Origin of the sequence: Janibacter terrae NBRC 107853, assembly GCF_001591405.1 — a bacterium.
Taxonomy (GTDB): domain Bacteria; phylum Actinomycetota; class Actinomycetes; order Actinomycetales; family Dermatophilaceae; genus Janibacter; species Janibacter terrae.
Genome location: NZ_BCUV01000005.1, coordinates 1 through 55,522, shown reverse-complemented (window position 1 = coordinate 55,522; position 55,522 = coordinate 1). Strand labels below are relative to the sequence as shown.

Here is a 55,522-nt window from a genome sequence, read left to right as displayed (position 1 = left end):
CCGCGACGTGGTTGTCGAGCACCTGGCGCCGCTCCGCGTTGAAGTCGAGGCCGGCGCGCGGCACGTTGCCCTGCACGAGGCCGACCCGGGCCGTCGAGTCACCGCTCGTCGGCACGGGGACGAGCGCGGTGCCGACGACCGCGACCACCGCCAGGGCGAGGGCGACGACGGGGGGGCGCCGCGTCACGACGACCAGCACGAGCGGGACCGCGACGACGGCGACGGCGAGGGTGATGAGTGGCGCCCCACCGACCGCGGCCCAGCGGGCGAAGGGGGTCTCCGCCTGGGTGAAGGCGATGCGGGCCCACGGGAAGCCGCCGTACGGCAGGCTCCCGCGGGTCCACTCCTGCAGGACCCACATGACGGGGATGAGCAGGGCGGCGGGCAACGGGTGGCCGGCGCGCAGGAGTGGTCGCTGGAGCGCGACGAGGAGGGCACCCATGACGGCGACGTAGAGCGCCTCGAAGGTCGCGAGCGCGAACCACGGGAACCGACCGACGAAGATCCCCGACCAGCTGAGCGTCGGCACGAAGCAGGCCAGACCGGCGACGAGCCCGAGCAGGAAGCCGACCCGGGGACGCACGTCCCACATCGCGATGCCGACGAGGGCCACGCCGACGATCGCGAGGTGGGCGAGGTCGTGGTCGGGGAAGGCGAGCCAGAGGGCCAGGCCACCGAGGAGCGCCAGCACCAGACGCCCGACGAGCTGCACCGTCACTCCCACGGGGTGGTGAGGACGATCGTCGTGCGCGTGGAGACACCGGCCCGGGTGCGCACCCGGGCGAGCAGCTCCTCGAGGTCCTGCGGGGTCCCGACGCGCACGCGCAGGAGGTAGTTGGTGTCCCCCGCGACCGAGTAGCACGCGTCGATCTCCTCGATGTCGCGCAGGCGCTCAGGGATGTCGTCCGGGTCGCGCGGGTCGAGCGGTGCCACCGCGACGAAGGCCGTGAGCGGGGTCCCGAGCGCGGAGGTGTCGACGACGGCGGCGTAGCCGGTGATGATCCCGCGCTCCTCGAGCCGTCGCACCCGCTGGTGCACCGCCGAGGTGGACAGGCCGATGGCCTTGCCCAGGTCCGTGTAGCTCATGCGACCGTCGGCGCGCAGGAGGTCGATGATCCGTCGGTCCGCCGGTTCCATGGGTGAACCATAGGCGAGCGACCCGTAAGGTCGGGCCCATGTCCGACTCGGCGTCCTCCCGGCTCCTGCTGCTCGACAGCGCCTCGCTGTACTTCCGTGCCTTCTACGGGGTGCCGGCCCGCAGCGGTGGTCCATCCGGGCTGCCCACCAATGCCGTCGCGGGCTTCCTCGACATGCTCGCCACGCTCGTCACGCGGTACCGGCCGACCCACCTCGTCGCCTGCTGGGACGACGACTGGCGCCCGCAGTGGCGGGTGGACGCGATCCCGACGTACAAGGCCCACCGTGTCGCCGAGGACCCGACCGAGGGCGAGGACGTGCCCGACGAGCTGCTCCCCCAGGTGCCGCTCATCGTCGAGGCGCTCGCCGCCATCGGCATCCCGCGCATCGGGGCGGCCCACTACGAGGCCGACGACGTCATCGGGACCCTGGCCATGGCGCACCGGGGGGTCATGCCGGTCGACGTCGTCACCGGCGACCGGGACCTCTTCCAGCTCGTCGACGACGCCTCCTCCACCCGGGTCCTGTACACGGCGCGCGGTGGCGTGCGCGACCCCGATGTCGTCGACCAGGCCTTCCTCGCCGCCAGGTACGGGGTCGACAGCGGCGACGCGTACGTCGACATGGCGGCGCTGCGCGGCGACACCAGCGACGGACTGCCGGGCGTCAAGGGCATCGGTGAGAAGACCGCCGCCGCACTCATCGCGGAGTACGGCTCGCTCGCCGGCATCCGCGCCGCGGTCGACTCGGGCCACCCCGGGATCAAGGGCGCCCGCCGCGCCCGCCTCGAGGAGGCCACCGCCTACCTCGACGTGGCCCCGCTCGTCGTCCGGGTCGCGCACGACGTGCCGGTCGGGGACCTCGACCTGCACCTGCCGCCGGACATCGTCGACCCGGTCGCGATGAGCCGGATGGCCATCGAGCACGACCTCACCGGACCCTTCGACCGGGTGGGCACCGCCCTTCGCTCCGTCGCCCCCTGACCCGAGCCCCTGACTCTGCATTCCCCTAGGGCAATGCGGGTTCAGGTCTGCATTCCCCTAGGGCAATGCGGGTTCAGGTTGGGCGAAGGGGGGGTCAGTCCAGCCGGTCGGCCGCGACGACGCCCCGCATCACCTTGTCGACCGCGGTGCGGGCGACGCCGCGCAGGTGCGGCTCGGGGGCGGCGTCACCGACCTGGTCGAGCAGGTCGACGACCTGCTTGCACCGGCGCACGAAGTCGCCGGCGGTGAGGTCCGAACCCGAGAGCACCTCGTCGAGGCGCCGACCGCTCGCCCAGCGGTGCACGGCCCAGGCCAGTCCCCCGTCGGGCTCGCCGGTCTGCTGCAGCGCGTTCGCGCCCTCGAGGTCCTCCAGCTCGCTCCACCGGCGGACCATGTCCTGCCATGCGTCCGAGACGTTGTCCGTGGGCATCCGCGGGAACGGGTCGTGCTCGTCGCGCCGGGGCTCGTGGACGAGCATCGAGACGACCGCGGCGAGCTCGGCGGGGTCGAGGCGCTTCCACGCGCCGCCGCGCAGGCACTCGGCGGCGAGCAGGTCCTTCTCCGTGTAGAGGCGCCGCAGCCGGCTGCCGAGGTCGGTCACGCTCTCGCCGTCCTCGCCGAGGTAGCCCAGCTGGACGAGCACCGCGCAGATCCGCTCGAAGGTCTGCGCCACCGAGTTGGTCCGCTGCTCGACCTTGCGCTGCAGGGCGGAGCTCTCCCGCTTGAGCTTCCACCACCGGGCGGCCCAGCGGGCATGGTCCTCGCGCTCCGGGCACTGGTGGCACGGGTGGGCCTTGAGCTCACGGCGCAGCTCGGTGAGGCGCTCGTCCTCGCTCCGGGCGCTCTCGGCCGCGTGCCGCTGCACGCTCGGCGCGTCCTCGTGCGGCGCCTTGATGCGCAGCGTCGCCGCGAGGTCGGCGCGCTGCTTGGCGGACCTCGGGTTGAAGCTCTTGGGCACCGCCAGCCGACCGAAGGGGGTCACCACCCGGTCGAGGTCGGCGACGGTGAGCCGCCGCACCTGCTTGTGCTCGGTGAGCACGGTGGGCGCCGACTGCTCCCCCTTGTGCGAGCGCGGCGGGGCGATGACGAGCGCGATGCCGGACTTGCGACCGCCGATGCGCACGATGTCACCGACCTTGAGGGCCTCGAGGGAGACTGCGATCTCGGCGCGCCGGTTGGCGCCGCGCGCGCGGGCGCCCTCCTTCTCGAGGTCGGTGATGCGCCGGCGGATCGCCGCGTACTCACGGAAGTCCCCGACGTGGCAATGCATCGCCTCGGCGTAGGCCTCGAGCGACTCCTGCTGCTCACGCACCTGCGCGGCGAGCCCGACGACCGAGCGGTCGGCCTGGAACTGCGCGAAGGAGGTCTCGAGCACCTCGCGTGCCGTCTGGCGCCCGACCTGGGCGACGAGGTTGACCGCCATGTTGTACGTGGGCCGGAAGCTGGAGCGAAGGGGGTAGGTCCGGGTCTGCGCCAGGCCCGCCACCGCCATCGGGTCCATCCCGCGCGACCACACGACGAGCGCGTGGCCCTCGACGTCGATGCCGCGCCGGCCGGCGCGACCGGTGAGCTGGGTGTACTCCGCGGGGGTGATCTCCACGTGGGACTCGCCGTTGAACTTCACCAGCTTCTCGAGCACGACGGTGCGCGCGGGCATGTTGATGCCCAGCGCGAGCGTCTCCGTCGCGAAGACCGCGCGGATGCGCCCGGTGGTGAACAGCTCCTCCACGATCTCGCGGAAGAGCGGGAGCATGCCCGCGTGGTGGGCCGCGAAGCCGCGGGAGATGCCCTCGACGAACTGGTGGTACCCCAGCACGTCCAGGTCCTCGCCCTCGAGCACCGCGGCGCGCTCCTCGACCGTGCGGCGGTTGCGCTCGCCGTCGCGCTCGGGGATGAGTCGCACCCCGCCGGCGAGCATCTGGCCGACGGCGCCGTCGCACCCCGCGCGGCTGAAGATGAAGGTGATCGCCGGGAGCAGACCGTCGCGGTCGAGCCCCTGGATGACCTCGGTGCGCGAGGCCGCGCCGCCGAAGCGGGATCCCCCGCCGCGTGACCCCTGACCGCCTCCTCCGCGCGGACCGGGTCGGCCACGACCACGGCGGTCCCGGCCCCCTCGACCACCGCCGCGGAAGTCCCCTTCGTCCCCGAGGCCGCGGGTGCGCGCCCGGATGGCGTCGAGCAGCTGCGGGTTGACCTTGGCCGGCGAGTCGTCGTGCCGGCCGTCGTCGACGAAGAGGTCGTGGACATCGCGGCCGACCTGCATGTGCTGCCACAGCGGCACGGGGCGGACCTCCGAGACGATCACCTCGGTCCCGCCGCGCACCTCGGCCAACCAGGCACCGAACTCCTCGGCGTTGCTCACGGTCGCCGAGAGCGAGACGACCTGGACCGAGCGCGGCAGGTGGATGATGACCTCCTCCCACACCGCTCCGCGGAACCGGTCCGCGAGGTAGTGCACCTCGTCCATGACGACGAAGGCGAGGGTGTCGAGCGTCGAGGAGCCCGCGTAGATCATGTTGCGCAGGACCTCGGTCGTCATGACGACGACCGGCGCCTCGCCGTTGACGGAGATGTCGCCCGTCAGCAGACCGACGTCGTCGGCGCCGTGGGTGGCGACGAGCTCGTGGTACTTCTGGTTGCTCAGGGCCTTGATCGGGGTGGTGTAGAAGGCCTTCTGGCAGCGTTGCAGGGCCAGGTGCACGGCGAACTCGCCCACGATCGTCTTGCCGGCACCGGTCGGCGCCGCGACGAGGACCCCGTGCCCGGCCTCGACCGCGGCGCAGGCCTCGATCTGGAAGGGGTCGAGGTCGAAGTCCTGCGAGGCGGTGAAGGCGGTGAGCTCGGGAGCGGGCGTGGACATGTGCCCACGCTATGCCAGCGGCTCAGCGCACGATCGACAGCGCGCCGGGTGCCGCCTCGACGGTGAGCGGCAGCGGCGCCACCCGCTCGCCGTCGGCGTAGGTGACGATGCGGTCGGTGGCGAGCGTCACGCGCGCGCCGCGGATGGTCTCGACCGCGGGGTGGGAGGTGTGGGTCCCCTTGAAGACCTTGGGGAAGACCGACAGGAAGGTGTGCATCGGGAGGTCGTGGACGATGACGACGTCGAGCAGGTCGTCCTCGACGTCGGCACCGGGCGCGACCTTCATGCCGCCCCCGAAGGCCCGGCCGTTGGCGATGCACACGAGCATCCCGTCGATCTCGCGCTCCCGGCCGTCGATCGTCAGCTCGTAGTGGATCGGCCCGAAGACGGGCAGCTCGCGCAGGATCGCCAGGTTGTAGCGCTGCGGTCCCCTGGGCCAGACCATCCGGTTGGCGCGCTCGTTGACCACCGCGTCGAACCCGCAGGAGAGGACGCCGAGGAAGTCGCGCACGTGCTCGCCGCCGGTGGTGGTGACGCGGCCGAGGTCGATGCGGCGGGTGCCGCCGGTGAGGATGCGCTCGACGGAGGCCGCGACGTCGTGGACCGGCAGACCGAGCTCGCGGGCGTTGTCGTTGCCGGTCCCCACGGCGACCACGCCGAGGGGGACGTCGGTGTCGGCGCAGAGGTTGGCCCCGAGGCCCGCGGCCCCGTCGCCGCCGGCGACGACGAGCAGGTCGATGTCCCCGCCCTCGATGGCCGCGCGGGCCTTGGCCTCCGCCCGGGCGGCGTCCAGACCGGTCAGGTCGATGACCTCACGGCCGGCGGCCTCGAGGAGGTCGGCCACGCGTGTGCCGACCTGCTGGCCCCGGTGCCGTCCCGCCGTGGGGTTGACGAGCAGGCCGATGCGGTCGGCGGTGACGCGGTGCATGCGTCGAGACTAGGTGAGCGGCGAGGCCTGGTCGTCCGGGAGGTCGGACCAGTCGGGCTCCTCGCCCGCCGCGACCCGGCGACGGTCGATGACCAGGCAGATCGCGAGGGCGATGAAGTACAGCGCGCAGAGCGGGCCGGCGAGCAGGAACATCGTGAACGGGTCGGGTGTCGGCGTGATGACCGCGGACGCGATGAAGATCAGCAGGATCGCCATCCGCCACGACTTCTTCAGGGTCCTGCCCGACAGCACGCCGAGCGCGCACAGCCCGACGAGGAAGACCGGGAGCAGCCACGCCAGGCCGAAGGCGAGGATGAAGCGGGTGATGAAGGTGAAGTAGTCGCTCGCCTGCTGGATGTTGCTCGACTTGTTGTCGTCGGGCGTGAACCCGAAGAGGATGAGCAGCGCCTTGGGCAGCGTCTGGTAGGCGAAGAAGCAGCCCGCGAGGAAGAGCGGCAGCGCCGTGGCGAAGATGCCGATCGACATGCGGCGCTCGCGCCGGGTCAGGCCGGGCAGGATGAAGGCCCAGATCTGCCAGACCCACACGGGGCTCGAGATGAGCACGCCGGTGAAGATCGACAGGCCGAGCTGCGTCGTGAAGGCCGAGGTCGCGTTGCCGAAGTTCAGCGTGACGACGCTGTCGGGGTTCGAGGCCTTGTACTCGTCGAAGGGGTAGGTCAGCTGCTTGTAGATGCCCCCGTACGTCCACGCCCCGATGTGCACCGGGTTGTAGATGATCCAGCCGACGATCGCGCCGACGACGATCGCGGCAGCGGCGATCATCAGCCGGTTGCGGAACTCGAGCAGGTGCTCCTTGAGCGGCATCCGCCCTTCGGGATCCTTGGGCGTGTGGGGGCGACGGGCCATGCGTGAGGGGGCGAAGGGGGTGTGACTCAGGCGACCGGGCCGGACTGGTTGTCCGTCCGCGGCTTGGCCTCGTCGATGACGGCGTTGCCGTCGGCGGTGGGCGTGGTGTCAGCCGGCCGCGACTTCTTGGCCTCTTCGCGCTGCCGGTCCTCTTCCTTCATCTCGTTGACCTCGGCCTTGAAGACGCGGGCGGACTTGCCGACGCTGCGCGCGGCGTCCGGCAGCTTCTTGAACCCGAAGAGCAGGAGGATGACGAGCAGGATGAGGATGATTTCCATGGGACCCAGGCTGGGCATGGCAGTGCCTTTCGTCGCGTGTACGTCGTCAGTGTACGACCCGGTGCTGGGTGCGCCGGTCGTCTTCAGGCAGCACCGTAGGCGGTGAGCGCAGCCGCCGCGGCACCCGCGACATCGGCGCGTTGGGCCGCCGGCTCGAGGATCTCGACGTCGGCGCCCTGCCGCAGCACGAGACGGCGCAGGAATCCCTCGTCGCCGGTCGGCAGGGTGACGACCAGGTCTTCGCCGGCCGTTTGCCGAGATGTCACCGGGTAGTACTCCGCGATCCAGTGGGCGGACGGGCGCAGCCGCAGCCTCACCGGGACGTCGTCCTCGCTGCGCTGGTACGCACCCGCGCTGAGGTCACGGGCGGCCACGCCGTCCGGTGGCTCGGCGGCCTCGTCGAGCACGTCGACCGCCTCGATGCGGTCCACGCGGAAGAGGCGCACGTCCTGCGCCCGGTGGCACCAGCCCTCGAGGTACCAGTGGCCCTCGACGTGGGCCAGGCGCATCGGGTCGACATCACGCTCGGTGCGCTCGTCGCGGCTCGGCACGTGGTAGGTCAGGTGCACCCGGCGCCCGGAGGACAGGGCGTCGCGCAGCGCGGCCGTCGTCCGCCCGGTGTCGGTGTCGTCCTCGACGACCACCACGCGCTCGACGCCGGGGATCGTCCCGGTCGCGCCCTCGAGCTTGGCGAGGGCGCGCTCCACGGCGCTGCTCTCCCCCGCCCCGCTCGCGGCGAGCGAGCGCAGGCCGACGGTGAGGGCGATGGCCTCGTCGACGGTCAGCCGCAGGGGGCGCGCGATCGCGTCCGCGTTGGTGACGAAGACCCGGCCGCCCTCGTAGCTGACCTCGATCAGCTCGTCGGGCATCTGCCCGTAGCCGCAGACGAAGAGCAGCTCCAGGTCGGCGACGAGCTGCTGCTCGGTGATCCCGAGCCCGGCAGCGGCCTCGTCGATCTCGATGCCCTGACGGCCCACGAGCCACGGGACCATCGTCAGCAGGCGCTGCACCCGACTCGTCGCGGACTCGACGGTGGGACGACTCATCGGGGACTCCCTTCGTGCGTCTCGAGCACCGACCGCAGCCGGGCGACGACCGCCTCCCGCAGCTCCGCCGGACCCTCGACGACGACGTCGGCGCCGTGGCTGGCGATCTCGCCGGCGAAGGCGCCGGTGCCCCCGTGGTCGACGACCACGCGGTCCCACTGCTCGTCGATCGACTCGACCGACGTGGCCCGTCGCCGCAGCCCGTGGCCGGCATCGACGCGGACGCGGAGCACGGACTCGCTCGGCTGCGGCGCGTCACCGTCGACGGCGGCGATCATGCGGACCGGGTCGACGTCCTCGGGGATCTCACCGGTGACGGCCTCGCGGGTCGTCGTGACCGCCGACGCGATCCGGGAGAGGCGGAAGACGCGCGGCGCCTCGCGGTCCAGGTCGTGGCCGACGAGGTACCAGCGACCGTGCCAGGCCGTGAGGTACCAGGGCTCGACGTGGCGGGTCTGCGCGCCGTCGGCGCCGGGTCGGGCATAGTCGAAGCGCACCCGCACGGAGGCGAGCACGGCGTCCTTCAGCGGCTCGAAGGCGGGCTCGGCGCCGCCCAGGCGTGGTTCCAGACCGGCGAAGGGGTCCTCCCCCACCTCGTCGTCCGCGGCGACCTTGCGCCAGGCGGTCGCGGCGGTGCCGGCCATCGCGGCGTGCGCCCACGCACGGCTGGCGAGCCCGACGACGGCGCGCTCGTCGGCGGCGAGCTCGACGGGCGGCAGCGCGTACTCGCGCTGGTCGATGCGGTAGCCCTGCTCGTCCTCGAAGATCCCGATGTCCTCGGTGACGAGGGGGATGCCCATGGCGCGCAGGTCCTCCTTGTCGCGCTCGAACATCCGGTCGAAGGCCTCGTCCGATTCGACCAGGTGGTAGGCCTCGACCATCGTGCGGATCCGCTGCTTGGGCACGGGGATCCGCGCGGAGAGCAGGCTCATCGTCAAGTTGAGCAACCGCTCGGTCTTCGCGGCGGGGGTGTTGGGTGCTGCCACATCGCTCCCTTCGTCACGCTGAGGCTAACCTGCCGCACATGATCCACTGGCGCAGCGGCACCGTCCGCGAGGTCACCGGCTCCCGCCCCGGGGCGGCCGGCCTGCGCGTGGAGGTCGACGGGAGCGACACCCCCGCGCTCGCCCTCACCGGGCTCGTCGGGACCCCCGAGGTCGGCGACACGGTCCTGCTCAACGTGTCGGCCCTGCGCCGCGGCCTCGGCACCGGCGGTCTCGCCCTCGTCGTCGCCGACGCCACCCGCCCGCCCGCCGATCCCGACGACGCGCCCGGGCACATCGTCAAGGCCCGCTACACGCCGCTGCAGGACATGGTCCTCGCGCTCGAGGAGCAGGAGTCGCCGCACCACGAGGCGATGCGCGACCACCCGGCGATCGCCGACGGCGACCTGCAGGGGATGCCGGTGGTCGTCGCCGAGCTGCACTCCGCCCTCCCCGCGGTGCTCGCCGGGATCCGGGCCGCGGCGCCGGGGGCGCGCGTCGCATACGTCATGACCGACTCGGCGGCCCTCCCCTTCGCCCTGTCCGACAGCGTCGCCCGGCTCGTCGACGCCGGCTGGCTCGCCACGACGATCTCGGCGGGTCAGGCCTTCGGCGCCGAGCACGAGGCGATCACCGTGCACTCCGCGCTGCTCGCCGCCCGCCACGTGCTCGGCTGCGACGTGGCCGTCGTGGCGCAGGGTCCGGGCAATGCCGGGTCGTCGACGACGTGGGGCTGGTCCGGGCTGTCCTCCGGTGACGTGCTCAACGCCGTCCACGTCCTGCGCGGGCACGGCATCGCGGTACCGCGCGTCTCCGGCAGCGACCCACGGGCGCGGCACCGGGGGCTGTCGCACCACACGGCGACGGTCCTCTCGCGCGCGCTCCTCGGGGCGGCCGACGTCGTCCTGCCCGAGTCCACCGAGACGCCCTGGCCGCAGGTGCGCGAGCAGGTCGACGCCGCCGTCGCGACGGCCGCGGGCTCCCCGCGTGTCATCACGCTCCCGACCACCGGTGTCGCCGAGGACCTCGTGGTCTCCCCCGTGCCGCTGGTGAGCATGGGCAGGGCCGCGGCGGAGGACGTGACGCCCTTCCTCACCGCAGCTCTGGCCGGCCGCCATGCGGCCCACCTCGCTGCATTGCCCTAGGGCAATGCACACCTGAAGCCGCATTCCCCTAGGGCAATGCGGCTTCAGGTGCGTACGGGCGAAGGGGAGGTCAGCCGACCTGGACGAGGTCGACGACGAAGATCAGGGTCTCGCCGCCCTTGATGGCCGCGCCGGCGCCACGGTCGCCGTAGCCGAGGTGCGGCGGGATGGTGATCTTGCGACGACCACCCTCCTTCATGCCGAGCAGGCCCTGGTCCCAGCCCTGGATGACCTGGCCGATGCCCGCGGTGAACGCGAGCGGGGCGCCACGGTTCCACGAGGCGTCGAACTCCTCGCCGGTGGAGTGGGCGACACCGACGTAGTGGGCCTGGATGGGCGACCCGGCGGTCACCTCGGCGCCGTCACCGACGGTGATGTCCTCGACGACCAGCTCGGTGGGCGCGGCGCCCTCCGGGAAGTCGATCTCGGGCTTGGTGGTGCTGGGGTCGAACGGCATGTGCGTCTCCTTGGGTGGGGGTGGCGTACGGGTCGGTGGATCAGGGGGCGCCGAGGATGTCGACGGTGAAGACCAGGGTGGCGTCGGGCTTGATGGAGCCGTCGGGCGTGCCCTGCTTGCCGTAGCCCTCCTTCGGCGGGACGACGACGAGGAGGCGGTCTCCGACCTTGGCGCCCTCGACGGCCTTGTCCCAGCCGGGGATGACGGCCTGCTGGCCGACCGGGAAGGAGAAGGGCCCGCGGCCGTCCTTCATCGAGCTGTCGAAGACCTTGCCGTCATCCCAGGTGACGCCGGTGTAGCTGACGTAGACGGTGTCGCCCTTCTTCACCGTCTCGCCCGTGCCCTCGACGAGCTTCTCGGTGACGAGCTTGGTCGGCTTCTTCGCGTCCTTCGGGATGCTGATGTCGGCCGGGGCGTCGGCCTTCCACTTCACGGTGGGCAGGCCGGCCTGCGGCTCGACCTCCTTGCCCTCCGCCTTCGTCGGCATCTCGTCGCGCACGTCGTAGACGAGGACGAGGTTGTCCTTGCCGTCGACGCCGTACTGCGGCATCCCCTCGTCGCCGAAGAGGTCCTTGGGCGGCATGACGGAGACGCCGTGGGTACCGATCTTCTGGCCCTTGATCGACTTCACGAGACCCGGCAGGGCGCCCTTGTTGCCGAGGTCGAGCACGATCGGGTCGCTCGTGTAGGTCTCCGAGCCCTCGATCATCTTGCCGGTCTTGCCGGAGAACATCGCGAGGTCCACCTCGACGAAGGCGTCGTCGGCGAGCGTGTCGCCGGAGCCCTCCTTGATGACCTTCGACGTCGTCTCGCTGACCGACAGCGGCTTCTTCTCGAGCTCGATCGACGGGCCCTTCTTGCCCTTCGCCGCGGTGACCGCGATGTCGTCGACCTTCTTGAGGTCCTCGGGGCTGGGCGCGGCGGCGGTCTCCGAGGCCGACGCGGACGTCGAGGAGTCGCTCGTCGCGTCCCCGCCGGAGTCCCCACCACAGGCGCTCAGGGCCAGCAGGGCCGCGGTGGACGTCGCGATGGCAGTGGTCAGGCGGGCGGCCTTCGGCACGGATCAACCTCGATGCTCGGGGAAAACGTTCCCGGGCAGCCTAACCACCGAGTCTGGACGATGCCTGACTCGACCGGCGGGGGTGGCTCAGGGTCCGGTCGGCGTCGGGCGCGAGGAGAGGACCTCGATGAGCTTGTCGACCCGCTCGTCCACCGCGCGGAAGGGGTCCTTGCACAGCACGGTGCGCTGCGCCTCGTCGTTGATCTTCAGGTGCACCCAGTCGACCGTCACGTCCCGCGAGTGGGCCCGGGCCGTGCGCACGAAGTCGCCGCGCAGCTTCGCGCGCGTCGTCTGGGGTGGGGTGTCCACGGCCGCCGCGATGTCCTCGTCGGTGACGACCCGCGCCACCTTGCCGGAGCGCTGCAGCAGGTGGTGGACGCCCCGGTCGGGGTTGATGTCGTGGTAGGCGAGGTCGAGCTGGGCCAGGCGCGGGTCCCCCAGCGACAGCCCGTGCCTGGCCGCGTAGGCGTCGAGCAGGCGGTACTTGATGATCCAGTCGATCTCGGTGCCGACCGAGGCGAGGTCGTCGGTCTCGATCGCGGTGAGCGTGCGCTCCCAGAGGTCGAGCACGCGCGTGCTCACCGCATCGTCGATCCCCTCGCGGTCGGCGTGGGCCACCGCCCGCTCGAGGTACTCGCGCTGGATCTCCAGGCCGCTCATCCGACGGCCGTCGGCGAGCTTGACCAGCGTGCGCCCGGTCATGTCCAGGCTGATGTCGCGGATCGCGCGGATCGGGTTGTCGAGGGCCAGGTCGGGCAGCGCCACGCCGTCCTCGAGCATGCGCAGCACGAGGTGGGCCGCGCCGACCTTGAGCAGCGTCGTCGTCTCCGTCATCGTCGAGTCACCGACGATGACGTGCATCCGCCGGTAGTACTCGGCGTCGGCGTGCGGCTCGTCCCGGGTGTTGATGATCGGCCGGGAGCGGGTCGTCGCGGACGAGACGCCCTCCCAGATGTGGTCCGCGCGCTGGCTGACGGAGAACTGCGCGCCGCGCGTGGAGGCCATGATCTTGCCGGTACCGGCGATGAGCTGCCGGGTGATGAGGAAGGGCAGCAGACCGTCGGTCACCGCGGCGAAGTTCGAGGTCCGCGCCACGAGGAAGTTCTCGTGGCAGCCGTAGGAGTTGCCCGCCGAGTCGACGTTGTTCTTGAAGACGTAGATCTCGCCGGCCACCCCGTCCTCGCGCAGCCGCTCCTGGGCGTCGACGACGAGGTCCTGCACGATCCGCTCCCCCGCCCGGTCGTGCGCGATGAGCGTCAGCAGGTCGTCGCACTCCGCGGTCGCGTACTCCGGGTGGCTCCCGACGTCGAGGTAGAGACGAGAACCGTTGGGCAGGAAGACATTGCTCGAGCGGCCCCAGGTCACGACCTTGCGGAAGAGGTAGCGCGCCACCTCGTCCGGCGTCAGCCGTCGCTGGCCACCGGACACGGCGGTGATGCCGAACTCGGTCTCGATCCCGAAGATGCGTCGCTCCACGGTCCGAGGCTATCCGTCGGGTGCGGTGATCCGCCGGAAGCACCGGCGCGGGCGGGAACGCTCGAGCACGGCGATCTCGAGCGCGTCCGCGTGGACGTCGAAGGGGGTGTCCTCCCCTTCGTCGGCATCGGCCAGGACGTCGACCGCCAGCCGGAAGGCCTCCGCGAGCGCCATCCCCGGCCGCCATCCCTCGTCGAGCCGCGCGTTGAGCCGCTCGCTCGCGCCGCCGATCACGACGTGACCGCGCTCGTCGGTGACGGACCCGTCGTAGGTGAGCCGGTAGATGCGGTCCTCCGCCGCGTCGTGCCCGACCTCGGCGACGACGATCTCGACCTCGTAGGGCTTCTGGTCCTGGGTGAAGACCGTGCCGAGCGTCTGGGCATAGGCGTTGGCCAGCGCCCGGGCGGTCACGTCGGAGCGGTCGTAGGAGTAGCCGCGCAGGTCGGCGTAGCGGATGCCGGCCACCCGGAGGTTCTCGAACTCGTTGTACTTGCCGACCGCGGCGAAGCCGATGCGGTCGTAGACCTCACCCACCTTGTGCAGCGAGCGGTTGCTCGGGTTGTCGGCGACGAAGAGGATCCCCTCGTCGTAGGCGAGGACGACCACCGAGCGCCCCCGGGCGATGCCCGCGCGGGCGAAGTCGGCCCGGTCGGCCATGACCTGCTCGGGCGAGACGTAGAAGGGTGGTTGGGTCATCGAGCACCTCCACGATCCGTGAGGATCGCCGCGACGACGCCGGCGCACTCGGCGTCCTCGACGAAGCGGACGCCGTTGTCGTCGACGACGCCGACCATCGGCCAGATGCGCCGATGCACGTCGGGCCCGCCGGTCGCCGAGTCGTCGTCGGCGGCGTCGTACAGGGCCTCGACCGCGACGCGCACGGCCGCCGACCGGTCGAGACCCGGGCTCCAGAGCTTCTTGAGCGCGCCGCGCGCGAAGAGCGAGCCGGAGCCCACGCTGTGGTGCTCCTGCTCCTCGTAGCACCCGCCGGTCACGTCGAAGGAGAAGATCCGGCCGCGGCCGACCGCGAGGTCGTAGCCACCGAAGGAGGGCACGACGGCCAGGCCCTGCATGGCCAGCCCGAGGTTGCCGCGCAGCATGGCGGCGAGCCGGTTGGCCTTGCCCTCGAGCGACATGACGACGCCCTCGACCTTTTCGTAGTGCTCGAGCTCGACCTGGAAGAGACGGACCATCTCGATGGCCACGCCCGCCGTGCCGGCGATGCCGACGAGCGAGTACTCGTCGGCGGCGAAGACCTTGTGCATGTCACGGTTGGCGATGAGGCTGCCGAGGGTCGCCCGCCGGTCCCCCGCCATGACGAGCCCGCCCGACCAGGTGAGCGTCACGATCGTCGTGGCGTGGGGCGCCTCGACGGCGCCGGGGTGGAGCGGCCGACGACCGGGCAGCAGGTGCGGGTCGTGCTGCGCCACGAAGTCGGTGAAGGACGAGCCGCCCGCGGCCAGGAAGGCCGCGGGCAGCCGCCCGTCGGACGACTCGCGGCTCACTGGCCGCCCTTCTGCACGAAGCCCTTGACGAACTCCTCGGCGTTGGTCTCGAGCACCCCGTCGATCTCGTCGAGCACCGAGTCGATGTCCTCGTCACGCGCGGCGTTGGTCGCGCCCACCTGGCCGAAGCCGTCCTCGGGCTCGGCGCCATCGCCGCCACCGGTGGACTGGGGTCGGATCTGCTCCTGGGCCATCGTTGCTCCTTCGCTGACGGGTCGTGTCCCGAGCCTATGCCCCGAGGGCGGCCACGAGGTCGTCGATGTCGCCGGCGGAGACGAGCGACTCCGTGTCGCCGCGGCCGTGGGCCAGCGGGTCGAGGAGGGAGATCCGGGCGACCCGCCCGGCCCGCGGCAGGCGCACGACGAGCGAGTCCCACGACGCCGAGACGACCCGGTCGCCGAACTCCTCGACGACCCGGCCGCGCAGCCAGGCCCGCGTGTCGGCCGGCGGCGTGGTCACCGCCGCCGCGACCTCCGCGTCCGTCGTCAGCCGGGTGATCCGGCCGGCGGCCTCGAGCCGGTGGTGCAGGCCCTTGGCCGGGCGCACGTCGGACCACTGGATGTCGATGGCCCGCAGCCGGTGGTCGTCCCACGCGAGCCCGTCGCGGTCCCGGTAGCGCTGCAGGAGAGCGAGCTTGGCGACCCAGTCGATGTCGGCCGCGGCGTCCATCGGGTCGCCGCCGAGCAGCCCGAGGAGTCGCTCCCAGTGCGCGAGGACCTCGTCGGTGGAAGGGTCGCTCCCTTCGCGCTCGACGAATCCCCTGGCCCGCTCGAGGTACTCGCCGAGGATCTGCACGGCGGTCAGCTCGCGCCCGTCGCGCAGCCGCACCGTCGCCCGGCAGGTCGGGTCGTGGGAGATCACCTTGAGGGACTCGACGGGGTGGAGGACCTCGAGGTCACCCCCGATCTCGCCGGCCTCGATGAGGCGCAGCACGAGCGAGGTGGACCCGAGCTTGACGAGGCCCGCGACGTCGGCCTGGTTGGCGTCGCCGATGATCACGTGCAGCCGGCGCCACGTGTCGGGGTCGGCGTGCGGCTCGTCGCGGGTGTTGATGATCGGTCGCTTGAAGGTCGTCTCGAGACCCACCGCGGCCTCGAAGAAGTCGCTGCGGGAGGCGATCTGGTAGCCCGACCGCTCGCTCTCCTGGCCGATGCCGACGCGGCCGGCGCCGCACATCACCTGTCGCGCCACGAAGAAGGGGGTGAGCCCCGAGACGATCCGGTCGAAGGGGGTCGCGCGCGCCACGAGGTAGTTCTCGTGGGTGCCGTAGGAGGCGCCCTTGCCGTCGGTGTTGTTCTTGTAGAGGTTGATCCCCGGCTCGCGGTCGGCCAGCCGCTCGACGACCTCGCACATGACGAGCTCGCCGGCCCGGTCCCACACGAGCGCGTCGCGCGGGGAGGTCACCTCGGGAGAGGAGTACTCCGGGTGGGCGTGGTCGACGTACAGGCGCGCGCCGTTGACGAGGACGACGTTGGCCAGGGTCGGGTCCTCGGCGTCGGTGAGCTGGGAGATGTCGGCGCGGGCGCGCGGCATCTCGAAGCCGCGCGCGTCCACGAGCGGGTGCTCGTCGCTGTAGTCCCACGCCCCGTGCCCGGCGCGCAGGCCGTGCGCCCGCGCGTAGGTCGTCACCACGTCCCCGGATGCCGCCATCGGGTTGGCCCACGGCTGCCCGGGCACCGCGATCCCGTACTCCGTCTCGATACCCATGACCCGCCGCACGCTCATGACCTCACCCTAGGCCGACGTGCTGGAATGGCCTCGTGACGAAGACGTGGATGCCTTGGCGGACGCGGTTCCTCGACCGGCTGACCCGCTCCGCCGTGACCGCCGACCAGATGACACCGGCCCACCTGGCCCGGATGCGCGCCAGCGTGCCGATGCGCGCGCCCTACACGTGGGTGCTCGGCCGGCCCACCCCCGGGGTGACGTCGACGTCCCGCCGGATCACCGCGCGCGACGGGTACGAGCTGGAGATCCGGGTCCACCGGCCCGACGACGCGGACGGCCCGCTGCCGCTGCTCCTGCACTTCCACGGCGGCGGGTTCGTCCTGGGCAACATCGGGGTCTACGACCCGTGGTGCACGGCGGTCGCTGACCGCGCCCGCGTCGTGGTCGTCACGGTGGCCTACCGCATGGCACCCGAGCACCGGGCGCCGCTCGCGATCCACGACTGCCTCGACGCGACCCACTGGGCCCTCGACCACGCGGCCGAGATCGGCGCCCGCCGCGACGCGGTCGGCGTCACCGGGGACTCCGCCGGCGGCAACCTCGCCGCGGCCGTCGCCCAGCAGCTGCGGGACGAGGGCGTCACCGGCCTGCGCCACCAGGCCCTGGTCTACCCCGCACCCGACCTCACCGACCGAGAGGAGGAGGCGCTCCAGGAGCTGGACCGGCGCTACGTCCTGCTGACGCCCGCGATGGCGCGCTCCTTCCGCGGGCTCTACCTCGGCGAGGAGGGCGACGACCGCGACCCGCTCATCTCCCCCGCCCTCGGCGACCTGGCCGGCTTGCCCCCGGCGCTCGTCCAGACGGCCGAGCACGACCCCCTTCGTCCCGACGGTGCGGCGTACGCGCAGGCGCTCGCCGCCGCCGGCGTCGAGGTGCGCCACACGACCTACCGCGGTGCGCCGCACGGGTTCATCACCTTCCCGGGGTTCGCGCCCGCCGCCCACCCGGCGCTCGAGGAGCTGGTCGCCGAGATCCGCCACCACCTGCACGAGGAGACCCCGTGAAGCGCCCCTACCCCGGCCTCCCGCCGCTCGTCGCGGCCCTGACGACCTTCCTCGACAACGTCGCCCGGGTCTCGATCGTCGACGCCTCCCAGGCGGACATCGAGGCGGCCCGCGCCAAGGTGTACCCCACGCGGCCGCCGTTCTCCTGGATCACCGGTCGCGTCGACCCGTCCGTCGCCGTCGACGACGGCAGCGCGCCGGTCCGCGACGGGGCGAGCATCCCCCTTCGCTGGTACACACCCGCGGGGACGAAGGGGGCCTCCCCCGTCCTCGTCTTCCTCCACGGTGGCGGGTGGGTCCAGGGCTCGACGAGGATGTACGACCCGCTGTGCACGCACCTGGCCGCCGAGCTCGGGATCGTCGTCGTGAGCGTCGACTACCGGATGGCGCCCGAGCACCGCGCGCCGGTCGCCGCGCACGACGCGATCGACGTCGTCCGCTGGCTCCACGAGGTGGGTGATCACGGCATCGACCGCGACCGGATCGGGCTGTGCGGCGACTCCGCCGGGGGCAACCTCAGCGCGGTCGTCGCGCAGGAGCTGCGCGACCTGCGCACCGCCGACGGCGAGCCGGTGATCCGCCACCAGGCACTGATCTACCCGGCCACGGACCTGACGATGGCCTCCCCGTCGATCCGGGAGCACTCGGAGGGCGCGATCCTCACCGAGGCCAAGGTCCTCGCCTTCCGCGCCCACTACATCGGGGACGCGGACGACGCCGTGGGGCACCAGGACCCGGTCGTCTCGCCGCTCTTCGGTGACGTCAGCGGGGTCGCGCCGGCACTCGTGCAGACCGCGGACCTCGACCCGATCCGTGACGACGGGCTGCGCTACGCGCAGGCCCTGCGCGAGGCAGGCGTGGAGGTGCGGCTGACCAACTACCTAGGTCTGCCGCACGGCTTCGCGAGCTTCCCCGGGGTGGCCCGGGCGGGCGCTCAGAGCCGGCACGAGCTGGTCACCGAGATCCGTCGGCACCTCGTGGGGGGTGCCTTGGGTGCGTGACCGCGACGAGCCCCTGGGCGAACCCGGCCGGCGCGCCGCCCTCGCCGCCGGGCTCGACCTGCTCGTCGTCGCCGTCTTCACCCTCGTCGGGCGGCGCACTCACGACGAGCCGCTGGAACCGGCGGGTTGGTGGGACACGGCCTGGCCCTTCCTAGGGGGCCTCGCGATTGGCTGGACCGTCGTGCTGCTCACGAGCCGCGCATGGCCGACGCGGCTCTGGCACGGGCTCCCGGTGTGGGTCTCGACGGTCTTCGGGGGCATGGCCCTGCGGGACATGGCGGGTCAGGGCACGGCCCTGCCCTTCGTCGTCGTGGCGACGCTCTTCCTCGGCGTGACCCTGCTCGGCTGGCGGGCGGTGCTGTGGGCGATCGACCGCCGTCGTCCCGACCCCGGTCCCCGGCCCCTGCGCCGCTCCGGGGGGCGAGGACGGGTCCCGGTCGAGCACACCCGCGTCGGCGACCCGCTCGACCTGGAGCGGCTGAGCGGCCCGCGCGACGAGACCCACGGCCGTGGCGTCGTGCCGCCGTCCGAGCGGGACCGTGTCGTCGACGAGCTCGGCATCCGGCAGCCACGCTCCCCCGAGGGCGACTGAGCCACCTCATCGGGTGAGCGACCTGCGGCCCGCTCGGCTCAGAGATACTGGCCGGTCCGCGAGCCCGTGTCGATCGAGCGCCCCGGCTCGGCAGCGCCGGTCTTGCCGCCGATGAGCGTGCGGATGTAGACGATCCGCTCGCCCTTCTTGCCCGAGATCTTCGCCCAGTCGTCCGGGTTGGTCGTGTTGGGCAGGTCCTCGTTCTCCTTGAACTCGGCGATGCATGCGTCGAGGAGATGCCCGACGCGCAGGCCCTCGACCTGCGTGCCGAGGAAGTCCTTGATCGCCGCCTTCTTCGCCCGGTCGACGATGTTCTGGATCATCGCCCCGGAGTTGAAGTCCTTGAAGTAGAGGACCTCCTTGTCGCCACCCTGGTAGGTGACCTCGAGGAACTGGTTCTCCGCCGACTCCGCGTACATCCGCTCGACGACGGCCTCGATCATGCCGTCGACGGTGGCCTGCGCGTCACCGTCGTGCTCCTCGAGGTCCTCGGGGTGCAGCGGCAGGTCGGGCGTCAGGTACTTGCTGAAGATGTCGCGCGCACCCTCGGCGTCGGGGCGCTCGATCTTGATCTTCACGTCGAGGCGTCCGGGGCGCAGGATGGCCGGGTCGATCATGTCCTCACGGTTGGTCGCCCCGATGACGATGACGTTGTCCAGGCCCTCGACGCCGTCGATCTCCGCAAGCAGCTGAGGCACGATCGTCGTCTCCACGTCGGAGGAGACGCCCGAGCCGCGGGTGCGGAAGAGGCTGTCCATCTCGTCGAAGAAGACGACGACCGGCGTGCCGTCGCTCGACTTCTCGCGGGCGCGGTGGAAGATCAGCCGGATGTGCCGCTCGGTCTCGCCGACGTACTTGTTGAGCAGCTCCGGTCCCTTGATGTTGAGGAAGTACGCGGTGGCACTCTCCTGACCGGTGCGCTCGGCGACCTTGCGCGCCAACGACGCCGCGACCGCCTTGGCGATCATCGTCTTGCCGTTGCCGGGAGGGCCGTAGAGCAGGACCCCCTTCGGCGCCTTGAGCTTGTGGCGCTCGTAGAGCTCCGCGTGCAGGTAGGGCAGCTCGACGCTGTCGCGGATCGCCTCGATCTGCGCGCTGAGGCCCCCGATGTCGTCGTAGCCGAGGTCCGGGACCTCCTCGAGCACGAGGTCGGCGACCTCGGCCCGCGGGATCCGCTCGACCGCGATGTTGCTGCGCTGGTCGACGAGCACGGCGTCACCGACGCGCACCTGCTTGCCGGTCACCCGCGAGCCGCGACGCACGACGCGCTCCTCGTCCTGGCGCATGAGCACGAGCAGCCGGTCCTCGTCGAGGACCTCCTTGACGACGACCACCTCGCCGGCGACGTCCTCCGCGTGCACGGACACGACGTTCATCGCCTCGTTGAGGCGCACCTCGCGGCCGACACCGAGCTCGGCCGCCTCGACCGCCGGGGAGACGGCGACGTGCATCTTGCGGCCGCCGGAGAGCACGTCGACCGTGCTGTCCTCCGCGTGGACGTCGACGATCACCGCGTACGACGAAGGGGGCTGGGCCAGGCGCTCGATCTCCTCACGGAGCGTGACGATCTGCTGGCGCGCGTCCTTGAGGGTGCGCACGAGGCGCTCGTTCTGCGAGGCGACGCTCGCCATCTGCGACTTCTGCTGGGTCAGCTTGTTTTGCAGGGCGCGTGCATCCTGGGGGCTGGGTTCGGTGGTCATCGGCAGTGCTCCCTTCGGCTCTCCCCCAGTCTCCCCCTTCCGGCTCAGCGTGGCGAAGGGGGGACCACGCCTCGGGCGAGCTTGCGCATCTTCTTCTCCGACGCGACGCGCTCACCGAGGGCCTCGGGGGTCCACTCGGCGTCCTCCGCGCCGGGCTGCGGCTCGACCTGCGGGGCGTCCGCCTCGCCGCCGTCCTCCTGCGCGGCGTAGCCCTTGCCGGGACGGCGCTTGCGCATCGGAGGGGTGACGCCGGGGGCCAGGCGGCGGGTCGTGATGAGGAACCCGGTGTGGCCGTGCATGCGGTGCTGCGGGCGCACGGCGAGGCCCTCGAGGTGCCATCCGCGCACGAGCGACTCCCACGCCTCCGGCTCGGTGAAGGTCCCGAAGTCACGCATGGCCTCGGCGACCTTGCTCAGCTGGGTGGCCGTGGCGACGTAGCAGATGAGCACGCCGCCGGGCGCGAGCGCCTCGGCGACGACCTCGAGGCACTCCCACGGGGCGAGCATGTCCAGGACGACCCGGTCGACGGTGCCGGGCTCGACCGCGTCGGGCAGCGACTCGACGAGGTCACCGACGGTGACGGTCCAGGCCGGGTGGTCCTCGCCGAAGAAGGCGCGAGCGTTCGCCCTGGCGATCTCCGCGAAGTCCGCGCGGCGCTCGAAGGAGTGGAGCGCGCCGCTCTCCCCCACCGCGCGCAGCAGCGACATCGACAGGGCGCCGGAGCCCACCCCGGCCTCGACGACGGTCGCGCCCGGGAAGACGTCGGCCATCGTCACGATCTGGCCGGCGTCCTTGGGGTAGACGACCGCCGCACCACGGGGCATCGACATGACGTAGTCGGACAGCAGCGGCCGCAGGGCCAGGTACTCGGTCCCGGCGGTGTTGGTGATCGTGGAGCCGTCGGGCGAGCCGATGAGGTCGTCGTGCTTGACGTGCCCCCGGTGGGTGTGGAACTGCTTGCCCGGGGTCAGGGTGATCGTGTGCATCCGGCCCTTGGGGTCGGTGAGCTGCACCCGGTCCCCCTCACGGAAGGGGCCGCGGCGGTAGGCGGATCCGGTGGCGGTCATGGTGCGCGAGTCTAGTTGCGCGCGAGGGCCGCGTTGACCCGCTCGACCCGGACGACACCCCGCAGGACTCCCCCTTCGCTCACCGCGACGACCCGCGAGCGCGACTCCTGGAAGGCCGTGACGAGCTCCATCGCCTCCCGGCCGGGGGTCAGGTCCACCGCCCAGCCGTCGGGGCCCCGGGTGGTGACCGCGGAGACGGGCGTGGAGTCGATCGCACCCGGGGGGACGGCCCGCAGTGCGTCGTGGTCGATGAGGCCGACCGGGGCGCCGTGCGCGTCGACGACGACGGGCAGGGCGCGAAGGGAGGACAGCTCGCCGACCGGGCGCTCGGCCGCGATGGCCGCGACCGGCTCGAGGAGCGCGGGCACGTCGAGCCCGCCGACGACGCCGAGGGCGCGGCCGTGGCCGATCGCCTGGGTCGCTCCCGACCAGAGGAAGGAGGCGACGAGCGCGGTCCACAGGATCGTCGTGAGGTCCGGGGACTGGCCGCGCACCAGGGGGACGCCGACGACCGCCACGACGACGGCGATGACGAGCCCGCGGCCCAGGTAGCCCGCGACGACCCGGGCGCGCCCCTGGTCCTTGGTGACCCCCCACACGACGGCCTCGACGACCTGGCCGCCGTCGAGCGGCAGTCCGGGCAGCATGTTGAGCACCGCGAGCGCGCCGTTGACGAAGGCGATGCCGCCGATGACGCTGGCCGTCAGCCCCGAGCCCAGCGCGGCCGAGACGCCGAAGCAGACGACGGCGACGACCGCGTTGCTCAACGGCCCGACCACGGCGATGGCCGCCGCCGTCATCGGCGTCGCCCGCGACGCCTCGAAGGCGGTGTGCCCGCCCCAGAGGTCCGCCACCACCCGGTGCACCGTGTGGCCGAAGGACCGGGCGGTGACCGCGTGGGCCGCCTCGTGGACGAGGACGCTCGCCAGCAGGGCGAGGGCGTAGACGACCGCGACGGAGTACCCGGTCACGGCGCCGTAGGTCCGCGCGGTCGACGGGCCCACGAGGAAGACGACGAGCGCGCCCATGAGCAGCCAGGACCAGCCGAGGTAGACCGGGACCGACGAGATCGTGGCCAGGCGGATGCCCCTGGGGTGGTCCTGCGGTGTCTCGGCCATGCCCAGACCCTAGGCGAGCGGACCGGATGGTGATAATGGCAGTTGTCCACCACGCCCTCTGCGACAGGATCATCTGGTGACCGACACCGCCATCCGCCCCGACGCCACCCCCGTCCTCGAAGAAGCGCTCCGCGAGCGCGTCCTCATCATGGACGGGGCGATGGGGACGATGATCCAGCGGCAGGGGCTGTCGGAGGAGGAGTTCCGCGGGGAGCGCTTTGCCGACTGGGGCAGCGACCTCAGGGGCAACAACGACCTGCTCGTCCTGACCCAGCCGGAGCTGATCACCGACCTGCACCGCGAGTACCTCGAGGCCGGCGCGGACCTCATCGAGACCAACACCTTCAACGCCCAGCGCATCTCCATGGCCGACTACGGCATGGAGGACCTCGCCCGGGAGATGAACGTCGAGGCGGCCCGTCTCGCCCGCACCGCCGCCGACGAGTACATGGCCAAGGACCCCTCGCGGCCGCGGTGGGTCATGGGCGCGCTCGGCCCGACCAACCGGACCGCGTCCATCTCCCCCGACGTCAACGACCCGGGCAAGCGCAATGTCACCTTCGACGAGCTCGTCGCCGCCTACCTCGAGCAGGCCGAGGGCCTCGTCGAGGGTGGCGTCGACGTGCTCATCATCGAGACGATCTTCGACACGCTGAACGCCAAGGCCGCGATCTTCGCCCTCGAGACGCTCTTCGAGCAGCACGGCCGGCGCTGGCCGGTCATCGTCTCCGGCACGATCACCGACGCCTCCGGACGCACCCTCACCGGGCAGACGACCGAGGCCTTCTGGAACTCCGTGCGCCACGCCCGCCCACTGGCCGTCGGCCTCAACTGCGCGCTCGGCGCGGAGGAGCTGCGGCAGTACGTCGCCGAGATGGGCCGGGTCGCCGACACCTTCATCTCCGCGTACCCCAACGCCGGCCTGCCCAACGCCTTCGGCGAGTACGACCAGGACCCCGAGTACATGGCCTCGCTCGTCGCGGAGTTCGCGACGTCGGGCCTGGTCAACCTGCTCGGTGGGTGCTGCGGCTCCACCCCGGAGCACATCGCGGCGATCGCGAAGGGGGCGGCCGCCGCCTCCCCGCACGTCCCGGTCGAGGTCGAGCCGGCCCTGCGCCTCTCCGGCCTGGAGCCCTTCAATGTCACTGGTGACTCGCTCTTCGTCAACGTCGGCGAGCGGACCAACGTCACGGGCTCGGCGAGGTTCCGCAAGCTCATCGAGGCCGACGACTACCCGGCCGCGCTGGCGGTCGCCGCCCAGCAGGTGGAGAGCGGCGCGCAGGTCATCGACATCAACATGGACGAGGGCATGCTCGACGGCGTCGCCGCCATGGGCACCTTCGTCAACCTCGTCGGCTCCGAGCCGGACATCTCGCGGGTCCCGCTGATGATCGACTCCAGCAAGTGGGAGGTCATCGAGACCGGCCTGAAGCGCACCCAGGGCAAGCCGATCGTCAACTCGATCTCGATGAAGGAGGGCGTCGAGCCCTTCGTCGAGCAGGCCCGCCTGTGCCGCAAGTACGGCGCGGCGATCGTCGTCATGGGCTTCGACGAGGAGGGCCAGGCCGACAACCTCGAGCGCCGCAAGGAGATCGCGCAGCGGGCCTACACGATCCTCACCGAGGAGGTCGGCTACCCGGCCGAGGACATCGTCTTCGACCCCAACATCTTCGCCCTGGCGACGGGGATCGAGGAGCACGCCGCCTACGGCACCGACTTCATCGAGGCGACCCGCTGGATCAAGGACAACCTGCCGCACGTCCTCGTCTCGGGCGGAGTCTCCAACGTCTCCTTCAGCTTCCGCGGCAACAACCCGGTCCGCGAGGCGATCCACTCGGTCTTCCTGTACCACGCCATCAACGCGGGCATGGACATGGGCATCGTCAACGCCGGCGCCCTGGTCCCCTACGACACCCTCGACGCCGACCTGCGCGAGCGGATCGAGGACGTCGTGCTCAACCGGCACCCGGACTCCACCGAACGCCTGCTCGAGATCGCCGAGCAGCACCGCGGCAACGGCGAGAAGGTCGAGGAGGCCACGCAGGAGTGGCGCGGGTTCCCCCTTCGCGAACGCATCACGCACTCCCTCGTCAAGGGGATCGACACCTGGGTCGTCGAGGACACCGAGGCGCTGCGCCAGGAGATCGAGGCCGCGGGTGGCCAGCCGCTGGAGGTCATCGAGGGTCCCCTCATGGACGGGATGGGGGTCGTGGGCGACCTCTTCGGCGAGGGCAAGATGTTCCTCCCGCAGGTCGTGAAGTCCGCACGCGTCATGAAGAAGGCCGTCGCGCACCTCATCCCCTACATCGAGGCGTCGAAGCAGCCCGGCGACCAGTCCCGGTCCAAGGGCCTGATCGTCATGGCCACCGTCAAGGGCGACGTGCACGACATCGGCAAGAACATCGTCGGCGTGGTCCTGCAGTGCAACAACTACGACGTCATCGACCTCGGCGTCATGGTCCCGACGCAGAAGATCCTCGAGACGGCCAAGGAGCACGACGCCGACGTCATCGGCCTGTCCGGGCTCATCACGCCCTCGCTCGACGAGATGGTCGGGGTGGCCTCCGAGATGCAGCGGCAGGGCTTCGACATCCCGCTGCTGCTCGGCGGGGCGACGACCTCGCGCGCGCACACCGCCGTCAAGGTCGACCAGCAGTACGAGGGGCCGGTCATCTGGGTCAAGGACGCGTCGCGCTCCGTGCCGGTCGTCAGCCAGCTGCTGAGCGCCACCGGCAAGACCAAGCTGCTCGACGAGGTCGCCGCCGACTACGAGGCGCTGCGGCGCCGGCACGCCGCCAAGCGCGATGACCGGCCGATGCTCACCTACGAGGAGGCGGCCGCCGCGCGCACCCCGATCGACTGGGGCGCCGAGCAGCCCCACCTCGCCGGGATCACCCCGACGCGGCTCGTCTTCGAGGACTACGACCTCGCCGAGCTGCGCGAGTACTTCGACTGGCAGCCCTTCTTCAACGCCTGGGAGCTCAAGGGCTCCTTCCCCGACATCCTCAACAACCCGGCCACGGGTGAGGTCGCGCGCAAGCTCTACGACGAGGCCCAGGTGATGCTGGACCGGATCATCGAGGAGAAGTGGCTCACGGCGAAGGGCGTCATGGGCCTCTTCCCCGCCAACTCCGTCGGCGACGACATCGAGATCTACACCGACGAGTCGCGCTCCGAGGTCGCCCACACCCTGCACATGCTCCGCCAGCAGGGCAAGCACCGCGCCGGTGTGCCCAACCGCAGCCTCGCCGACTTCGTCGCCCCCAAGGAGACCGGCATCAAGGACTGGATGGGCGCCTTCGCCGTCACCGGTGGCATCGGCGCCCAGGAGAAGATCGCCGAGTTCAAGGCCGACCACGACGACTACAACGCGATCCTGCTGGAGGCGCTGGCCGACCGCTTCGCCGAGGCCTTCGCCGAGCGGCTGCACGAGCGGGTGCGCACCGAGTTCTGGGGGTACGCACCGGACGAGTCCCTCGACAACAAGGAGCTCATCAAGGAGACCTACGACGGCATCCGCCCGGCACCGGGCTACCCGGCATGCCCCGACCACACCGAGAAGAAGACGCTGTGGTCGCTCCTCGACGTCGACGAGATCGGCATCGAGCTCACCGAGGGCATGGCGATGTGGCCGGGGGCTGCCGTGTCCGGCTGGTACCTCGGCCACCCGGACAGCCAGTACTTCGTCGTGGGTCGCCTCGGCAAGGACCAGGTCGAGGACTACGCCGAGCGCAAGGGCTGGACGATGCGCGAGGCCGAGCGCTGGCTCGGACCCAACCTCGGCTACTCCACCGAGTGAGGGCGGCGCTCTCCCCGTCGCGAGCGGCCGACTTCAAGCAGTGCCCGCTGAAGTTCCGCTTCCGCACGATCGACCGCCTCGACGAGGCTCCCTCGCCGGCAGCGGCACGCGGGACGCTCGTGCACGCCGTGCTCGAGGAGATCTTCGAGCTGCCGGCGGCCGAGCGCACCCCCGAGGCGGCGCGTGCGCTCGTCCCCGGCCGCTGGGCGGCTCTCGTCGACGAGCGGCCGGAGCTCGCCGACATGCTGGCGGACGACGCGACGCTCACCGAGGAGGCGTGGTTCGCCGCGGCCGAGCAGCTCGTCGACCGATGGTTCACCCTCGAGGACCCATCGAGGCTCGAGCCTGCTCAACGTGAGGTCAAGGTCGAGACCGAGGTCGAGGGCCTGGTGCTGCGCGGCATCATCGACCGGGTCGACATCGCGCCCACCGGCCAAGTGCGGGTCGTCGACTACAAGACGGGCCGCACGCCGGGGCCGGGCTTCGAGGGCAAGGCCCTCTTCCAGATGAAGTTCTACGGCCTGGTGCTCTGGCGCCGCACCGGGCGGGTCCCCGACCTGCTGCAGCTGGTCTACCTCAAGGACGGCACGATCATCCGGTACGTCCCGGACGAGGCCGACCTCCTCGCGCTCGAGCGCAACGTCCGTGCCGTGTGGGGCGCGATCGAGCAGGCCGTCGCCGCCCGGGACTTCCGGCCCAACCCGTCCCGGCTGTGCGGGTGGTGCGACTTCAAGCCCCTCTGCCCCGCCTTCGGGGGCACCCCACCCGAGCTGCCCGAGACGATCGAGATCATCACCCCGGAGACTGCATTGCCCTAGGGGAATGCGGGTTCGGCCGGCGTCGCGAGGCGCGCGAGCGGCAGCAGGTCGAAGGGGGTGACCCCGGCCAGTCCCGGCACCGGCACGGCCCCCGGGATCTCGGGGATCTCGACGTGGTGCGGGATGGCGAGCGTGGAGACGCCGGCGGCGACCGCCGAGCGGACGCCGGTCGGCGAGTCCTCGAGGGCCACGCAGCCGGCGGCCTCGACCCCGAGCTCGCGCAGGGCCCTCTCGTAGGGCTCCGGGTGCGGCTTGCCGTGCGTCACCAGGTCGCCCGTCACCACCACCGCGAAGGACCCCGGCTCGGTCGCGTCGACGACGGCTCGCGCGAGGTCGGTCCAGGACATCGTCACCAGGGCGCAGGGCACGCCCTCCGCACGACAGGCGGCGAGCAGCTCTCGCGCGCCGGGTCGCCACGGCACCGCCGCCGCGATCTGGTCGACGACGCGCGACTGCAGGCGCAGCACGACCTCCTCGGCCGGCAGGTCGACCGGCGAGTTGTCGAGGATGAACTGCGCGGACACGAGCAGCGGGTTGCCGACGAGCTGCAGCCCCAGCTCGTGGGTCCACGTCCCGCCGAACTCCTCGACGAGCTCGTGCTCGGCGAGCATCCAGTAGGGCTCGGTGTCGACGAGGGTGCCGTCCATGTCCCACAGGACGGCCGTCGGGGTGCGTGGCGGGCCGCCGGCCTGCTGGCCTGACGGGAGTGTCGAATCGGACATGTTCAGGATGTTCTCCTCACAGCGGCTTGCGACCATCCGCACCCAGTATGCGGTGGCCGGTTCGTGCCTGCCTGACCTGCCACCGTTGCCCTCCGGCGGGTGCCCGAGGATGATGGAAGGTCGGACCTCTACCCGGTGCCCGGCTCGAAGGGAGTTCGGCGATGATCCTCGTGGTTGGTGCGTCAGGAGAGCTGGGGAGCCGCGTCGTCCAGCGGCTGCGTGAGGGTGACCATCCGGTCCGGTGCCTGGTCCGTCCGGGCACCGAGGCGCCGCGACTTCGTGAGTGGGGCGCCGACGTCGTCCGCGGGGACCTCGCCGATCCCGCGAGCCTCGCGGTGGCGTGCGAGGGGGTGCACACCGTGGTGGCGTCGGCCACCGCCATCGCCAGGGTGCTCGCGGGCAGCAAGCATCCCAGCATCCACGAAGCGGACGAGCTCGGGATGGCGTCGCTGGTCGAGGCCGCAGAGAACGCTGGCGTCGAGAGGTTCGTCTACGTCTCGTACGCCGGTGCGGACGCGGACCTGGGCACGCCTCTGGAGCGCGCGAAGACCGCCACCGAGAGGCGGCTCGCCCGCTCCCCGATACGGCGGGTCGTCGTGAGGCCGGATGCATTCCAGGACATCCACCTTGCGCCCATCGGGCGCTTCGACATCCATGACGGCAAGGTGTCCGTGTTCGGGAAGGGTGACACCAAACGCCGGTGGGTCGCCACGGACGACGTCGCAGCCCTCGTGGCGGCCGTCGCCGTGGAGGTGGATCCGCCGGACACCATCACCTTCGGAGGGCCCGAGGCGATCAGCCGCAACGAGGCGATCGCCATCGCCGAGCAGGCGACCGGGAAGAAGATGAAGGTCCAGCGGATGCCGCGCGCCGTGGCACGCCTCGGCATGCGACTGCTGGACCGTCCCAGCCCCGCGATGGCGACGATCCTCGGCACCGGGTTGATGCAGGACCTCCTGCCGGTGACGTGGGACGACGGCCCGCTCCGCGAGCGGGGCATCACGCCGCGCTCGGCCAGCGACTGGATCCGGGAGCAGGCGAGGACCGCGGGGTGAGGCGCTCCCCCTTCGCCTCGGTGCCCACCAGCCCTCGCTGGGGCCGACGTAGGCTGACCGATGTGATCGAGATCGAGGACCTGCCCGAGCTGCACGACCCGGTGATGATCTGTGCCTTCGAGGGCTGGAACGACGCGGGCGAGGCCGCCTCCCGTGTCATCGAGCACCTCGCGGACATCTGGGACGCCGAGACGGTCGCGGCCATCGACCCGGAGGACTACTACGACTTCCAGGTCACGCGCCCGCGCGTGACCAACCAGGGCATGGGCCGAGGCATCCACTGGAACACCACGCGGATCCTGCTCGCCTCCCCCGACAGCCTCGGCCGCGACGTCCTGCTCGTCACCGGCATCGAGCCCTCCTTCCGCTGGCGGGCCTTCACCACCGAGATCCTCGACCTCGCCGCGGCCAACGGCGTGGGCACGGTCATCACGCTCGGTGCCCTCCTCGCGGACGTCGCCCACACCCGCCCCATCCCCATCACGTGCTCGACGGACGACGAGGCCACCGCCTACACCTACGAGCTCGAGCCCTCGCGCTACGAGGGGCCGACCGGCATCACCGGCGTCGTGGCCGACGGCGCGACCCAGGCCGAGATGGTCTCCGTCGCCGTCTGGGCGGCGGTGCCGCACTACGCCGCCCAGGTGCCCTGCCCCAAGGCCTCGCTCGCGCTGCTCATCCAGCTCGAGGACCTGCTCGACACCGTCATCGAGCACGGCGACCTCGAGGAGGAGTCCCGCGCGTGGGAGCGCGGGGTCGACGAGCTGGCGAGCACCGACGAGGAGGTCGCCGAGTACGTCTCCGCGCTCGAGAGCGCCCAGGACACCAGCGAGCTGCCGGAGGCGAGCGGGGACGCGATCGCCAAGGAGTTCGAGCGCTACCTGCGCCGCCGCGGCGACGAGACCAACGGGCCGAGCTGACCCCCTTCGCTCGGGTCGAGGTGGTACCGACCGGGTAGACGGTCGGTACCACCTCGAGCCGGCTACAGCCGGATGCCCAGGAGCGCGTCGACCGCACGCGCGAGCTCGCCGGGGGCCGCGCGCACCGTGCCCTCGGCGGCCAGGGACTCGCGGCACCACGCGTCGACGGCCCGCAGCGCGGTGGGCGCGTCGAGGTCGTCGGCCAGGGCCGCACGCACGGCGGCGATCGTCGCGTCCGCGTCGGGCCCACCGTCGGTGGACATCCCCGAGCGCCACAGGTCGAGCCGCTCCTGGCCGGCCGTCAGCACCTCGTCGGTCCACTCCCACTCGCCGCGGTAGTGGTGGTCGAGCAGGACGAGCCGGATCGCCATCGGGTCGACGCCCTCGGTGCGCAGCGTCGAGACGCGCACGAGGTTGCCCTTGGACTTGCTCATCTTCTCGCCGTCGTAGGCGACCATCGCCTGGTGCGCGGTGTGCCGGGCGAAGGGCCGCTCCCCCGTGAGCGCCTCGGCCTGCACCACGGACATCTCGTGGTGAGGGAAGACGAGGTCAGTGCCCCCACCCTGCACGTCCAAGTGGTCACCGAGGTGCTCCATGGCGATGGCCGTGCACTCGATGTGCCAGCCCGGGCGTCCGCGGCCGAGACCGCCTGCCTCCCAGGCCGGCTCGCCGTCGCGCTCCCCGCGCCACAGCAAGGGGTCGAGGGGGTCGCGCTTGCCGGGCCGCTGGGGGTCGCCCCCGCGCTCGGCCGAGTAGGCGAGCATCGTGTCGCGGTCGAGGTGGCTGAGCTCGCCGAGCCCACCGGCCGCCGCGAGGTCGAGGTAGGTGTCACGCGCCCCGTCCTCGACGACCTCGTAGGTCACGCCGCGCTCCACGAGGGCCTGCACCGAGGCGATGATCGTCGGCATCGACTCCATGACACCCATGAAGTGGTCCGGCGGGATGACCCCGAGCGCGGTCATGTCCTCGAGGAAGAGCGCGATCTGCGCCTGCCCGAGCTCGCGCCAGTCGAGGCCGTCGCGGGCCGCGCGCTCGAAGAGCGGGTCGTCGACGTCCGTGACGTTCTGCACGTAGACCACCTCGCGGCCACCGTCACGCAGCGCGCGCCCGACGAGGTCGAAGGTCACGTAGGTCGCGGCGTGGCCCATGTGCGTCGTGTCGTACGGGGTGACACCGCAGACGTAGACCCGCGCGGGACCCTCGGGCTCGACCGGTGCCACGGCCTCCCTGGCGACGTCGTACAGACGAAGGGCGATGGGCTCACCGGGGACAACGGGCAGGGAAGGGGTCGGCCAGGCTCTCACGCGGACAGCCTACGAGGTGCCCGTCACAGCGGCGGCCACGGGATCGAGGGCCAGCCGTGGGTCGGCCCCGGGTGGGTGCCGGTGGCGAGCAGGTCCTCGACCCGCTCGCGCAGGGCGTCCACCTCGAGCGGGGTGAGCAGCAGGCCGAGCTCGGCCCTCACCTCCGGCTCGTCGAGGGCCTCCGTCAGCCGGTGCAGCCGCTCGACGTCCGCCGCCGGGATGGGCTCGCCGGCCCAGCCCCACAGCACGGTCCGCAGCTTGGGGTCGGCGTGCAGCCCGACGCCGTGGTCGATGCCCCACAGCCGTCCGTCGTGCTCGAGGATGTGGCCGCCCTTGCGGTCGGAGTTGTTGAGCACGGCGTCGAGCACGGCCATGGACCGCAGCCGGGGGTCGTCGGGGTGGGAGAGCACGAGGGGGGCTCCCCCTGCGTCCTCGCCCTCCACGACCACGAGGTGCCCGGCGGGGACGTCATCAGGTGGCGTGACCGTGACGGGGCTCGGGCACAGGCTGCTCGCCTCGCCGATCCACCGCTGCACCGAGCCCGGCCCGACGGGCCCGTCCCGCCAGACCGTCTCCGGCACGAGCCCGAAACCACCGAGGTCGTCGATGTGCCAGGCCGCCACCTCGCGGGCGGCCAGGGTGCCGTCGGGGAAGTCCCACAGCTCGCGCTCGCCGTCGACGGGTTTGTAGGCGACGGTGACCGGGGCGACGCCGGGGGCACGGACCTCGGCGACGAGCACGACATTGCTGGCCAGCGGGTGCCGACCGAGGACGACGAGCTCCCCGTCACCGAGCGAAGGGGGCGACGTCACCTCGTCAGCGCTTGTAGCCATTGGCTCGGGGGCAGATGTGGCCGTCCGGGTCGAGCGGACCGCCGCAGAAGGGGCAGGAGGGGCGGCCGGCCCGCACGATCGTCTCGCAGCGACGGGCGAAGGCCCGTGCCTGCGCCGGCGGGAGGGAGACGCGCATCGACTTCCGCTCCCCCGTCGGGCCCTCGTCCTCCGGCTCGTCGGGATCGTGGTCGTGCGCCTCGATGACGACGACGTGACGCTCCTCGTCCCAGGACAGCGCCAACGCGCTCACCCGGAAGTCCTCCGAGATCGGGGTGTCCAGGGGGGCGTTGTCCGCCGCCTCCGCGGCGGCCGCGACCGTGGCCTCGAGACCCGCGACCTGATCGAGCAGCTCTCCGATGCGCTCGGCGAGGATCTGCGCGTGCAGCTTCTCGAGGGAGATCTGCAGACGGCGCGTGCTGTCGCTGGCCTGGAGGAAGAAGGCGCGCTGCCCGGGCGGGCCCACGGTGCCCAGCACGAAGCGCTCCGGGGGGTCGAAGTCGACGACGGTCATGACGTCGACCCTAGTCCCGCTCCGCCCCCGACCGCCGCGTCCCCGCTCGCCGGGGTGTCCCCCTTCGGCCGCGGCGGGGTCAGTACGGAGCTGCCGGTGTCGTTGCTGCGCAGCAGCATCGGCCGCGTCGACGTGTACCGGACGACGGAGATGGACGCCGGGTCGACGTGCAGGCGCTGGAAGTCGTCGAGGGGAGTCGCGACGGCCTCGGCGAGGATCGCCTTGATGACGTCACCGTGGCTCACCGCGGCCCACACGGCGTGCTCGCCGTGCTCGGCCGTCACCGCCGCGTCGATCTCCCGCACCGCCGCGACCGCGCGTGCGGCCATCGCAGCGATCGACTCGCCGGCGTGGGTCTCGCCGTCGGGGAAGGTGGCCTCGCTCGGGCGGTCCTGCACGACCCGCCACAGCGGCTCGACCACGAGGTCCTTGAGCGCGCGGCCGGTCCACGAGCCGTACCGGCACTCGCCGAGGCCCTCGTGGACCTGCGCGGTGAGTCCGTGGGCGGCGAGCAGCGGGTCCGCGGTCTCGCGGCAGCGTTGCAGCGGGCTGGTCGCCAAGTGGACGACGGGGGTCTCCCCCAAGCGCGTCACCAGCCGCTCGGCCTGCTCCCGGCCCGTCTCGTCGAGGGCGACGCCCTCGGTCCACCCCGCGAGGACCCCCTGGGTGTTGGCGGTCGAGCGCCCGTGCCGGATGAGGATGCAGTACGCCACGGCCCCCACCCTAGGCCTCGCCTGACAAGATGCTGCGGTGATCGTCGACCAGGCCCGGTACCGCGACGGGCAGCGCCTGCCCTGCGAGGACATCAGCGACACCCTCGCCGAGATCCGCTCCCGTCGGGGCGGCCTCGTGGCCGGCGAGGACGAGGACTTCCTGTGGATCGGCATGCGGGACCCCTCGAGCGAGAGCTTCGCGCGGGTCTCCGAGGAGCTCGGCCTCCACCCGCTCGCCATCGAGGACTCGGTGACGGGCGACCAGCGGCCCAAGGTCGAGCGCTACGGCGACGGGCACTTCGTCGTGCTGCGGCCCCTGCGATACATCGAGGAGACCTCCGACGTCGAGTCCGGGGAGATCATGGTCTTCATCGGGCCCGACTACATCGTGACGATCCGACGCGGCGAGGCCAGCCCCCTCGCCGGGCTGCGCACCCGTCTCGAGCAGCACGACCGGGAGTCCTTGCGGCACGGCCCGTGGGGCGTCTTCCACGCGATCATCGACTTCGTCGTCGACCAGTACCTCGAGATCGAGGACGAGATCCAGACCGACCTCGACGACATCGAGACGGGGGTCTTCTCACCCGACGACGGCCGGGTGTCGACGGAGGAGATCTACGGGCTCAAGCGCGAGGTGCTCGAGTTCAAGCGGGCGGCCCTGCCCCTGGCGCGACCCCTTTCGCACCTCGTCGGCGCCACCACGCCCCTGCCCACCGAGGAGCTGCGGCTGCGTTTCCGTGACGTCAACGACCACCTGTCGCTCGTCATCGACAACACCGAGTCCCAGGACCGGCTGCTGTCGGACGTGCTGAGCGCCCACCTGGCGCAGGTCGGCGTGCAGCAGAACCAGGACATGCGCAAGATCTCCGCGTGGGCTGCGATGCTCGCCTTCCCCACGATGATCGCCGGCGTGTACGGCATGAACTTCGAGGGCATGCCCGAGCTCTCGGCGACCGCGCTCATCGGCGGCCGGGAGATCCACTACGGCTACCCGATCGCCGTGCTGGTCATGGTGCTCGTGTGCGTCGGGCTGTACCGGCTCTTCCGCCGCTCCGGCTGGCTCTGACCCGGCCGCGGCGCGGCTCCGCTCAGCGGCGCGAGTCCTCCGCGTCGTAGTCCTCGCCGTCCAGGCCCGAGTAGGACTGCTCGTCCTCGTCGTCGTCGTAGTCGTCATCCGACGAGTCGTCGTCCGAGTCGTCATCCTCGTCGTCCTCGTCGTCCTCGTCGACCATGAACTGCTCGTCGACGACCACGAGGGGCGTCATCTCCCCCGTCGCGTCGTGGAGGGCGTCGTCGTAGGCCTCGAAGGCGTCGGCGAGGTCCTCGTAGGCGGCGACGACGGTGGGGTCATCCTCGCCACGGCGCTGGGCCGAGGCCTCGAGGTGACGCTCGAAGGCGGCGATCAGCTGGTTCAGTGCGGGGCGCGGGTCGCTCATGGGCATGACGGTATCCCATGGGTCACAATGACATCGATGCCCGAGTACGAGTTCCGCACCATCCACTTCCCGAGGGGTGCCGCGCGTGCCGCGATCCGTCAGGAGCTGACCGATCACGCCGAGTACGGCCACTGGGAGCTGCACCGCACCGTCGTCTACCTCGACGGGATGCAGAAGGCCTGGTTGCGCCGCAAGATCATCCGCGTGCCGCGTCCGCCGGCGCTGCCCAGCCGCTGAGTCAGCAGTCCTCGACGAGGCGCCACAGCACCCGGGCGCCGAACTCGAGGGACTCCAGCGGGACCCGCTCGTCGATCCCGTGGAACATCGGTGCGAAGTCGAGGTCCGCGGGCAGGCGCAGGGGCGCGAAGCCGTAGCCGGTCACCCCGATCGTCGACAGGGCCTTGTTGTCCGTGCCGCCCGAGAGGCAGTACGGCAGGACCGTCGCCTCCGGGTCCTCGGCGAGGAGGGCGGCGCGCATCCGGTCGACCAGCTCGCCCTCGAAGGGCGCGTCGAGGGAGATGTCCTTGTGGTCGACGACGACCTCGACGTGCTCCCCCGCCAGGTCGCGGATGGTCTGCATGAGCTCGTCCTCGTGGCCCGGCAGGAAGCGGCAGTCGAGAGCGGCGGACGCCGACTGCGGGACGACGTTGTGCTTGTAGCCGGCGTCGAGCATCGTCACGTTGGCCGTGTCCTGGAGCGCACCGCGGACGAATCCCGCTGCGGGACCGATGCGCTCGAGCAGCGCCTCGGCGTCCTCGTCGCTGTACCCGACGCCGGTGAGCTCGGCGAGGCCGTCGAGCAGGCCGCGCACGGAGACGATGAACTCACGGGGCCACTTGTGCGCGTTGATCCGCGAGATGGCCTCGGCGAGATGGACGATCGGGTTGTCGGACGTGGGGACCGAGCCGTGGCCGGCCGTGCCCCTGGCCTCGAGGTGGAGCCAGGCGATGCCCTTCTCCGCGGTCTGGAGGAGGTAGGCGCGGCGAGGCTCTCCCTTCGCGTCCTCGACGGTGACGCTGTACCCGCCGACCTCGCTGATCGCCTCGGTGACGCCCTCGAAGACCTCCGGGTGCTCCCGCACCATGAACTGGCTGCCGAGGACTCCTCCGGCCTCCTCGTCGGCGAAGAAGACGAAGAGGAGGTCGCGCGGCGGGACCGTCCCCGTCCGCGCGAGGTGGCGGACGGTCGCGAGCATCATCGCGACCATGTCCTTCATGTCGACCGCGCCGCGACCCCAGAGGCAGCCGTCGCGTTCCACGCCGTCGAAGGGGGGGACGCTCCAGTCCTCGGCGTTGGCGGGCACGACGTCGAGGTGCCCGTGGATGCACAGGGCGCCCCGGTCGCGGTCGGCGCCGGCGATGCGCACGCTCACGGTGGTGCGGCCGGGCTCGGACTCGAAGACCTGCGGCTCCAGCCCCACCTCGCGCAGCTGCGCGACGACGTAGTCGGCCGCCTCGCGCTCCCCCGGCCCCTCCTGGCCGGGCCCGTGGTTGCTCGTGTCGATGCGCAGCAGGTCGCGGCAGATCCGCACGACCTCCTGCTCGGGCGCGCTGACTTCGCTCATGCCCGCAGGGTAGTGCTCGTGGCGGTGACCGGTGGCCGTGCATACGCGGAGTCGCTCGCCCGCGGATGACCACGCTGTTGCCTCATCGACCCCGCACCGGGAACATCAGCAGCATGGACATGTCCCAGGTCTGGCCGCGCCTCACCACCTCGACCCAGACCTGGCTCATCGAGCACAACGGCGAACCGGTTCCCGGCGACATCTTGAGTGAGATCCTGGCTGTCACCGGGGGCCGGCGAGATCCGCGCTGGTGGGCTGGGGACTCCGTCGAGGGGGAGACCCAGCTGACCGACGAGGCCGTCGACTGGATCGACGAGACCGCCAACGACGAGTAGGAGACAGTCCGCGCGCGGCTTCCGGGAAATGACGGCGTGTCGTTCCACTGTGATGCAACTCATCGAACATATGATCGAGTCATGTCAGTGGGGGACGTGCAGTACCGCGATCGGGGGCTCGTGACGGGCCTGGGGGACGCGGTGCGCGCGCTGCTGTACACGGATGAGTCCACGCTCTGGCAGGCGGCTGACGGGCAGATCACGGACGCGTTGTCGACGATCGGGCAGGCGCGTCAGCTGCTGGAGTCGGCCGAGGTCGCGCTGGTGCGTGAAGGGATGTCCCGGGGCCTGCCGTCGCAGGGGTCGTGGTCGGCGCACGACTGGGTCGGGGTCAGCGAAGGGCGCCGCGCGCCCCGTCCCTCGGCCCAGCACGTCGCGCGGGTGGTGAGGGTCGCGGGCGCTGCAGGGGCGACGGGTGAGGTGACTCAGGCCTTCGAGGCCGGTGACCTGCCGTTGGGCAAGGCCGACCAGCTGGTGCGTTTCCACGAGTCGGTGCGCCGGGTCGCCGATGCGGACCTGCTGCAGGAGGACCTGGGGATCCTGCTGAGGGCCGCCCGTGACGAGGTCATCGCCACCGGCCCGGGAGAGCGGGTCACCGACCGGGTCGGTGGGTTGGACGAGAAGAAGCTGGCCGCCGCGATCACCCAGACCGGGCGGCTGCTGCGCCCGGAGCAGGACCTGGACGACGAGGACGCCGCAGCCAAGGCCGCCCGGTCGCTGACCAAGGCCCCCGGACCGTGCGGGATGACCCGCTACCGCGTCGACCTCGACCCCGAGGGCGCCGCCATCCTCGACGCCGCCCTGGCCGCGTTGTCCGCACCGGTCAAAGGACCCGACGGCGCACCCGACGAGCGCACCCCCACCCGGCGCCGCGCCGACGCGCTGCTGTCGATCATCAGCCGCGGCGTCGCCGCCCCCGAGGGGGTCCCGCGAGCCGACAAGGCCCAGATCCTGGTGACCATCAGCCTCCACGCCCTCTCCGCCGCGCACGGCCGCTGCGCCGCCTGCGGGCAGGACCTGCCCGGCCACGCCCCCGGCGCCACCGGCCAAGCGTTCGGCGGGACAGCGTTCGACCCGCCCACCGGGGGCCACGCCGGTGGCCTGACCGCCACCGGGCAGGTCCTGACCCCCACCACCGTGCGCAAGCTCGCCTGCACCGCCGGGATCATCCCCGCGATCCTGGGCACCGACCACGAACCCCTCGAGCTCGGCCGGGCCACCCGACTGTTCACCCCCGGCCAACGCAAAGCCCTGTGGCTGCGCGACGGCGGCTGCACCTACCCCGGCTGCACCATGCCCCCGCAATGGACCGACGCCCACCACATCACCCACTGGGCCCACGGCGGAGCCACCGACCTGGCCAACGCCGCCCTCCTGTGCGAACGCCACCACACCCACGTCCACCACCACGACCTCACCGCCACCACCACCCCCCACGGCGTCACCTGGCACCTCTAGCTGTAGCGCCCCGCACCCGGCCCCCACGGGCCGGGCCACAGGCACGCCCGCGTGCCCAGGCACGCTCAAGCCCCCCTTCGCTCCGGACACCTACCCACGTCACGTCGGGACGACCAGGGCCGGATGGATGTGCACCGAGACGTTGTCGAGGTTGTGGCAGGTCGAGCGCATGGCGTGCTCGACCTCGTCGGCGATCTGATGGGCTTGGATGACATCGAGGTGGGGGTCGACATGGATGACGGCGTCGGCCTCCATGCGGTGGCCTGTCCAGCGTGCGCGCACCTGCTCGACGTCGCGGACTCCGGGGATTGCTGCTGCTGCGCTGCGGATCTCCTCGATGATCGTCGGCTCGATGCCGTCCATGAGGCGGCGGACGATCACGCGAAGTGAGCTGATGAGCACCCCGGTGATGGCGACGGCGATGAGCAGACCGGCGATGGCGTCGGCGCGCTCGAAGCCGAGGAGGACCCCGACCGCGCCGGCGACCACGGCCAAGGAGGTCCAGCCGTCGGCCCGGGCGTGCTGGCCTTCCGCGATGAGGGCGGCCGACCCGATCCGCCGACCGCTACGGATGCGGTACACCGCCACGGTCTCGTTGCCGATGAAGCCGACGATGCCCGCTGCGAGCACCCAGCCGAGGTGGGTCATCTCCCGTGGGTTCATCAGTGCGTCGACGGACTCCCAGACGATGAGGACGATCGAGGCGGCGATGACGGCGGAGATGAGCAGGCCGACGAGGTCCTCCGCTCGCCGGTAGCCGAAGGGGTACCTGCTGGTGGGAGGGCGTCGGCCGAGCTTGAAGGCGAGGATCAGCGGGATCGTCGTGGCGGCATGGCCGATGTTGTGGATCGTGTCGGCGAGCAGGGCGATCGAACCGGAGAGCCAGACGATGATGATCTGAGCGACTGCGGTGGCCATCATCCCCGCCAGCCCGATCCACGCCGTGCGGATGCCCTCGCGAGCGGACTCCTCGGCTGACTGGATGGCGTCGTTGGCGTCGTGCGCGTGAGGGACGACCGCGTGCTTGACCCGGGCCCACAGACCGTCGTCGTGGCTGTGGTCGCCGTGACCGTGATCGTGGTGGTGCGGGTGCTTGTCGTGCCCAGGCGTGCAAGGGCGTGGCTGGTCGGTCATCGCACGGACTCTCGTGCTCGGGTCGACGCGCCATCAGCGACCCTGTGGTGGCGTGGGACGTCGCTCTGGCCGTGCTCGGCGTGCCTCAGCGCGTCGATCACCATCTGCGCCGCGTGGTCGTCGGCAAGCCGGTAGTGGATGTGCGTGCCGTCGCGCCGGGTCGAGACGATGCGCCCGCGCCGCAGCCGAGCGAGATGCTGCGAGACCCCCGGGGCGCGCCGGTCGAGCCGCTCAGCCATCTCGCCCACCGTCAGCTCCGCGTCGAGGAGCAGGCAGAGGATCCGGACGCGGGTCTCGTCGGCCAGCAACCGGAAGACCTCGACCGCCCCCAGCACCACATCATCGTCCATCTGCATATCTGCGTCCATGCGCACAGAGTACGCCTCTTGTGGGGTGGGGCGACACGACCGAGGGCTGCCCGGCCGGAAAGGGCTTGCGACCTAGACTGTCTGTGTGGATACCGTCGACATGAGGCCCGGCCGCGGCGTGCGGCTGCTCCTGGCCCTCATGTGCGCGATGGTCGTCGCACTCGGCCTTGCCGCGGGACCCAGCGTCGGTCCCCTGGCAGTTGGTCACCACGCGTCGCACCATCACGGTCCGGCGGGCCACAGCCACCACGCGGCCGACGAGGCGCGGCGCGCTCACGCTCGCCGGAAGAAGGGCCACCGGACCGGCGGCGTCCTCGCCCCGCGCCGGCTCCTTGTTCCGTGGGGCCTCGTCACCATGTTCGCCCGGCGCCTTCACCGCGCCGCTCTGAGGCGTGCTGTCGCGAGCAATCCCGTTCGAGCTCGTTCTCCCCTCGATCTCTGCGTGTGCAGGACGTAGACGACTGCGCCTGACCCGTACGACTCGGGGATGCTGCCGTCGCAAGGGCTGTGTCCAGGCGACCGGCGGCGGCGGCACGGCCTGCGGCCAAGACGCATCTGGCCTAGGCCGTGAGCCCTTTCAGCTCATTCACCACGCCACATCGAGCCTCCCGGTCCGGGACGGTCTCGGAGGCACTCGCACACCACTTCTCATCTGGAGCAGCACCATGACTGAGGCGATCACGCCTGCGTCCGCAGCCCCACCCCCGACTGCTTCGTCCCCTCGGCTGGGGGCGATCGACGCAGCTCGGGGCGTGGCACTCGTCGGGATGATGATGATCAACATCCTGACGGTCCGCGCCGACGGCTGGTTCAACAAGCTCTGGACCATCCCACTCGGCCGGGCATCAGTCCTCTTCGTCCTGCTCGCAGGGCTGGGGATGACACTCTTCCTCCGGTCGCGGCAAGGGCAGAGGTCGCGCGCTGTGCTTCTGGGTTGGCGTGCCGCGATCTTCTTTCTCGGTGGCCTGTCCCTGCAGATCCTCACGCCCGCTGTGAGCGTCATCCTCCCGACATACGGCGTGCTCTTCCTCGGAGCACTCTTGTGGCACCGCCTCTCGACCAAGGTCCTCGGCGGCGTCGCGTTGACGATGCTCGTGCTGGGCCCGGTGATCGTCCAGGGACACCAGAACACCGGAGAGCACAAGAGCCGGATGCCGTCTCTGCTCGACAGCCCGGGAGATGTGCTCCACTCGCTCTTCCTGTCGGGCGCCTACCCGATCTTGGTCTGGGTCGTCCCCTTCCTCGTGGGGATGCTCCTCGCACGCCAGGATCTTCGATCACGCGAACTTCATCTCCGCCTGATCCGGTGGGGGGCAACAGCTGCTGTGCTCGCCTTCGTCGCGGGGCAGATCACCACCGCAGCCCTGGGCACGGAGCTCGAGTCGGGCTGGCCCCGCCTGCTCACCGGTACGGCTCACAGCCAGATGCCGCTGTGGCTGATCTCGAGCGTCGGCAGTGCGGTCTTCGTCCTCGGAGTCCTGCTGTGGGCCTGGCCCAGGCTTCATCGAGCGGCTCGTCCGCTCGCCGACCTCGGGCGTCTGGCCTTCACCTTCTACGTCGCTCACTTCCTCGTGATCGCCGCCCTGGGAGGTCGCATCGACGTCCGCGTCGTCGGGGTGCCGATCACGGTGGGCCTGGTTCTCGTCTTCGGCATCTTCGCCACGGTGTGGGTGCGTCGGCTGGGCATCGGCCCCTTGGAAAGAGCCCTCCGGGCCAGCTGGCTCGACAAGATCGTCAAAGGAGCAGCATGACCACTCCCTCGCCCGCCCCACGACCACTCCCCACACGTCGTCAGGTGCTCACCGGCGCCGTGGGGATCACTCTCCTCGCGGGGTGCACCGACGCGTCCACCCCGCAACCGCCCCGCGCGACCTCGAGCTCTGCCACGTCCGAGCGCCCAGCGCTGGGAGCTTTCGGCGCCAGCACCGGCCACCCGCTCGCCACCGACGCGGCCATGGGCGTGCTCCGTGGCGGCGGCAACGCCGTCGACGCAGCCATCGCGGCGGCTTTCGCCGACGCCGTGATGCAACCGGCCTCCTCCGGGATCGGCGGCGGTGGCGTGAGCATCGTCGCGCGGGACGGCACGAACGCCAACCACGACTACCGCGAGGTCGTCCCGACATCTGGGGTGGTGCCCGCCAGCGGCGTAGGGGTTCCCGGCTTCGTCGCCGGCATGGCCGACCTCCACGATCGGTACGGCACCGTGGACTGGGCCCGCCTCCTGGACCCGGCGATCACCCTTGCCGAGGACGGGGGGCCCGTGTCGCGGTACCTGGCCGACATCCTGGCCCGCCCTGGTGGGCGTCGGGTGGTGCAAGGTCTCGAGCACTTCCACCGTCAGGACGGCGGCGTGCTGCGACGGGGCGACATGCTGGTGCAGAAGGACCTCGCCAGCACCATGAGACGCATCGCGAAGGAAGGCGCTGACACGGTCTACCGCGGTGACCTCGCCCAGCAGCTGACGCAGGTGCCCGGGCTGGACGCACGCACCCTCCGGGACTACGAGGTCCAGCACGGGGAGCCCGCCACCGGGCCGCTGGGCGACTACACCTTTCTCTCGGGCGCCCCGGCCCTGCCCGGTGGCGCCATCATCCAGATGGCGCAGATCGCGGAGGCCCTGGGGATCGGTGAGGTGGACGCCGACTCGCCCGAGTTCATCGACATCCAGTCCCGGGCCTGGCAGGTGGCAGAGCGCTCCGTGCACCGCTGGTTCGGGGATCCGGACTTCGTCGACGTGCCCCTGGATCGGCTCACCGACCCCAAGCGCAACACCGCTCTCGCCAAGGGGCTCGGTGGCCGACCCAGGGTCGGTGTCACTCGACGCAGCAGCGGAGACCCGAACACGACACACATCTCGGTCATCGATGGTGACGGCATGGCGATCTCGATGACCAACACGATCACCAGCTACTGGGGTTCAGGGACCTACCTTGGCGGGTTCTTCCTCAACGACCAGCTCGGGCGGTTCGCGCTCATCGGTGACGGCAGGGCCAACCGGCCGCAGGCTGGACGACGCTCAGTCACCTGGAGCTCGCCGTCGATGGTCCTGGACGGCCAGGGGCGACCGGCGCTGGTCATCGGTGCCCCGGGCGGGAGCCAGATCCCCAACACCACGGCGACAGTCGTCCTGCGGTGGGCACTGCACGGAGAGCCGCTCGACATCGCCATCCCCGCACCCCGATTCAAGCTCGATGGCCAGGTCCTGCGGCTCGAGTCGGGGAGGCATGAACCCGCACTCCAGGAGATGGGGTACCGAACCCAGGTGATGCCACGGTCCTACCGCGCGTCATGGGGTTCGGTCCAGGCCCTCGCGGTGGACTGGGCGAAGCGCACGGTCACGGGTGTCGCGGACACACGCCGATCCGCCGGTGTCGAGGTGTCCGGATGAACGATCTGCCGGTGCACGTCCACGGGCGGCGGCAGCACCCGACGTGGACGCAGAGGTGCTTGTCCTGAGCTGTCGGCTCCCATGGTGTCGACGAAACCCCTGCGCGGCCCTGAGCGCCGTGACCTCAGCCAGTTCCTCGGTCGTGATGCCCTGGCGCGCTGACCGCCGGCGCTCCGGGACTGGACCCACCGGCGCTGCTGGGTCACGCCAGCCGCAGCGGCCGTCAGCGGCGAGTACTCGCCCTGGTGATCCTGGGCGCGTCCATCGACCCGCTCGGCACGCCCACAGCGCAGGAGCATCGTCTGAACAGCACGAAACCTCGGTCAGATCCCTGATCCGACCGAGGTTTCGTGAACCCACGCTCACAACTTCGTAAACGATTCATCTGTGTCCGAGGGGGGACTTGAACCCCCATGCCCTAATACGGGCACTAGCACCTCAAGCTAGCGCGTCTGCCAATTCCGCCACCCGGACGAGTGGTGCATTCCGGTGGCTGGGGGCCACCGGGGCAACGACGTGAAACTTTACACGCGGATGACCGGAGTGCGAAATCCGGTCGGGCGGCGAGTTCCTGCGACCTCGTGCGCCGCTCACCCGGGTGTCTGCGCTGCCTCCTCCGCGGCCCCGACGTAGAGGCAGAATGGGTGGCCCGAAGGGTCGATGATGACGCGCACGCCGAGCTGGGGCTGGTGCTCCGCGACCTGCCCGCCGAGCCGCTGGGCGGCGGCCACAGCGGCATCGAGATCGGAGACCTCGATGTCGAGGTGCATCTGCATCTGCTGCTCCCCCGGCTGGGCCGGCCAGGCCGGCGGGGTGTGCTCACGCTCGAGCTGGAAACCGAGGTAGACCTTGCCCTGGTCCGGTGCGATGGTCGCCCAGTCCTCCTCGTCGGAGTGGATGCGCCACCCGAGGACCTCGGCGTAGAACCGCGCCAGTCCCCTCGGGTCGGGGGTGCCGAGCACGGTGCCGAGGTAGTCGTGAGGCGGTCGTCGTCCGGGCAGCATGCGCTCCAGACTGCGCGAATCGACCGTCAGAAGCCAGTCGGGGGCCTACTGTGGGCCCGTGCTCGAGACCGTCACCGCGACCCGATTCGCCGTACCGCTGCGCGAAGGGGGCTCCCTCCCAGGGCTCGTCGAGGCCGACGACCTCGGCATGTACGTCGTCAAGTTCCGCGGCGCCGGGCAGGGCGTCAAGGTCCTGGTCGCCGAGGTCGTCGTCGGTGAGATCGCCCGCGTGCTGGGCATCCCCGTCCCCCGCCTCGCCGTCGTCGACCTCCCGCGCGACATCGCCCGCTACGAGGCCGACGAAGAGGTCCAGGACCTCCTCACCGCCTCCCTCGGCACCAACCTCGGGCTCGACTACCTGCCCGGGTCCTTCGGGTACGACGGCAGCCGACCGGCCACCCCGGAGCAGGCGGCGCCGATCATCTGGCTCGATGCGTTCACCGCCAACATCGACCGGACGTGGGCCAACCCCAATCTCCTGGTGTGGGGCGGCCGGCCGTGGGTCATCGACCACGGGGCCGCGCTGTACTTCCACCACGCGTGGGCGCGACGGGCACCTGATGCCCAGCGCTTCGCCGAGCAGCGCTTCGACGCCTCGGACCACGTCCTCGGCGACCTCGTCGACGACGTGCGCCCAGCCCACGAGGACCTCGCCGCACGGCTCGACGACTCCACGCTCGCCGGTGTCCTCGACCTCGTCCCCGACGAGTGGCTCGAGACCACCGAGCAGCTCGTGACCCCGACCGACACCCGCCGGGCCTATCTCGAGCACCTGGTCGCCCGACGTGACCAGCCGGCTGCGTGGCTCCCCGGAGGTGCCCGATGACCCGCCTGCCCTACCAGTACGTCGTGCTCCGCTGCGTGCCCCGCGCGGAGCGCGAGGAGTTCATCAACGTCGGGATCGTCCTGCACAGCCAGGCCGGCGAGCACCTCGAAGCGGCCTTCGCCGTCGACCCCGACCGCCTGCGGGCCTTCGCCCCGGACCTCGACCTCGACGAGCTGGACGCCGCGCTGCGGACCGTCTGCGACGTCGCCGCAGGGCACGAAGGGGGCGGACGCCCACGCCTCGGGGACGACGGGCGACGGTTCGGCTGGCTGAGTGCCCCGCGCTCGACGGTCGTGCGGGCGGGGCCGGTGCACAGCGGCCTCACCGACGACCCGGCGGCGGAGGTGCAGCGGCTCCTCGACCGCCTCGTGCGGTGAGCGGTTGACGCACGACGCGCACGTCCTAGGGTCGGGGTCATGGACCTCACCCGACCCACTGCACCAGCCCCCTACGACCTGCTCCCGGAGACGACCCCCTTCGAGGTGACGAGCGAGAGCTTCACCGACGGCGGCGAGCTCGCCGAGGCCCAGGTCTTCGACGACTGGGGCTTCTCCGGCGGCAACCGCAGCCCCCAGCTCAGCTGGAGCGGCGCACCCGAGGGCACGAAGTCCTTCGCCGTCTCCTGCTTCGACCCCGACGCCCCGACGCCCGCGGGGTTCTGGCACTGGACGGTCGTCGGCCTCCCCGCCGACACCACGTCCCTGCCCGAGGGCGCCGGCGCCGAGGGCGGGGCGCAGCTGCCCGAGGGCGCCTTCATGACGGCCACGGACTACGGAACGAAGGCCTTCGGCGGCGCGGCTCCACCGAAGGGCGACGGCCCCCACCGGTACGTCTTCGCCGTGCACGCGCTCGACACCGACGATCTCGGCATCGACGACTCGGTCAGCTGCACGGTCGCGGCCTTCACCTACCTCCAGCACACGCTCGGCCGCGCGGTGATGACCGGGCTCTACACGGCCTGACCGGCCTCAGCGCACCCGCAGCTCCCACGCCGCGACGGCACCGGCCGCCGCGACGTTCAGCGAGTCCACCCCACCGGCCATCGGGATGGTGACCGTGACGTCCACGCGGCCGAGAGTGCGACGGGCCAGCCCGTCCCCCTCGGTCCCGAGGACGAGGGCGAGCCGCTCGGGAGCGTCGGCGGCGAGCTCGTCGAGCCCCACGGCATCGTCCGCCAGGGCCAGCGCCGCGACCGTGAACCCGGCGGCACGCAGGTCCTCGATCCCCGCGGGCCACGGCTCGACGCGGGTCCACGGCACCTGGAAGACCGTCCCCATCGAGACCCGGATCGCCCTGCGGTACAGCGGGTCCGCGCACCGGCGGGTGACGAGGACCGCGTCGGTCCCGAGCGCGGCGGCGGAGCGGAAGATCGCGCCGACGTTGGTGTGGTCGACGACGTCCTCGATGACGAGCACCCGGCGGGCCCCGTCGAGGACCTCGGCGAGCGAAGGGAGCTCCGGCCGGTGCATCGAGGCCAGCGCCCCGCGGTGCAGGTTGTACCCGGTGATGCCCTCGATGACCTCGGCCGTCCCGGTGTAGACCGGCACGCCGTCCGCCTCGGCCTGCTCGACGACGTCAGCGAGGTCGGTGAGCCAGCGCTCCCCCATGAGCAGCGCCCGCGGCCGGTGGCCGGCGGCCAGGGCCCGACGGATGACCTTCTCGCTCTCGGCGAGGTAGAGCCCGCCCTCGGGCTCGAGGACGCGCCGCAGCTTGACGTCGGTGAGCCCGGCGAAGTCCCGCAGTCGCTCGTCGGTCGGGTCGGTGATGAGGATCGCCACAGGCGAAGGCTAGATCAGGGCCCGGGCGATGACGCTCACGCTCGCGACGATGCAGAAGGCGAGGACCCCCCTTCGCACCGCCTCCGCCGGCATCCGGCGACGCAGCGGTCCCGCGAGGAGGTGGCCGACGACGACGAAGGGGATCCACAGCAGCCCGGTGCGCAGCTGCTCCCACGTCACCTGCCCGGCCAGGGCCAGCCCGCCGATCCCCATCGTCGAACCGGCGATGAAGAAGACGGCCAGCGTCGAGCGCAGCCGGTCGGGCGGCTCGTGACGCAGGACGAGCGCGAGGAAGGGCCCGCCGATCGAGGCGGCCGTCCCGGAGACGCCGCTGATGGCGCCCGCGGCCATCGCGCTCCCCCGCGTCAGCCGGATCTCGATGGCGACGACGGACGCGACCACGGTGACGAGGATGAGCACGCCGACGGCGAGGGCGATGGCGTCCGGGGAGGTCGACGCCACGACGAGCACGCCGATCGGGGTCGCGACCACGCGGGCGACCACCGCCCAGCCGAGCGGCCGCCACGCGATGTCCCGCGGGCCGGTCGCGAGCTGCACGACGGGCAGGACGAAGGTGCACACGAGCAGGGCGACCGGCATGAGCTCCGGTCGCAGGACGACGACGAAGGGGGCCGACACGACGGCGACCCCGAAGCCGATGGAGGACTGGACGAAGGAGCCGCAGAGGACGACCAGGCCCAGGGCCAGGACGGTGGGGTCGAGCCAGCCCGTCACGGGAAGAACACGAACTTCACGAGGCCGGCGACACCGACGACGACGATGACCGCGCGCAGGGCGTTGGGCGGCAGCCGCCGGCCGTACCGCGCGCCGAGCACGCCACCCACGAGGGCGCCGGTACCGACGAGGCCCGCGATCCGCCAGTCGACGAGCTCGGGCGCGGTGACGATGAAGACGAGCGAGCCGACGGCGTTGACGATCATCCCGAGCACGTTCTTGAGGCCGTTGAGCGTCTGGAGGGGCTCGGTCGACAGGGCCGAGAGCAGCCCGATGAGGATGACCCCCTGGGCGGCGCCGAAGTAGCCGCCGTAGACGCCGGCGACGAGGACGCCGGCCATGAGGGCGACGAGGTGACCCCTCGGCATCCGTCCACCGTCGTGGTGGTGCCGCTTGGACCAGGCCTGCAGCCTCGGTCCGGCGATGACGAGGACGATGCCGATCCCGATGAGCACCGGGACGATCGCCTCGAAGGCCTCGGGCGGCAGCCACAGCAGCAGCAGGGCACCCAGCACCGCGCCGAGGACGGACATGGGCACCAGCTGGGCGACCCGCTTGCCCATCCCCCGCAGCTCGGGGAGGTACCCGATGGACCCGCTCACGCCGCCGGCGACGAGGCCGACGGAGTTGGAGACGTTGGCCGTCACGGCGGGCGTCCCGAGCGCGAGCAGCACCGGGAAGGTCACGAGCGTGCCCGACCCGACGAGGGTGTTGATCCCACCGGCCCACACTCCCGCGAGGACCACGGCACCCATCTCGACCCACGACACCCGGCCACCCTAGAGGGGCGGTGCAGGGCGTCGTGCGGTGGGTTCTGGAGCACGGATCAGCGCGTGGTGTCGGGACCCTCCACCGGTGCCGTCGGGTCCTCGGGGGACTCCGGCGGGACGGGCGCCTGGGGCAACCGGACGCCGGGGCCCTGGGCGGGCTGGACCCGTGAGGCCGGGGTCGCGTGCTCGGTCGCCTCGCGGCTGGCCTGGCCGGCCTGGCCGCGTGCCTCGGCGAGCGCCTGCGCAGGGTCCTCGAGCGTGGTCTCCCCGAAGGCATTGCCCTCCTCCGGGCCCGGGTCGACCCAGTCCTCCGCGTCGAGCCCGCCGTCGGGGCCCCCGTCGGACTGGCCCAGCGCTCCCCCGATGCCCCGCAGGGCGTCGGTGAGCTCGCTCGGGATGATCCACATCTTGTTGCTGTCTCCCTGGGCGATCTGCGGGAGGACCTGCAGGTACTGATAGGCGAGCAGCTTCTGCGTCGGCTTGCCGCGGTGGATGGCGTCGAAGACCTGCTTGATGGCCCGGGACTGGCCCTGCGCCTCCAGGACACGCGCCTGGGCCGAGCCCTCGGCCCGCAGGATCTGCGCCTGCTTCTCCCCCTCCGCGGTGAGGATCTGCGACTGCTTGAAGCCCTCCGCGTTGAGGATGGCCGCGCGCCGGTCCCGCTCGGCCTTCATCTGCTTCTCCATCGACTCCTGGATCGACATCGGCGGGTCGATCGCCTTGAGCTCGACGCGGTTGACGCGGATGCCCCAGCGACCGGTCGCCTCGTCGAGCGCGCCGCGCAGCTGGCCGTTGATCTGGTCGCGGCTGGTGAGCGTCTGCTCGAGGTCGAGCGAGCCGATGACATTGCGCAGCGTCGTGACGGTGAGCTGCTCGATGCCCTGGATGAAGTTGGCGATCTCGTACACGGCGCTCTTGGCGTCGATCACCGTGTAGTAGATGACCGTGTCGATGTTGACGACGAGGTTGTCCGAGGTGATGACCGGCTGCGGCGGGAAGCTCACGACCTGCTCGCGCAGGTCGATGCTTGCGCGCACCTTGTCGACGAAGGGCACGAGGATGTGGATGCCGCCCTCGAGGGTGCGGCTGTAGCGGCCCAGCCGCTCGATGATGAGCGCGGTCTGCTGCGGCACGATGCGCACCGTCTTGAAGAGGATGACGAGCGCGAAGACGAGCAGCGCCGCCAGGAAGATCAGGATGCCGCTGGGCATGTCGGTCCTTTCGTCGGGTGGGACGCTCTGCGTGCCTTCACGCGATGGGTGCTCGGGTGACGATGGCGGTCGCGCCGTCGATGGACACGACCCGGACCTCCTCGCCGGGCTCGCAGGGCGCCTGCCCGGGGGGCACCCGGGCGCTCCAGGTCTCACCGGCGAGACGGACGCGTCCGTCGGTGTCGGTCACCGTCTCGAGGACGCGGGCGGTGCGCCCCGCGAGCGCGCGGGAGCCGATGTCCTTGGAGGCCGCGGGGTCGGTGAACTGACGTTGGACGATCGGGCGCACGACGGCGATCAGGAGGAGCGCGACGACGACGGCCAGGACGATCTGCACGGCGAGCGGCGCCCCGAGCGCGGCGGCCAGGGCACCGACGAGCGCACCACCGGTGAGCATGACGAAGACGAAGTCGACCGTGGCCGCCTCGATCGCGATGAGGACGAGGGCCAGACCCATCCAGACCAGCCAGAGGTTGTCTCCCAGGAAGTCCACGTCATCCCCCTTCGTCGCGTCGTGCCCTCATCATGCCCTGTCGCTCACTGGGTGCGGGCGCGTGCGGACCACCTGTTGCCGTGCTGCTCCAGGACGAGGTCGACCCCGAAGGTCTGCGACAGGTTGGCCTCCGTCAGGGTGATCTCGATCGGTCCCTGCGCGACGACCTCGCCCTCGCGGAGCAGGAGCACGTCGGTGAAGTGCGGCGGGATCTCCTCGACGTGGTGCGTGACCATGACGAGTGCCGGTGCCTCGAGGTCGCCGGCGATGACGCCCAGCCGGTGCACGAGGTCCTCGCGACCACCGAGGTCGAGACCCGCGGCCGGCTCGTCGAGGAGCATCAGCTCCGGGTCGGTCATGAGCGCGCGGGCGATCTGCACGCGCTTGCGCTCTCCCTCCGAGAGGGTGCCGTAGGTCCGGTCGACGAGGTGCCCGGCGCCGAGGGCGTCGAGCAGCTCACGGGCCCGCTCGTGGTCCAGGCCGTCGTACGACTCCCGCCACCGGCCGACGACCCCCCAGGAGGCGGTCACGACGACGTCCGCGACGCGCTCGTCGCCCGGGATGCGCTCGGCCAGCGAGGCGGACGCCAGGCCGATGCGCGGACGCAGCTCGAAGACGTCGACGGCGCCCAGGACCTCCCCGAGGATCCCGACGACGCCGCGGGTCGGGTGCATGCGGGCCGAGGCCAGCTGGAGCAGCGTCGTCTTGCCGGCACCGTTGGGGCCGAGGACCACCCAGCGCTGGCCCTCCTCGACCTCCCAGTCGATGTCGCTGAGGAGGGTCGTCTCCCCGCGCACGACGGTGGCTCCGGCCAGGGCGAGGACGTCACTCATGCTCCGACCCTAACCGCCGCGAACTACCATCTGACAGATGCCCGAGCTGCCCGCCTCCGTCCGTGTCGCCCTGTGGGTCACGCACGCGTGGTCCGTCGGCTCGAGCCCTGCCCGCGCGGTCGAGCGGGCCCTGCCCGACGTCGACCACACCGAGGGGCTCCTCGAGCAGGTCGGCCTCTGGCACGACCTCGGGGAGGGAGCGCTCCTCGTCGCGCTCCCCGGCCCCGGTGACCTCGCCGGGCTCCCCCGCTGCGGACCGGTGGCCGCGGATGCCGCCACCGTGGCCGGCGAGGCGCTCTACGTCGCCGGCATCGGCGGGATGCTCGTGCCGACGGTCTCGACCTACGGCTCGGCCGGCGCCCGGGGCCTGCGCATCGACTGGATGGCCCACGACGCCGACCCCGTGCCGCCGCACCGCGTCGAGGCCCTCGAGCTGTCCCAGCTGGAGCGCCACCTGCGGCGCCAGCTGCTCGAGTCGGTCACCGAGCTCGACGAGATCGGCGGCACCCCGTGGTCCGACGACCTCTCCCGCGACCTCGTCGACGAACGCCTCGGCACCGACTGGGCCCTGCCGGACGCCCTGCCGGACCGGGCGCGCCGGGTCATCGGCCTCGCCGGGACCGTCGCCGTCGCGACCGAGCTGGGGCTGCAGGCGTCGGGGGCCGTCACGGCCGCGCACGACAACGCGCGCTCCGCCGCCCTTCGCCGACTGGCCCGGGAGTGCGAGCGGACGCTCGCCGACGCGACCAACGCGGCCTGCGCCCAGCTGGCCGGGTGGGTGCCGAGCCGGTGACCCGCCGGCTGCGGACCGGCCGGATGACGCTCGTGCCGGCGACCGCGGCGCACCTCCCCTTCCTCGTCGAGCTCGACGCCGACCCCGAGGTCATGCGACACCTCACCGGTCGGGCGCGGACCGCCCGGGAGGCCAGGGAGTACTGGGCCCCGCGGCTGCCCGGCCCGATGTGGGTCGGGTACGTCGATGGGCGTCCCGTGGGGTGGTGGGCCCTGTGGCCGCGCGAAGGGGGGACCGCCGAGCTCGGCTACCGGCTCGCCCGGCGCGCGTGGCGGCAGGGCCTGGCCGTGGAGGGCTCCCGGGCCGTGCTGGACGACGGCTTCGCCGACCCCGCGCTGCGACTCGTGCGTGCCGAGACGATGTACGTCAACGCCGGGTCACGGGGCGTGATGCGTCGCCTCGGGATGCGGGAGGTGCGCGTCGAGGTCCGTCACTGGCCGGACCCGCTGCCCGGCGCGGAGCTCGGCGAGGTCGTCGCCGAGATGACCCGTCAGGAGTGGCCGAGCACGGCAGAGTAGACCTCGAGGGTGCGTTCGCCGATGCTGCCCCACGAGAAGTGCTCGACCGCCCGCTGCCGGCCGGCGCGACCCCGCTCGGCGGCACGGGCCGGGTCGGAGAGGGCGTCCGTGAGGGCGGCGGCGAGGTCGCTCTCGAAGCGGTCGGCGTCGACGGGCGCCCCGGTCCCGTCCTGGACCTGCTCGATCGGGACCAGCCACCCGGTCCCCCCGTCGACGACGACCTCCGGGATCCCGCCCGTGGCCGTCGCGACGACGGGCAGCCCGCACGCCATCGCCTCGAGGTTGACGATGCCGAGCGGCTCGTAGACGGACGGGCAGGCGAAGACCGCGCCGGCCGTGAGCAGCGCGATGACCTCGGCCCGGGGGAGCATCTCGCGGATCCACACGACCCCGTCGCGCGACGCGCGCAGGTCGCTCATCAGCGCCTCGACCTCGGCGAGGATCTCGGGGGTGTCCGGCGCACCCGCGCACAGCACGAGCTGGACCTCGGGCGGCAGCTCGCGAGCCGCGCGCAGGAGGTGGGGCAGGCCCTTCTGCCGGGTGATCCGGCCGACGAAGACGACCGACGGACGGTCGGGGTCGACCCCGTGGCGTCGCACGACCTCCTCGTCGGGCTGCGCCCGCCACAGCTGCGCGTCGATCCCGTTGTGCACGACGTGGACCCGCTCGGGGTCGATCGAGGGGTAGCTGCGCAGGATGTCGGCCCGCATGCCGTGGCTGACGGCGATGACCCCGGCTGCCGCCTCGTAGGCGGTGCGCTCCACCCACGACGAGAGGGCATAGCCGCCGCCGAGCTGCTCGGCCTTCCACGGGCGCAGCGGCTCGAGGCTGTGCGCCGAGACGACGTGCGGCACGCCGTGCAGCAGGGAGGCGGTGTGGCCGGCGAAGTTGGCGTACCAGGTGTGGCTGTGCACGAGGTCCGCTCCCCCGCAGTCCGCCGCCATCGCCAGGTCGACGCCCATCGTCGTCAGGGCGGGGTTGGCCCCCACGAGGCCGGGCGGGTCGGCGTACCCGGTCGTCCCCCCTTCGTCCCTGGGGTCGCCGAAGCAGCGCACGCGCACGTCGATGTCACCCCGCTCACGCAGGGCGCGGGTCAGCTCCGCGACGTGGACCCCGGCACCGCCGTAGACCGCCGGGGGGTACTCCTTGGACAAGATGTCGACGCGCACCCGCCCAGCGTAGGCCCGGAGGGACTAGGTTCGGCGGTGGAGCGAAGGGAGCACCGCATGGTCAAGCGTGGTCAGCCCAAGGTCCTGGCGATCGTCCTCGCCGGGGGCGAGGGCAAGCGCCTCATGCCCCTCACCGCGGACCGGGCGAAACCGGCCGTCCCCTTCGGGGGGATCTACCGCCTCGTCGACTTCGCGCTGAGCAATGTCGTCAACTCCGGGTACCCGAGGGTCATCGTCCTGACCCAGTACAAGTCGCACAGCCTCGACCGGCACGTGAGCCAGGCCTGGAACCTCGCCTCGCCGCTCGGTCACTACGTGGCCGCGGTCCCGGCGCAGCAACGTCGCGGCAAGAGCTGGTACACCGGCAGCGCGGACGCGATCTACCAGTCGCTCAACGCCATCACCGACGAGCGGCCCCATCTCGTCGTCGTCGTCGGCGCCGACCACGTGTACCGCATGGACTTCTCCCTCATGGTCGAGCAGCACCTGGACACGGATGCCGCGTGCACCGTCGCGGCGATCCGCCAACCGATCGCCATGTCCGACCAGTTCGGCGTGATGGAGGTCGGCGCCGACGGGCGCCGCATCACCGCCTTCCGCGAGAAGCCGACCGACCCGCAGGGACTGCCGGACGCGCCGCACGAGATCTTCGCGTCGATGGGCAACTACGTCTTCAGCACCGAGGCGCTCATGGACGCCGTGACCTCGGACTCCAACCACGGCGGCAGCAAGCACGACATGGGCGGGGACATCATCCCCTCCTTCGTCGCCCAGGAGCGCGCCTACGCCTACGACTTCGCGGACAACGTCGTCCCCGGGTCCACCGACCGCGACCGGGGGTACTGGCGGGACGTGGGCACGCTCGACAGCTACTTCGATGCCCACCTCGACCTGACCTCGATCCATCCGGTCTTCAACCTCTACAACTACGACTGGCCGATCAACACCCTGCACGGCACCTACCCCCCGGCGAAGTTCGTCCACGGTGACGGCGAGCGGGCGGGTGGGGCCACGAACTCACTCGTCTCCCCGGGGGTGGTCGTCTCCGGTGGGCACGTGGACAACTCCGTCCTCTCCCCCGGGGTCTTCGTGCACAGCTACAGCCAGGTCCTCGACAGCGTCCTGCTCGACGGGGTCGACGTGGGGCGCCACGCCCAGCTGCGGCGCGTCATCATCGACAAGGGCGTGCGCCTGCCCGAGGGGATCCGGATCGGGCACGACCGCGAGGAGGACCGCGCCCGAGGGCTGCTCGTCACCGAGTCCGGGATCACGGTGGTCGGCAAGGGCCACGTCTTCGACCACTCCTAGACTGCGGGGCATGCCACGCACCCTCCCCGGCGACGGTCCGCTCGCCCTGGTCATGGACGTCGACAGCACCCTCATCCGGGACGAGGTGATCGAGCTCCTCGCGGAGCACGCGGGGACACGCGAGGAGGTCGCCGCCGTCACCGAGGCGGCGATGCGGGGCGAGCTGGACTTCGCGCAGAGCCTGCACGCGCGGGTCGCGACCCTCGAGGGCCTGCCCGTGGAGGTGCTCGACCGGGTCCGCAGCGCCGTGCGCCTCACCCCGGGCGCACGCACGCTCGTCACGACCCTCACCGAGGCCGGTCACACGGTCGGGATCGTCTCGGGCGGATTCACCGAGGTCGTCGACGACCTCGCCCGTGAGCTCGGCATCCCGTCGGTCCGTGCGAACCAGCTCGAGGTCGTCGACGGGCACCTCACCGGCCGCGTGCTCGGCGACGTCGTGGACCGCGCGGCCAAGGCCGAGTTCGTCATCCGCCTCGCCGCCAGTGCCGGCATCGACATGGACCGCACCGTGGCCGTCGGGGACGGCGCCAACGACCTGGACATGATGGCGGCCGCGCACCTCGGCATCGCCTTCTGCGCCAAGCCCGCGGTCCGCGAGCAGGCCGACGTCGCGATCGACGAGCCGGACCTACGTCTCGTCCTCGACGTCCTCGGCATCGACCCGCTTCCGCAGGCCGACGACGAAGGGGGCCACCCGCTCGCCTGAGCGCCCTTCGAGACGGTCGCTTCGCGACCTCCTCAGGGAGCGGGGCGCGGGGGCGCGGGGGCGCGGGGCGCGGGGGCGCGGA

General features: G+C 71.8%; 57 protein-coding genes and 1 tRNA gene (1 of these 58 cut by a window edge). 22 read left to right on the top strand and 36 right to left on the bottom strand.

Going from position 1 to position 55,522, the window contains the following annotated elements; all coding sequences use genetic code 11:
- Positions 1–712, bottom strand: partial view of an apolipoprotein N-acyltransferase gene (gene lnt / locus JT1_RS05085; RefSeq protein WP_255218258.1) — the beginning only. 848 nt of this gene lie to the left of the window's left edge; only the first 712 of its 1,560 coding nucleotides appear in the window; it begins with the start codon at positions 710–712; its stop codon lies beyond the left edge, outside the window.
- 2 nt (positions 713–714) lie between these two features.
- The gene (locus JT1_RS05080; protein WP_068324181.1) at positions 715–1,137 is read right to left on the bottom strand and encodes an Lrp/AsnC family transcriptional regulator; all 423 of its coding nucleotides are present in this window, start codon (positions 1,135–1,137) and stop codon (positions 715–717) included.
- A 38-nt stretch (positions 1,138–1,175) separates the two neighbouring features.
- Here JT1_RS05080 and JT1_RS05075 point away from each other — a divergent pair, with 38 nt between their 5' ends.
- Positions 1,176–2,120 (top strand): 5'-3' exonuclease, encoded by a 945-nt coding sequence (locus JT1_RS05075; protein ID WP_068324178.1) that lies wholly within the window; start codon positions 1,176–1,178, stop codon positions 2,118–2,120.
- A gap of 94 nt (positions 2,121–2,214) precedes the next feature.
- Here the strand turns inward: JT1_RS05075 and JT1_RS05070 are convergent, their stop codons facing one another.
- From JT1_RS05070 to JT1_RS05045, 6 genes are all read right to left on the bottom strand, one after another.
- Complete coding sequence (locus JT1_RS05070) at positions 2,215–4,980, bottom strand: DEAD/DEAH box helicase (RefSeq protein ID WP_068324175.1); 2,766 nt, start codon at positions 4,978–4,980, stop codon at positions 2,215–2,217.
- Positions 4,981–5,002: 22 nt separating this feature from the next.
- Complete coding sequence (locus tag JT1_RS05065) at positions 5,003–5,908, bottom strand: YegS/Rv2252/BmrU family lipid kinase (protein ID WP_068324170.1); 906 nt, start codon at positions 5,906–5,908, stop codon at positions 5,003–5,005.
- Positions 5,909–5,917: 9 nt separating this feature from the next.
- A complete protein-coding gene (gene tatC, locus JT1_RS05060; protein ID WP_255218257.1) occupies positions 5,918–6,775 on the bottom strand; it encodes a twin-arginine translocase subunit TatC in 858 nt (285 codons plus the stop codon).
- A 26-nt stretch (positions 6,776–6,801) separates the two neighbouring features.
- Entirely contained in the window at positions 6,802–7,071 is a 270-nt protein-coding gene (gene tatA, locus JT1_RS05055; protein WP_082807485.1) for a Sec-independent protein translocase subunit TatA, read from the bottom strand.
- Between the two features lie 65 nt (positions 7,072–7,136).
- On the bottom strand, positions 7,137–8,099 hold the full coding sequence (locus JT1_RS05050) for a helix-turn-helix transcriptional regulator (RefSeq protein ID WP_068324163.1): 963 nt from the start codon (positions 8,097–8,099) through the stop codon (positions 7,137–7,139).
- Positions 8,096–9,085 carry a helix-turn-helix transcriptional regulator gene (locus tag JT1_RS05045; protein ID WP_068324160.1) on the bottom strand — a complete coding sequence of 330 codons (990 nt, stop codon included), beginning with the start codon at positions 9,083–9,085 and terminating at the stop codon, positions 8,096–8,098. The genes JT1_RS05050 and JT1_RS05045 overlap by 4 nt, the downstream gene beginning before the upstream one ends.
- Positions 9,086–9,123: 38 nt before the next feature.
- On the opposite strand from JT1_RS05045, the gene JT1_RS05040 reads away from it, so the two are divergent.
- Positions 9,124–10,227, top strand: a complete 1,104-nt coding sequence (locus JT1_RS05040) for a DUF3866 family protein (RefSeq protein WP_068324157.1) — start codon at positions 9,124–9,126, stop codon at positions 10,225–10,227.
- Positions 10,228–10,297: 70 nt separating this feature from the next.
- Here JT1_RS05040 and JT1_RS05035 read toward each other — a convergent pair whose 3' ends face one another.
- From JT1_RS05035 to dop, 7 genes are all read right to left on the bottom strand, one after another.
- Positions 10,298–10,684: an FKBP-type peptidyl-prolyl cis-trans isomerase gene (locus JT1_RS05035; protein WP_068324154.1), complete on the bottom strand. Its 387-nt coding sequence runs from the start codon at positions 10,682–10,684 to the stop codon at positions 10,298–10,300.
- Between the two features lie 40 nt (positions 10,685–10,724).
- The gene (locus JT1_RS05030; protein ID WP_068324151.1) at positions 10,725–11,744 is read right to left on the bottom strand and encodes an FKBP-type peptidyl-prolyl cis-trans isomerase; all 1,020 of its coding nucleotides are present in this window, start codon (positions 11,742–11,744) and stop codon (positions 10,725–10,727) included.
- A gap of 87 nt (positions 11,745–11,831) precedes the next feature.
- Positions 11,832–13,220 (bottom strand): Pup--protein ligase, encoded by a 1,389-nt coding sequence (gene pafA / locus JT1_RS05025; protein ID WP_068324148.1) that lies wholly within the window; start codon positions 13,218–13,220, stop codon positions 11,832–11,834.
- Positions 13,221–13,229: 9 nt separating this feature from the next.
- Positions 13,230–13,916: a proteasome subunit alpha gene (prcA, locus tag JT1_RS05020; protein ID WP_068324146.1), complete on the bottom strand. Its 687-nt coding sequence runs from the start codon at positions 13,914–13,916 to the stop codon at positions 13,230–13,232.
- Positions 13,913–14,725: a proteasome subunit beta gene (gene prcB / locus JT1_RS05015; protein WP_068324143.1), complete on the bottom strand. Its 813-nt coding sequence runs from the start codon at positions 14,723–14,725 to the stop codon at positions 13,913–13,915. The genes prcA and prcB overlap by 4 nt, the downstream gene beginning before the upstream one ends.
- Positions 14,722–14,919 (bottom strand): ubiquitin-like protein Pup, encoded by a 198-nt coding sequence (locus JT1_RS05010; RefSeq protein WP_068324131.1) that lies wholly within the window; start codon positions 14,917–14,919, stop codon positions 14,722–14,724. The genes prcB and JT1_RS05010 overlap by 4 nt, the downstream gene beginning before the upstream one ends.
- Positions 14,920–14,953: 34 nt before the next feature.
- Positions 14,954–16,450 carry a depupylase/deamidase Dop gene (gene dop / locus JT1_RS05005; protein WP_068324120.1) on the bottom strand — a complete coding sequence of 499 codons (1,497 nt, stop codon included), beginning with the start codon at positions 16,448–16,450 and terminating at the stop codon, positions 14,954–14,956.
- Between the two features lie 50 nt (positions 16,451–16,500).
- Between dop and JT1_RS05000 the strand changes: the two genes are divergently transcribed.
- From JT1_RS05000 to JT1_RS17710, 3 genes are read left to right on the top strand one after another with little or no spacing between them, the layout of a single operon-like run.
- A complete protein-coding gene (locus tag JT1_RS05000) occupies positions 16,501–17,457 on the top strand; it encodes an alpha/beta hydrolase (RefSeq protein WP_169701858.1) in 957 nt (318 codons plus the stop codon).
- Positions 17,454–18,458 carry an alpha/beta hydrolase gene (locus JT1_RS04995; RefSeq protein ID WP_068324099.1) on the top strand — a complete coding sequence of 335 codons (1,005 nt, stop codon included), beginning with the start codon at positions 17,454–17,456 and terminating at the stop codon, positions 18,456–18,458. Before JT1_RS05000 ends, JT1_RS04995 begins: the two co-directional genes overlap by 4 nt.
- Positions 18,451–19,050 (top strand): DUF3054 domain-containing protein, encoded by a 600-nt coding sequence (locus JT1_RS17710; protein WP_218005557.1) that lies wholly within the window; start codon positions 18,451–18,453, stop codon positions 19,048–19,050. Before JT1_RS04995 ends, JT1_RS17710 begins: the two co-directional genes overlap by 8 nt.
- A gap of 38 nt (positions 19,051–19,088) precedes the next feature.
- On the opposite strand, the gene arc is transcribed toward JT1_RS17710, so the two are convergent.
- From arc to JT1_RS04975, 3 genes are read right to left on the bottom strand one after another with little or no spacing between them, the layout of a single operon-like run.
- The gene (arc, locus tag JT1_RS04985; protein ID WP_169701857.1) at positions 19,089–20,750 is read right to left on the bottom strand and encodes a proteasome ATPase; all 1,662 of its coding nucleotides are present in this window, start codon (positions 20,748–20,750) and stop codon (positions 19,089–19,091) included.
- A 44-nt stretch (positions 20,751–20,794) separates the two neighbouring features.
- A complete protein-coding gene (locus JT1_RS04980) occupies positions 20,795–21,817 on the bottom strand; it encodes a tRNA (adenine-N1)-methyltransferase (RefSeq protein ID WP_068324081.1) in 1,023 nt (340 codons plus the stop codon).
- 11 nt (positions 21,818–21,828) lie between these two features.
- Positions 21,829–22,935: a site-2 protease family protein gene (locus JT1_RS04975; RefSeq protein WP_068324074.1), complete on the bottom strand. Its 1,107-nt coding sequence runs from the start codon at positions 22,933–22,935 to the stop codon at positions 21,829–21,831.
- A 148-nt stretch (positions 22,936–23,083) separates the two neighbouring features.
- On the opposite strand from JT1_RS04975, the gene metH reads away from it, so the two are divergent.
- Positions 23,084–26,734 (top strand): methionine synthase, encoded by a 3,651-nt coding sequence (metH, locus tag JT1_RS04970; protein WP_169701866.1) that lies wholly within the window; start codon positions 23,084–23,086, stop codon positions 26,732–26,734.
- Complete coding sequence (locus tag JT1_RS04965; RefSeq protein ID WP_068324058.1) at positions 26,731–27,552, top strand: RecB family exonuclease; 822 nt, start codon at positions 26,731–26,733, stop codon at positions 27,550–27,552. Before metH ends, JT1_RS04965 begins: the two co-directional genes overlap by 4 nt.
- Here the strand turns inward: JT1_RS04965 and JT1_RS04960 are convergent.
- Positions 27,549–28,274, bottom strand: coding sequence for an HAD family hydrolase (locus JT1_RS04960; protein WP_068324054.1), 726 nt, complete (start codon positions 28,272–28,274; stop codon positions 27,549–27,551). The two genes, JT1_RS04965 and JT1_RS04960, sit on opposite strands and share 4 nt — an antisense overlap.
- Before the next feature lie 161 nt (positions 28,275–28,435).
- Between JT1_RS04960 and JT1_RS04955 the strand changes: the two genes are divergently transcribed.
- Both JT1_RS04955 and JT1_RS04950 read left to right on the top strand, forming a co-directional pair.
- Positions 28,436–29,329, top strand: coding sequence for an SDR family oxidoreductase (locus tag JT1_RS04955; protein WP_082807484.1), 894 nt, complete (start codon positions 28,436–28,438; stop codon positions 29,327–29,329).
- Between the two features lie 62 nt (positions 29,330–29,391).
- Positions 29,392–30,249, top strand: coding sequence for a PAC2 family protein (locus tag JT1_RS04950; protein WP_068324047.1), 858 nt, complete (start codon positions 29,392–29,394; stop codon positions 30,247–30,249).
- 62 nt (positions 30,250–30,311) lie between these two features.
- Here the strand turns inward: JT1_RS04950 and mshC are convergent, their stop codons facing one another.
- The 4 genes from mshC to JT1_RS04930 are packed head-to-tail and all read right to left on the bottom strand — an operon-like array spanning position 30,312 to position 33,610.
- The gene (mshC, locus tag JT1_RS04945; RefSeq protein WP_068324042.1) at positions 30,312–31,553 is read right to left on the bottom strand and encodes a cysteine--1-D-myo-inosityl 2-amino-2-deoxy-alpha-D-glucopyranoside ligase; all 1,242 of its coding nucleotides are present in this window, start codon (positions 31,551–31,553) and stop codon (positions 30,312–30,314) included.
- Positions 31,554–31,576: 23 nt separating this feature from the next.
- Positions 31,577–32,365: an SCO1664 family protein gene (locus JT1_RS04940; protein ID WP_255218256.1), complete on the bottom strand. Its 789-nt coding sequence runs from the start codon at positions 32,363–32,365 to the stop codon at positions 31,577–31,579.
- 4 nt (positions 32,366–32,369) lie between these two features.
- A complete protein-coding gene (locus tag JT1_RS04935; RefSeq protein ID WP_068324029.1) occupies positions 32,370–32,897 on the bottom strand; it encodes a DUF3090 domain-containing protein in 528 nt (175 codons plus the stop codon).
- Positions 32,894–33,610, bottom strand: coding sequence for an MSMEG_4193 family putative phosphomutase (locus JT1_RS04930; RefSeq protein WP_068324300.1), 717 nt, complete (start codon positions 33,608–33,610; stop codon positions 32,894–32,896). The genes JT1_RS04935 and JT1_RS04930 overlap by 4 nt, the downstream gene beginning before the upstream one ends.
- Positions 33,611–33,647: 37 nt before the next feature.
- Here JT1_RS04930 and JT1_RS04925 point away from each other — a divergent pair, with 37 nt between their 5' ends.
- Positions 33,648–34,676 carry a magnesium and cobalt transport protein CorA gene (locus JT1_RS04925; RefSeq protein WP_068324022.1) on the top strand — a complete coding sequence of 343 codons (1,029 nt, stop codon included), beginning with the start codon at positions 33,648–33,650 and terminating at the stop codon, positions 34,674–34,676.
- A 22-nt stretch (positions 34,677–34,698) separates the two neighbouring features.
- Here JT1_RS04925 and JT1_RS04920 read toward each other — a convergent pair whose 3' ends face one another.
- Positions 34,699–35,046, bottom strand: coding sequence for a primosomal protein (locus tag JT1_RS04920; protein ID WP_439645739.1), 348 nt, complete (start codon positions 35,044–35,046; stop codon positions 34,699–34,701).
- Between the two features lie 36 nt (positions 35,047–35,082).
- Here JT1_RS04920 and JT1_RS04915 point away from each other — a divergent pair, with 36 nt between their 5' ends.
- Positions 35,083–35,283: a DUF5703 family protein gene (locus JT1_RS04915; RefSeq protein WP_068324008.1), complete on the top strand. Its 201-nt coding sequence runs from the start codon at positions 35,083–35,085 to the stop codon at positions 35,281–35,283.
- 1 nt (position 35,284) lies between these two features.
- On the opposite strand, the gene JT1_RS04910 is transcribed toward JT1_RS04915, so the two are convergent.
- A complete protein-coding gene (locus JT1_RS04910; protein ID WP_068324006.1) occupies positions 35,285–36,610 on the bottom strand; it encodes a M20/M25/M40 family metallo-hydrolase in 1,326 nt (441 codons plus the stop codon).
- A 113-nt stretch (positions 36,611–36,723) separates the two neighbouring features.
- On the opposite strand from JT1_RS04910, the gene JT1_RS04905 reads away from it, so the two are divergent.
- Together JT1_RS04905 and JT1_RS04900 are read left to right on the top strand one after the other, a co-directional pair.
- Positions 36,724–36,945 carry a hypothetical protein gene (locus tag JT1_RS04905; RefSeq protein WP_068324004.1) on the top strand — a complete coding sequence of 74 codons (222 nt, stop codon included), beginning with the start codon at positions 36,724–36,726 and terminating at the stop codon, positions 36,943–36,945.
- An 81-nt stretch (positions 36,946–37,026) separates the two neighbouring features.
- Positions 37,027–38,403, top strand: coding sequence for an HNH endonuclease signature motif containing protein (locus JT1_RS04900; RefSeq protein ID WP_082807483.1), 1,377 nt, complete (start codon positions 37,027–37,029; stop codon positions 38,401–38,403).
- Positions 38,404–38,502: 99 nt separating this feature from the next.
- On the opposite strand, the gene JT1_RS04895 is transcribed toward JT1_RS04900, so the two are convergent.
- Together JT1_RS04895 and JT1_RS04890 are read right to left on the bottom strand one after the other, a co-directional pair.
- Positions 38,503–39,537, bottom strand: a complete 1,035-nt coding sequence (locus JT1_RS04895) for a cation diffusion facilitator family transporter (protein ID WP_068324000.1) — start codon at positions 39,535–39,537, stop codon at positions 38,503–38,505.
- Positions 39,534–39,905, bottom strand: a complete 372-nt coding sequence (locus tag JT1_RS04890) for an ArsR/SmtB family transcription factor (RefSeq protein ID WP_068323998.1) — start codon at positions 39,903–39,905, stop codon at positions 39,534–39,536. The genes JT1_RS04895 and JT1_RS04890 overlap by 4 nt, the downstream gene beginning before the upstream one ends.
- Positions 39,906–40,657: 752 nt before the next feature.
- Between JT1_RS04890 and JT1_RS04885 the strand changes: the two genes are divergently transcribed.
- Positions 40,658–41,656, top strand: coding sequence for a DUF418 domain-containing protein (locus JT1_RS04885; protein ID WP_068323995.1), 999 nt, complete (start codon positions 40,658–40,660; stop codon positions 41,654–41,656).
- A complete protein-coding gene (locus JT1_RS04880; protein ID WP_082807481.1) occupies positions 41,653–43,293 on the top strand; it encodes a gamma-glutamyltransferase in 1,641 nt (546 codons plus the stop codon). The genes JT1_RS04885 and JT1_RS04880 overlap by 4 nt, the downstream gene beginning before the upstream one ends.
- 388 nt (positions 43,294–43,681) lie before the next feature.
- On the opposite strand, the gene JT1_RS04875 is transcribed toward JT1_RS04880, so the two are convergent.
- Positions 43,682–43,767, bottom strand: a tRNA-Leu gene (locus JT1_RS04875).
- A gap of 116 nt (positions 43,768–43,883) precedes the next feature.
- Positions 43,884–44,297 carry a VOC family protein gene (locus tag JT1_RS04870; protein ID WP_068323989.1) on the bottom strand — a complete coding sequence of 138 codons (414 nt, stop codon included), beginning with the start codon at positions 44,295–44,297 and terminating at the stop codon, positions 43,884–43,886.
- Between the two features lie 58 nt (positions 44,298–44,355).
- Here JT1_RS04870 and JT1_RS04865 point away from each other — a divergent pair, with 58 nt between their 5' ends.
- The 3 genes from JT1_RS04865 to JT1_RS04855 are packed head-to-tail and all read left to right on the top strand — an operon-like array spanning position 44,356 to position 46,085.
- The gene (locus JT1_RS04865) at positions 44,356–45,123 is read left to right on the top strand and encodes a HipA family kinase (RefSeq protein ID WP_068323987.1); all 768 of its coding nucleotides are present in this window, start codon (positions 44,356–44,358) and stop codon (positions 45,121–45,123) included.
- Complete coding sequence (locus tag JT1_RS04860; protein ID WP_068323984.1) at positions 45,120–45,500, top strand: DUF3037 domain-containing protein; 381 nt, start codon at positions 45,120–45,122, stop codon at positions 45,498–45,500. The genes JT1_RS04865 and JT1_RS04860 overlap by 4 nt, the downstream gene beginning before the upstream one ends.
- Before the next feature lie 39 nt (positions 45,501–45,539).
- On the top strand, positions 45,540–46,085 hold the full coding sequence (locus JT1_RS04855; protein ID WP_068323981.1) for a YbhB/YbcL family Raf kinase inhibitor-like protein: 546 nt from the start codon (positions 45,540–45,542) through the stop codon (positions 46,083–46,085).
- A 6-nt stretch (positions 46,086–46,091) separates the two neighbouring features.
- Here the strand turns inward: JT1_RS04855 and JT1_RS04850 are convergent, their stop codons facing one another.
- From JT1_RS04850 to JT1_RS04825, 6 genes are read right to left on the bottom strand one after another with little or no spacing between them, the layout of a single operon-like run.
- Positions 46,092–46,901: a TrmH family RNA methyltransferase gene (locus JT1_RS04850; protein WP_068323977.1), complete on the bottom strand. Its 810-nt coding sequence runs from the start codon at positions 46,899–46,901 to the stop codon at positions 46,092–46,094.
- Between the two features lie 9 nt (positions 46,902–46,910).
- Positions 46,911–47,636: a sulfite exporter TauE/SafE family protein gene (locus JT1_RS04845; protein WP_068323974.1), complete on the bottom strand. Its 726-nt coding sequence runs from the start codon at positions 47,634–47,636 to the stop codon at positions 46,911–46,913.
- Positions 47,633–48,406 (bottom strand): sulfite exporter TauE/SafE family protein, encoded by a 774-nt coding sequence (locus JT1_RS04840; RefSeq protein WP_255218255.1) that lies wholly within the window; start codon positions 48,404–48,406, stop codon positions 47,633–47,635. The genes JT1_RS04845 and JT1_RS04840 overlap by 4 nt, the downstream gene beginning before the upstream one ends.
- A 56-nt stretch (positions 48,407–48,462) precedes the next feature.
- Positions 48,463–49,617, bottom strand: a complete 1,155-nt coding sequence (locus JT1_RS04835) for an SPFH domain-containing protein (protein WP_068323971.1) — start codon at positions 49,615–49,617, stop codon at positions 48,463–48,465.
- Positions 49,618–49,654: 37 nt separating this feature from the next.
- Complete coding sequence (locus tag JT1_RS04830) at positions 49,655–50,110, bottom strand: NfeD family protein (RefSeq protein ID WP_255218254.1); 456 nt, start codon at positions 50,108–50,110, stop codon at positions 49,655–49,657.
- A gap of 44 nt (positions 50,111–50,154) precedes the next feature.
- The gene (locus JT1_RS04825; protein ID WP_068323968.1) at positions 50,155–50,943 is read right to left on the bottom strand and encodes an ABC transporter ATP-binding protein; all 789 of its coding nucleotides are present in this window, start codon (positions 50,941–50,943) and stop codon (positions 50,155–50,157) included.
- Between the two features lie 37 nt (positions 50,944–50,980).
- Here JT1_RS04825 and JT1_RS04820 point away from each other — a divergent pair, with 37 nt between their 5' ends.
- Positions 50,981–51,736 (top strand): Rv1486c family protein, encoded by a 756-nt coding sequence (locus JT1_RS04820; RefSeq protein ID WP_068323965.1) that lies wholly within the window; start codon positions 50,981–50,983, stop codon positions 51,734–51,736.
- Positions 51,718–52,254 carry a GNAT family N-acetyltransferase gene (locus JT1_RS04815; RefSeq protein ID WP_068323962.1) on the top strand — a complete coding sequence of 179 codons (537 nt, stop codon included), beginning with the start codon at positions 51,718–51,720 and terminating at the stop codon, positions 52,252–52,254. The genes JT1_RS04820 and JT1_RS04815 overlap by 19 nt, the downstream gene beginning before the upstream one ends.
- Here JT1_RS04815 and glgA read toward each other — a convergent pair.
- The gene (gene glgA, locus JT1_RS04810) at positions 52,227–53,423 is read right to left on the bottom strand and encodes a glycogen synthase (RefSeq protein ID WP_068323958.1); all 1,197 of its coding nucleotides are present in this window, start codon (positions 53,421–53,423) and stop codon (positions 52,227–52,229) included. The genes JT1_RS04815 and glgA overlap by 28 nt on opposite strands.
- Before the next feature lie 57 nt (positions 53,424–53,480).
- On the opposite strand from glgA, the gene glgC reads away from it, so the two are divergent.
- A complete protein-coding gene (gene glgC / locus JT1_RS04805; protein ID WP_068323955.1) occupies positions 53,481–54,731 on the top strand; it encodes a glucose-1-phosphate adenylyltransferase in 1,251 nt (416 codons plus the stop codon).
- A gap of 10 nt (positions 54,732–54,741) precedes the next feature.
- Positions 54,742–55,440, top strand: coding sequence for a phosphoserine phosphatase SerB (gene serB, locus JT1_RS04800; protein WP_068323952.1), 699 nt, complete (start codon positions 54,742–54,744; stop codon positions 55,438–55,440).
- Positions 55,441–55,522: the final 82 nt, after the last annotated feature.

Coding starts and splice junctions, on each gene's coding strand:
- JT1_RS04935 (WP_068324029.1), bottom strand. CDS start 32,897: ATGACCGTCGTCGACTTCGACCCCCCGGAGCGCTTCGTGCTGGGCACC.
- JT1_RS04825 (WP_068323968.1), bottom strand. CDS start 50,943: ATGAGTGACGTCCTCGCCCTGGCCGGAGCCACCGTCGTGCGCGGGGAG.
- tatA (WP_082807485.1), bottom strand. CDS start 7,071: ATGCCCAGCCTGGGTCCCATGGAAATCATCCTCATCCTGCTCGTCATC.
- JT1_RS04820 (WP_068323965.1), top strand. CDS start 50,981: ATGCCCGAGCTGCCCGCCTCCGTCCGTGTCGCCCTGTGGGTCACGCAC.
- JT1_RS05080 (WP_068324181.1), bottom strand. CDS start 1,137: ATGGAACCGGCGGACCGACGGATCATCGACCTCCTGCGCGCCGACGGT.
- arc (WP_169701857.1), bottom strand. CDS start 20,750: ATGACCACCGAACCCAGCCCCCAGGATGCACGCGCCCTGCAAAACAAG.
- serB (WP_068323952.1), top strand. CDS start 54,742: ATGCCACGCACCCTCCCCGGCGACGGTCCGCTCGCCCTGGTCATGGAC.
- JT1_RS04880 (WP_082807481.1), top strand. CDS start 41,653: ATGACCACTCCCTCGCCCGCCCCACGACCACTCCCCACACGTCGTCAG.
- dop (WP_068324120.1), bottom strand. CDS start 16,450: ATGAGCGTGCGGCGGGTCATGGGTATCGAGACGGAGTACGGGATCGCG.
- JT1_RS05075 (WP_068324178.1), top strand. CDS start 1,176: ATGTCCGACTCGGCGTCCTCCCGGCTCCTGCTGCTCGACAGCGCCTCG.
- glgC (WP_068323955.1), top strand. CDS start 53,481: ATGGTCAAGCGTGGTCAGCCCAAGGTCCTGGCGATCGTCCTCGCCGGG.
- JT1_RS05000 (WP_169701858.1), top strand. CDS start 16,501: ATGCCTTGGCGGACGCGGTTCCTCGACCGGCTGACCCGCTCCGCCGTG.
- JT1_RS05050 (WP_068324163.1), bottom strand. CDS start 8,099: ATGAGTCGTCCCACCGTCGAGTCCGCGACGAGTCGGGTGCAGCGCCTG.
- JT1_RS04980 (WP_068324081.1), bottom strand. CDS start 21,817: ATGACCGCCACCGGATCCGCCTACCGCCGCGGCCCCTTCCGTGAGGGG.
- JT1_RS04895 (WP_068324000.1), bottom strand. CDS start 39,537: ATGACCGACCAGCCACGCCCTTGCACGCCTGGGCACGACAAGCACCCG.
- JT1_RS04975 (WP_068324074.1), bottom strand. CDS start 22,935: ATGGCCGAGACACCGCAGGACCACCCCAGGGGCATCCGCCTGGCCACG.
- JT1_RS05065 (WP_068324170.1), bottom strand. CDS start 5,908: ATGCACCGCGTCACCGCCGACCGCATCGGCCTGCTCGTCAACCCCACG.
- JT1_RS04920 (WP_439645739.1), bottom strand. CDS start 35,046: ATGAGCGACCCGCGCCCCGCACTGAACCAGCTGATCGCCGCCTTCGAG.
- JT1_RS04910 (WP_068324006.1), bottom strand. CDS start 36,610: ATGAGCGAAGTCAGCGCGCCCGAGCAGGAGGTCGTGCGGATCTGCCGC.
- JT1_RS04900 (WP_082807483.1), top strand. CDS start 37,027: ATGTCAGTGGGGGACGTGCAGTACCGCGATCGGGGGCTCGTGACGGGC.
- JT1_RS04915 (WP_068324008.1), top strand. CDS start 35,083: ATGCCCGAGTACGAGTTCCGCACCATCCACTTCCCGAGGGGTGCCGCG.
- JT1_RS05010 (WP_068324131.1), bottom strand. CDS start 14,919: ATGGCCCAGGAGCAGATCCGACCCCAGTCCACCGGTGGCGGCGATGGC.
- JT1_RS04905 (WP_068324004.1), top strand. CDS start 36,724: ATGGACATGTCCCAGGTCTGGCCGCGCCTCACCACCTCGACCCAGACC.
- JT1_RS05070 (WP_068324175.1), bottom strand. CDS start 4,980: ATGTCCACGCCCGCTCCCGAGCTCACCGCCTTCACCGCCTCGCAGGAC.
- JT1_RS04960 (WP_068324054.1), bottom strand. CDS start 28,274: ATGTCCGATTCGACACTCCCGTCAGGCCAGCAGGCCGGCGGCCCGCCA.
- JT1_RS04835 (WP_068323971.1), bottom strand. CDS start 49,617: ATGCCCAGCGGCATCCTGATCTTCCTGGCGGCGCTGCTCGTCTTCGCG.
- JT1_RS05040 (WP_068324157.1), top strand. CDS start 9,124: ATGATCCACTGGCGCAGCGGCACCGTCCGCGAGGTCACCGGCTCCCGC.
- JT1_RS04955 (WP_082807484.1), top strand. CDS start 28,436: ATGATCCTCGTGGTTGGTGCGTCAGGAGAGCTGGGGAGCCGCGTCGTC.
- tatC (WP_255218257.1), bottom strand. CDS start 6,775: ATGGCCCGTCGCCCCCACACGCCCAAGGATCCCGAAGGGCGGATGCCG.
- prcA (WP_068324146.1), bottom strand. CDS start 13,916: ATGACCCAACCACCCTTCTACGTCTCGCCCGAGCAGGTCATGGCCGAC.
- JT1_RS05035 (WP_068324154.1), bottom strand. CDS start 10,684: ATGCCGTTCGACCCCAGCACCACCAAGCCCGAGATCGACTTCCCGGAG.
- JT1_RS04890 (WP_068323998.1), bottom strand. CDS start 39,905: ATGGACGCAGATATGCAGATGGACGATGATGTGGTGCTGGGGGCGGTC.
- JT1_RS04860 (WP_068323984.1), top strand. CDS start 45,120: ATGACCCGCCTGCCCTACCAGTACGTCGTGCTCCGCTGCGTGCCCCGC.
- JT1_RS04870 (WP_068323989.1), bottom strand. CDS start 44,297: ATGCTGCCCGGACGACGACCGCCTCACGACTACCTCGGCACCGTGCTC.
- JT1_RS04855 (WP_068323981.1), top strand. CDS start 45,540: ATGGACCTCACCCGACCCACTGCACCAGCCCCCTACGACCTGCTCCCG.
- metH (WP_169701866.1), top strand. CDS start 23,084: ATGGACGGGGCGATGGGGACGATGATCCAGCGGCAGGGGCTGTCGGAG.